We start from the raw sequence: 57,671 nt of genomic DNA, 5'->3' as shown, positions 1-57,671 counted from the left end.
TCATTAATTCTGGTCAATGTTGGGATCATCATCTTGATCTCTCCTCATGTTAATGGATTAAAGATATTTGTTTTGGTTGTTATTTATATTCAGATTAAATATCTTAATTTAAAGATAAATGATTTACGATCGGTTGTCAACACTTTTATCAAAACTAAAATAAAATGAACCCTCTTCCTAACTTACGTCATGTTGGTTTGCGTATGAATCCAAATAAAAAAGGGCTAGCCCCGTGATATCTAAACCACTGGACTAGCCCTCATGTATTCATTTTATTAGCCTAGCTTTTGACCACAGTTCGGACAGAAGTTGGCTCCTTCATTTTTGGCTCCACAGTTCGGGCAGAAGTTTGGCTTCTTGTTGCCTTCTGTTGAAGATGGATTAGAATCACCGTTGCTATTACCTGCTGGCTTCTGGTCGGCATTCTGATTCTGAGACGAATTGGCATTGTTATTGTTGTTCTGGTTTTGGTTCTGATTCATGTTCTTCATCATTTCATTGGCCATGTTCATACCCATCATCATGCCTGCCATATCCGAGGCCGCGCCGCCGCCCTGTACTTTACCGGATGAGATACCGTCTGTCATGCTGACCTGCTGATACTTTTGCAGATTACCAATCATCTCATGTGAAGCGGTCTTTGTAATCATATCCTGAATTTCCTTAGGATAATTGAAGCTCATCACCTGGAAACCGGTAATCCCAATGCCGATGTCCATCATCTGCATATCCAGATCTTCCTGAATCCCCTTGGCAATATCCGACGCATTGGCCTGCAGGTTGAACATATCCTTCCCTTCACGGCTAATCCACTTCATTAGAAGCTGATCCAGCACGGAAGTGATACGGATTTTGACATCCTCGACCAAATAGCTCTGCTTGATACCCGCGATTTTATCAATCAGAGTCACGTAGTCACTCACTTTGAAATTAAATGTTCCGTTGGCCCGAATCGGCATTCCGCCCGGGAGTTGTGGTGTCGGAATCAATACCGGGCTTTGTGTGCCCCAGCGCACGGTGAACTCTTTGGTATTTACAAATAGTACTTCGACCCGCATGCCGCTGTTGAATCCGAATTTGAACCCTTTTAAGGTAGAAAGAAACGGAATAATCTCGGAATCGATATTAAATGATCCTTCGTCCTCGAAAATCCCTTCCACTTTCCCGTTATTCAGGAAAATGGCGTCCTGACCCGAACGGATGATAAGTTTACTCCCCTTCTTGATCTCCCGGTTGCTCCACTTCCAAAATATCATGTCATCTCTGAACTCTTCCCATTCCACCACATTCGAAAACTGATTTCTGAAAAATCCCATACTCGTTCCCATCCCTTCTATTAGAAAATCCGTATACTCAGTAGTTATTAAAATGATCCTCTACTTCCACTATGTGAGTGGCCACCTCGCGATGTACCTCCTCCGCCGCCTCCGCCACCGTTGTTATTGTTCTTCTCGATTTTGCGCTTGGTTACGGTTGTACGGATATAACGATCCTGACGATCTATTACACTGGAATTGCTTGAATCCTCATAAGTCGCACGATTGACTGTGACACGTCCGCCGGAACGATAGGTCATAATACCAACAACAATCCCCCCAAGAACGACCGAGACTCCTAACTGAAACCATCCGTTAAACAAAATATTGTTCGGATTTACACCAGGTTCATACCCCATATATTCGTAAGAAAGCTCAATATATTTCTCAAATGCAAGTTTATAATCCCCACTGGACAACTCGGAGGTAATACGGTTACGGATAGAATCCAGCCGCTGATCACTCAAATATTCTTTTGCCTTATAAAATCCAGCCAGATACACTTCGCGATTATTCATATCCATCGTCAATATGACAGCATTGCCAAATTTCTTGTCGTACCCTAGCCCCTGCTTATCATAAAAATCTTCTGTTAAAAGCATAACATCCTGATTCTCTATATTATTTGTTGTCAAAATAACAAAGTCCGTCTGCCGTTCCGCGCCATACTGATTCGCAAGTGCATTCAGCTCAACCTTATCCTGCTCACTCAGCAGGTTGGCCTCATCGTAGATGAGATTTTTGTTCTCCGCTGCGGATGCCGAAGACATTGGAACTAACGGAGCAACAAGCGTTATCATTAGTAAAATGAGCGTAGCCATCACGACAACAAGAGGGGTTCTTTTTCTCATAAGAATCCACCTCCCATCATCCAGGAAACCAGCTTCAGTGACAGCAACGAGACGGCAGATACTCCTGCGAACCATCCGGCCACTTTGGCTTTGCTGATCGGCGGTTTGCCGACCACTTTCCCTGTCTGACCATTCATGGCAAAGGTATACTGTGCCCGATTGTAGTCATAGTTGACCATCCACACCGGGAGCAGCACATAGTCCGCATTTTTGAGCGTGGTATCGATCTGTTTATCCGTGTAACTCACGCTGCTATATCCGGATACGGTTGAAGCAATATAAGAATCAATGTAAGATTTCGTCTTTTCCTTGGCCCGTGGAAAAAGTTCTTCGTCCGTGTAACTGTATTTTTCCGCAATGTACCCCGCCAGATACGGGGTCTTGAACAATTTCAGCTGATTATATGGAAAAGGCTCCAGCTTATCCATCAGTTCATCCTTCATTTTCTCCGATGCATCGATGGGCAGATTCACGTAATTCAGCCGAATTCTGCGATATATATCGAAATGCTGAGTTTCCGTGTAATGGTAGTCTCCCTGAGTGTAAGATCTGACCTTGGTACCACGGCCATGCACTTCAATTTTGTTATGTAACTCGTACAACCAGAACGGTACGTACATGCCGGTAATGCTCTGGATTCGATCGGCGGACATGAAGCCACTTGGCGTTAACAGGCCGTTTTTGCACCACTTTTTGAAAGCCTGTTTGGCTTGATCCTTGTTGATCGAAAAGGGAATCACCATCGCGGGGGCAAGATTGCCCGTCAGCCGATCACTGAGTACAACCGCTGCACCGCAGAAACTGCATGTCGTCGCACTGGTCTCCGGCTCCGTCACAATGTCAGCTCCGCAGCTGTTACAGTGGTATTCCTTGACCTCATTTTCGGTGAATACTTGTCTCTTCAAGGGATCGGGGATCTGCTCTATGTTGTCCTGGCGGCCGCAGCTGGGACAGGATAGTGCACCTGACACACTGTCAAAGATCATACCACTGCCGCAGTTTGGACATTTATATTCAATAACCGGCATCTGCTCACCTCAATGTTAACGAAATGGTGTAACGTATTATTTATTCTTTAGTTTCTCCTGGATCGCTGCGAGTTCTTCATCCGCACTTGGCGACGCATGTTCATTATTACCCGCATCCGCGTTCATGTCCCTCTCAAGCTGGGCAATTAATTCGTCCAGATCATCTTCCTGTGCTCCGGCACGCAGTTCTGCTAAAGCTTCTGCTTCGTTCAATGCCTGATTGGCCTTGTCTTCCATGGCCTTCAATGCAGATTCAGCTCTGCCCGCAGATGCATTCCGTTCATTGGCCTGTTGCTGCGCCTTCGCATCTGCCATGCGACCTTTCAGTTCTGCATACCGCGCTTCCAGTTGCCCCAGATCTGCAACCAGTTTATCGTTCATATGCTTCATCATCTTGGCTTTGGCAGAAGCACGTTCATAGGCAGCCTGTAATTCGTTCAATTTGTCAGCCAGCTTCACTTTCTTCTCCAGAAAATTACGTGCCTTGTCTTCGTCTCCGGACTCCGCCGATTTCTCTGCGTACCGCTGTAACTTCTTGACCTCGGCGCTGCACTCATCCAATGCTCGCTTCGCCCGGCTCTCGTCCGACAACACCGCCGTCGTCTCTGCTTTTACCTGACCCAGATCACTGCTCAGGTTGCGCATATACTCATTCACGCTCTTCTCCGGGTCTTCCGCCCGAGACAGCATGTGGTTCACATTGGCCTTCATCACGTCTCTAAACCTCGATAAGATTCCCATTACGTGTTCCTCCTCCGAAAAGTTCATATGTATACTATAATACATGAATACGCCCACATACGTTTCACATTTCACGATGGCAACTGGTGCCTTTTCGTTCCAAAGTCAGATAGTAATGGAATAATAAAAGAAAAGACGAACACCTATAGTGTCGCCTTATGACCCTGTATAAACACAAAAAACTTAAGTACTAGCCCTTTGCCCGCAATCCCCAAATCCCTACCTAAATCTATGGCTCAACCGGAAGGCTCTCCACCGCTGTGAAGAACACATCCAACAGCTCAACATTGTACACTGTGCGGACGTATTCTTCGATCTGGGTTAACTCTTCTTCCCGCTGATACTCCAGACATGGACGGCCCTCACTCCACAGCACCCTGCACGGGAACTTTCCGACAACATCCTTAATGATGTGATCGGGCTCAGCTACTTTATGAATGTCTCCCATATAAAACTCCTCATTTCTCTATACTTAACGTGTGCAATTATGTATTAATTTTGAAATAGTTAAGGATTCTTTTCAGTGCACTTCATCACATTCCACTCGGAGAGTTATGGCGACATACTACATAAGCATTCTGCACACATAACAGTGACCTGTCCACCCATAGGTGCCATTCCTTCGCAAGTTGGCTATAATAAGGGGATCAAAGTTTTCTATAAAGGCAGGAAAATTATGCGTACACGAGTTCACTTTATTGCTCCCTACGAATCGATGATTCCTATTATACAAGAGTGCATTCCCCGCTTTCCCCAGTTAACCATTCAGACAGACGTGGGCGACTTGGCGAACGGTGTGGAATTAGCAACTCAAGCTGAGAAAAACGGGGCAGAAATTATCATCAGCCGCGGCGGAACCGCCCAATTGATTAAAAAAGTAGTGACCATTCCTGTTATTGATGTGCAGTTATCGGGTTATGATATGATTCGTTCACTTACCCTGGCAAGCCAGTTTAACGGTCAAACGGCCATCGTTGGTTTCTCCAACATCACCTCTGGTGCACAATCGATAATTGATCTGATGGATCTGCCTCTCAAAGTCTATACCATACATAGCTCGGAAGGTGTGGCACGGTTGCTCTTGGAGTTGAAAGCTTCCGGGTACCGCCAGATTGTCGGAGATGTGATCACCGTCAACACCGCGAAGACTTATGGTCTGGAGGGATTGTTAATCCAATCCGGTCAGGAATCCATCCTTAGAGCGATGGAAGATGCGCAGTTGGTCTACCGTTATTTGAGCAAAAATCATGCGATATCCATCATACTGAATGACCTGGTTACACGGGAACATCCGAATCTACTTATTTTAAATGAACGGAATGAAGTCGTATTCGAGAACCTGACCGATTTTGAGAAAAATCCACTGACCGATAATCACATGTATCTGACCAACACCAGCCTGGAATTCCATCAATCCCAGATCCAGAATGTGTTCATGGTAGACGATTATCAGCTTACGGTCAACGCCTATGAAACGACTCTGGACAACAAAAACTACAAGGTATATATGCTGGAAAAAGGACAACCCTATGCCTTTGCACAATTCGGCATAACCACGTTCACGGACGCATCGATGGAGCCCATCGTTGCCGAGTCTCCTGCCATGCAGGCGGTATTGAAGAACATTCGGGCACTTTACGAGAATCATGAACCGATCTATCTGCTCGGTGAAGCGGATTCCGGTAAATCATTTCTGGTCAAACATATTCATCAGATGTACTCCGGTGGCGGACTGTTATTACAGATCGATCTCTCGCAAGTTCCGTCCGGCCATTTGCACAAGATACCACTCGCCAAAGTTCGAAATGTAGAAATTAACCACATGGAGACACGTATGGAAGATCCGGAGTTGCTCTCTTTTATCCAGAGCTGCCTTCAAAACCGGATTGGGGTGTTTATACTCGGGGAGCAGGCATTGAACCCACATTGGTCACTCGATTTGGAGCTTAATACAATCATGATGCCAAATCTTGCGGATAGACCAGAAGATCTGGCTCCACTGATGCAGCATTTCCTTACAGGTTACTACCAGAAGTACGGAACTACTGCGGTGAGAATAAAAGAAGATGCGCTACAGCTGATCCAAGAACAGATCACAGATATGAATGTCAACCAGTTGAAACATCTGATCAAGCAGGCTGCACTTAATGAACAGGAGTATGTAATCACCACCGCTACCTTATCCCGCTTGCTGGATCAGCAACCTTCTTCTAGCCCAATGAAGTTGAACGGCACGCTGAAGGAGATCGAAAAGGAAGTTATTCAAATCGTGCTTCAGGAGGAAAATAACAATCAATCGAAGGCGGCAGAGCGTCTGGGGATTAACCGGGCCACATTATGGCGTAAACTTAAAGATTAACTTTAAGTTTGCGTCTTTTTTATCGCCTTAATGTGTTGCATTTTTAAACAATTAATTACGTATTTAAAATTTACAATAAATTATTGTTGCTATATTAAACGATATGGGATAATATAATCCCTGCAAGCGCTTCATAAAAACGATTACTTCATAAGGAGCTAACTACTATGAACATTAAAGCAACTTTAGATCGTATCCCTGGCGGTATGATGGTTGTCCCCCTGTTGCTTGGTGCAACTATCAATACATTCTTCCCGAGTGCCCTGCGCATTGGCGGATTCACGGAAGCCCTCTTCGTTAACAGTGCGAGTACGTTGATTGCGCTGTTCCTGTTAATTGCGGGTACACAGATTACGTTCAAAACGGCGGGTTCATCTGTCGGCAAAGGTTTAACCTTGCTTACGTTCAAATGGGTGATTGGTGCAGGCCTTGGTTTTATCGCTATTTTGTTTGCGGATTCAAGCGGTTTATTCCTGGGTCTGGCCCCACTTGCCATTATCGCTGCGATGACCAACTCCAACGGTGGTCTGTACATCGCACTCGCTGGTCAATACGGTAAAGAAGATGACAAGGCAGCTTACCCGTTCCTCGCGCTTAGCGATGGTCCGTTCCTGACCATGGTAGCGCTCTCGATCTTTGGTGCAATGGGCTTTGCGAACGGCATGTTCTCCCCGATGGCATTCGTTGCTGTATTGCTTCCGCTCATCGTTGGTGTCATTATTGGTAATCTGGACCGTAATCTGGGGGATTGGCTGTACAAAGGCAGTGACAAACTCGTTCCGTTCTTTGCATTCTCCCTGGGTATGGGAATCAACTTCTCCTCCATCATCCAAGGTGGTCTAGGTGGCATTCTGCTCGGTGTTCTGACCGTGCTTCTCACAGGCGGAATCGGATACCTGTTGTTCAAAGCCATTGGCTGGAACCCCATCGTTGGTGCATCCGAAGGTTCAACAGCCGGGAATGCGGTAGGTACACCTGCTGCCATCGTGGCTGCTAATGCTTCATTTGGCCCGATTGCGGAGATTGCTACTGTGCAAATTGCGGCGAGCGTTGTAACGACAGCTATCCTGTTACCGATCTTCATCGGGTTCCTCTCCAAACGACTGGAGAAATCAGGTGGCGTCGAGAAATACAATCAACGACCAACCACATAAATGGTTATCACCTGATCCGATATGCTTAATCTGTGTTAATTGATAATCTGAGGAACTTATTATGAAATTTTGCTTACAAGGAGGGATGACTGCATGAAATTAGCTATTATTGCAGATGATTTGACCGGTGCCAATGACAGCGGGGTGCAGCTTGCCCGTCATGGCTTGAAGACCAGTGTTCTTTTTAATATGAATGAAGAACCTCTTACACATTACGATGCTGTCGTCTTTGATACAGATAGTCGTTCCATATCCCTGCAGGAAGCGTATGACCGTGTATATCAGGCTGCTGAATTGCTGACGAACAATGGATTTGAGACGATTTTCAAAAAGATGGACTCCACCATGCGCGGTAATATCGGCAGCGAGATTGATGCTGTGTATGATGTAGTTAAGCCGGACTTTATGATGATTGCTCCAGGATATCCGAAAAATAACCGCACTATTCTGAACGGAATTCATTACCTGAACGGCGTTCCGCTGGCAGATACTGAAATTGCCCATGATCCGAAGACACCTGTAACGATTTCCTACCTTCCGGACTTATTGAAACAACAGACCAAGTACGAAGTTGGCGAGATCACCGTCGCCGATCTGGAAGCCGGGCAGAATCATATTCGCACCAAACTGGAGCAGTTGAAAACAAATAACATCCCGTATGTGATGGTGGACTCCACTGAAGAACGCCATCTGGAACTGATCCTGCAAATGACTCGTGAGTTGGATTATACCTTTACTTGGGCAGGTTCGGCGGGCATTGCCGATTACCTCCCCGCGCATTACGAGTTGGAATCCAGGGCTGCTTCACTTGATATCCCGGAGAATTCCGGTCCAATCTTAACGGTAGTCGGCAGTGTGAACAAAAACTCTCGCGAGCAGCTGCATCGCTTGATGCGCAAGTCCCGCGTGGCTTCTGTCTCCTTCCACTCCTTCAAAGCGGTATCCGCAACCGCAGACCGTACGGAAGAGATGGAACGTGTCTATAACGAGGTCCGAGACAAAGCGCTGGAAGGACAAGATGTCGTTCTTTACTCCACCGCTGAACAGATTGATATTGAACTGGCCCGTGCAACAGGCGAAATTCGGGGGCTTAATCACACCGAAGTCAGCAATGAAATAGTACTCGCGATGGGTGAGATCTGTGCCAGACTGCTGGAAGAAGGACTGTTCAAAGGGGTATCCATGACTGGCGGCGATACGGCAAAACAGATCTGTCTGAAATGGAACATTAGCGGATTCGAGCTGCTGGATGAGCTTGAAATCGGCGTGCCGATCTCCAAGTTCATAGGCATTGATGATCTGCATGTGATTACCAAAGCAGGCGGATTCGGTAAACCTGATGTCTTTATCCATGCGATTCAAAAATTAAAAGGGGGTATTCTCGTATGAAACCTACAATTGGAATTACGATGGGCGACGCAGCAGGTATTGGACCGGAGATTATTATGAAAGCACTGGGTCATCAAGAGATGTACGATCAGTGCAATCCACTCGTGATCGGTGATGCGAAGATTCTGGAGCGTGTACTGCCAGTCATCGGCTCAAGTCTGAACGTTAACGCGATTCAAGAACCTTCCGAAGCCAAGTATGAATTCGGTACTGTAGATGTGATTGATTTGAACCTTGTCCCGGCGGACTTGGAATACGGCAAAGTATCTGCCGTGGCTGGGGATGCAGCATTCCAGTTTCTCGCCAAAGCCATTGATCTCGCCAAAAAACACCAGATTCAATCCATCTGTACAGCACCTTTGAACAAAGAAGCTTTGCATCAAGGGGGGCACCTGTATCCAGGGCACACCGAAATTCTGGCTGACCTGACGGATACACAGGACTTCTCGATGATGCTGACAACGCCTAATCTGAGAGTCATTCACCTGACGACACACATGGGTCTGATTGATGCCATTGCGAGTATCAACCCGGAAAGAACCTACACCGTTGTGAAGCTTGCCCATGATACGCTGAAAAAAGCAGGCTTTGAGAATCCGCGCGTAGCCGTATGCGGAATCAACCCTCATGCCGGAGAGAACGGACTGTTCGGCAACGGGGAAGAAGAAGAAAAACTGCAGCCCGGCATTGAGCGTGCGCAGCAGGAAGGCATTAACGTCGTTGGTCCACTCCCGGCGGACACACTCTTCTTCCGCGCTGGCCGCGGCGACTTCGATATCGTTGTAGCTTGCTACCACGACCAAGGCCATGCGCCAATTAAGGTAATGGGCATCGAGGAAGGCGTGAACATCACCGTTGGTCTGAAGGGCGGCATCATTCGTACGTCGGTTGATCATGGTACAGCCTTCGATATCGCTGGCAAGAACATCGCCGATGACAAAAGCATGCTGGCAGCCATCCGCTCCGCCATTGAGCTGGCACCAAAGGATCAGGGATAACACCAAGATTCATCCGGTACATGCGTGAGTCTGATCGTAAGATCAATTATAGACGTATCGGTATATCGTCGGTATTCGATAAATAGATGGAAAAAGGCAAACCCATGTAAGTTCAAGGGTTTGCCTTTTTGTATATCGTCCACCCATTTATTCAGACCAATCGTCCTGGTTGGTATTATGGCCATCAAACATATGCTAAACTGATCATAATAAACAAGGGAAGTGCAGAACTCCTGTAGACTTGCAGTACACATCGATTACGTGAAGTTCACACCGACTTTAAATGAGAATGAAAAAGGAAGAGATTCAATGGGAAGAAAACAATCTTTTACCGAAACAGAGCTACTGGATACGACCAAGAAATTAATTCTTGAGCATGGCTACGACGGTTTTCATCTCAAGCTGCTCTCACAGCATCTGTCCGGAGCCCGGAGCACGATATATCAATATTACGCGAATAAAGAAGAGATTGTTGCTGCTTGTATGAAGCGTGTAATAGCAACCGTGTTGGAGAATTCATTAGCCGTTGATGAGACTGATCCCATGGATGCTCTTGAGCAACTGCTTCTGATCTACGCAGAAGAATCGACGCTCCATCAACTTCTGGGAGATGCCAGTAAAATTAATACGACTAATTCTGCTGCGGCAGCGAGAGATCTTGAATATATTGAGGAAGCACATAAGACCCTCAAAATTCAATTATCACGCTTATTTGAACGCGCACAGCAGGATCACGCCCTCCGGCAAGATATCCCTCTACCTGTACTTATTGGTGTTTTCTTCAACTTGATTAATACACCTAACATGATGAATATCCCTACGCCTGATTGGGGAAAGCTGCTGTTCCAAATGTGGATCGGAGGAGCCAAGAGCTAACTTTGTTCTTGGATTTAATTTGACACAAGTGTCATTTATGTCGTTTAATGATGAAGACCACGTGTCCGCGCATCTAATTTGACACAAGTGTCAAAAAAGAGAGAAGGAGTTGAGCAGATCATGTTTTTAGCGATGAAGGAGTTAATGCATAGTAAAATGAAGTTTTTGATGATTATCATTATCTTCGTACTAATGGCTTGGTTGGTATTTATTTTATCCGGTCTGGGGAATGGATTGTCTACGCTAGCCGCATCAACATTCAAGACCATGAAGGCTGATTATGTCATCTTTGAAGAAGGAGCTCAGTCTTCCATGAGCAAGTCACTGCTGTCAGATCAACTGGTGGCGAAGGCGGAACAACTTCCTAATGTGGATGCTGCATCACCTATGGGAAGTACGATGGCAACAGCAATGAAAGAGGCGAGTACCAAGAATGAAGATAAAGTCGATATAGCGATTATAGGAATTAACCCAGGAAGCTTTCTGGAACCAGCTATAGTAGAAGGTGAAAACCTCTCTTCTGAGAATCCTACCGGGGTGGTTGTGAATTCGACCCTAAAAGATGAGGGCTATAACATCGGGGACACCTTTCAACTGGATGGCACGACGGAATCATTGACAATTATTGGATTCGTGGAGAATCAGACCTATAACCACGTTGCATCCGTATTTACCCCAATGGCTGAATGGCGGAAGATTGCCTTTGCGGCTCCAAGTTCAGATAAAGGAATTGCCGAACCGGTTAATGCGATCATGTTACAAGGCGAGAATATTGATCCAGAAGCTATAAATAAAGAGTTATCCAGTACGGATACAGTTACCCGGGCGAAAGCTGTGCAAGGGATGCCAGGGTACAAAGAAGAGAACGGAACGATTCTGATGATGCTTGCATTTCTACTCGCGATCTCTGCATTTGTACTTGGGGTATTCTTCTATGTCATTACGATGCAAAAAACCAACCAGTTTGGCATTATGAAAGCGATAGGCGCTAGTAACCGTTTCTTGGGAAAAGCCATTATCTCGCAAGTGTTTGTACTTTCGCTGACTAGCATTGTTGTTGGAATCTTGCTGACTTATGGGACAGCAGCAATTATGCCAAAAGGAATGCCATTTAAGCTGGAAACCAGTCTTGTCTTCAATTATTCTATTATCTTGCTGGTTATCGCTATGTTAAGTTCATTGGTATCTGTTCGCAAAATTACAAAGATTGATCCGCTTAAGGCGCTCGGGAGGGTTGAATAATGAGTAAGGGATTGCACATGCGAGAAGTCACCATGTATTATGCCGAAGGAAACAATCGGATCACCGCGCTCGATCATGTATCCATATCCGTGGAGCCGGGGGAGTTTGTTGCTGTAGTTGGACCTTCTGGTTCTGGTAAAAGTACATTCTTATCTATTGCTGGGGCCATGCTGAAAGCCTCCGAAGGAGATATTCAACTAAACGGAAATCATATTTCGAAGCTTACGGAGAAAGAGCTATCTAATATTCGTCTGCAAGAAGTGGGATTTATTATGCAATCTTCAAATCTAGTTCCCTATCTAAATGTTCTCGATCAACTGCTAGTTGTAAAAAGAATGGCGGGAACGGTAAAAAAAGAGGATAAGGCATTTGCCACCAAGCTGCTGGAAGAACTGGGGCTCGGTTTGAAGTTAAAAAGTTTTCCCGAAGAGTTATCCGGTGGTGAGAAACAACGGACAGCCATTGCGCGTTCTTTAATGAATAATCCCAACATCATCTTAGCCGATGAACCAACCGCCAGTTTGGACACCAAACGAGCCCATGAAGTGGTTAGTCTAATCGCGCAAGAAGTGAAATCACGCCAAAAAGCAGCCATTATGGTTACCCATGATGAGCGTATGCTTGAATATTGTGACAAGGTATATCGGATGTATGATGGCGGGATGTCCCTAGCTACATCATAAATAGATGGACCCAACCCTATACCATGTCCTTAGCTATTATTTTCATATAAATCTCCTGTCCAGAAAAATAGCCCGTTAACTAGCAATTTAAGCCTGTCCATCACTCCGCTTGTTATCTTACGCTGGGCGCTAACGTCACTCGGGTCTTTCGCCCACAAGCATCATTTCATGTTTGCTCTGCGATGGTCTGCTCCGTCGATAGGCACTTGGTGACATGCCGCTCTGTTTGTTGAAGATGCGATTAAACTGGGAAAAGCTGGCGAACCCACACTGTGCAGCAATGTCCGTAATTTTTTCACTCGAATTCAGCAGCAATTGCTGGGCATTTCGAATACGGGTCATCTGCACATACTCCGTGAAGGTAAAACCAGTGACCCTGTTAAATTGGCGGGACAAGTGGTGGGCACTTACATAAAACCGCCTGGACACCTCGTCCAAAGATAAATCCTGCTGATAATGGCTGTGAATGTAGGATGCAATGGCATACATGCGTCGGGACATCGATGATCCTGTCTCTTCTCGCACATACCCGTTCTCTGCCGCGTAACGATGAATGGCACACAGAAATTCTACAAATTTATGATGGATCACAACCGGTTGAAGCGTAGAGCGCTGCTGGGATATGGCAAAAATGTCATTGATGGGCGCGAGGATTTCTTTGCGCCGTTCTTCCGGGAAGCGGAAAATCGGAACCTCTTCATCAAAAATGGAGAATAGTTCATTGTAACCGCTCTCAAGTCCTGGCATATAGCGAGGCATCGCAAAATTAATCATCAAGCGTTTTGGCGGTGTACCTTTCGGATACTGCGTCTTATGCAGCAAAGAAGGTCGCAGCAGCACGATATCCAATGGCTGAATCTCATATAAACTGCCTTCAATAATATGCGCAGCCGTACGATCCAGAAGAATACAGACTTCATAAAAATCATGAAAGTGCTGAAACTCCATATTCAAGTCATGGGAGCGTTCGTCATAGTCCAGATGATAAAAAAGTTCGTCTCCAGGCTGATTGACATGGATTACATATCCCTGCTCGTATGTCAAAACGGATGTTGTCATGGACATGCCCCCTATCCCGATACTAATGATTTTATTTTAGCATGAAATGCAATAAAAAGGCGCCTTTTTCAGCATACATTACGTAGTTTGCTCCCTTTCCCCTTTGTTATGATAGAGTTGATATGTTAGCGCTTGCAGTATTCTTGCTCCAACGACGACTACAGCCTGTACTTACTACAAACCAAGGTGGGAAACCAACATGAAAATGAATTCCTTGTATACTCGGATCCATACCATAGTTAAACACTTGGAACGTGCACGACTGACCTCAAAGACATATATACCGGAGCTTTATCATAAAGAAAGTGGTTACCACTCCTGGGAACTGGTGCATGAGGACCCTTCCTCCTGGAACGTATTTCGTAAGGGTGATGGCTGGGGCGGTAAAGATGTACACAGCTGCTTCAAAACCCGGATTCGCATCCCGGATCATATGGAAGGAAAAAAAGTCGTATGTACCATTGTCACCGGTGCAGATGATATCTGGAATTATGATAATCCACAATTCCTGGCATTCCTCAATGGAGAATTGATCTGCGGTCTGGATGTGAATCATACGGAAATTGACCTGACACCTGCTGCGGCAAAAGGGGAAGAATTCGAACTGGCTTTATATGCGTACTGTAGTACTTCGGCAGCCGATGTCTTTCTCAATGTCTATGTAGCTGAGCATCATCAGCCTGTCACAGATCTATATTACGATCTTAAGGCCGCGCTCGATGCAGCGGATCTGCTGCGTGAGGATGATCTGGAGCGGCTGAATTTGGTCGAACATCTGAATAAAGCCGTGAATCTGCTGGATTTGCGTCAGGAGAACAGCGCAGAATTCCATGCGTCGGTACCGGAAGCGCGCCAATATCTACAAGATCATGTCTATGGTGATATCCGACCTGCTGGTGATCACATCCCAACCGTTCACTGTATCGGACACACGCATATCGATGTGGCATGGCTATGGACATTGGATCAGACCCGAGAGAAGGTCATTCGCAGCTTCGCGAGTGTATTGTATCTAATGGACAAGTTTCCAGAATACACGTTCATGTCCTCGCAACCCCAGTTATATGCGTACCTGAAAGCAGACTACCCGTCTCTCTATGAAAAAATCAAGGAAAAGGTAGCCGAAGGCCGCTGGGAAGCCGAAGGTTCGATGTGGCTGGAAGCCGATTGTAACCTGATTTCGGGTGAATCCATGATCCGTCAAATTATCTACGGGAAGCGTTTCTTCAAGGAAGAGTTCGGCGTAGAGAACCGTGTGCTCTGGTTGCCGGATGTATTTGGTTATAGTGCAGCGATGCCGCAGATTATGCGCAAGAGCGGCATTGATTATTTTATGACAACCAAAATTGCCTGGAATGATACAAACCAGATTCCAAACGACACGATGTACTGGCGAGGGATCGATGGATCAGAGGTCCTGACCCATTTCATCACAGCAACAGACTATGACAAACATCCTGATTTCAGGCAGCGTCGCTTCGAGACGACTTATAATGGAAGATTCAACGCCTCTCAAGTCAAAGGCACGTGGCAGCGATACCAGAACAAAAACATCAATGCAGATGTTCTGCAATGTTTCGGATTCGGGGATGGCGGCGGTGGACCAACCGAAGAGATGCTGGAGCATGGCAGACGACTTGATGTTGGATTGCCGGGTGTGCCTGCGGTGAAACGTACCTTTGTACGTGAGTTTTTCGAGAAGCTGGAGCAAAATCTGGTGGATGTTCCTTCCGTTCCCCGCTGGTCGGGTGAGCTGTATCTAGAGTATCACCGGGGTACCTACACGTCCATGGCGCGCAACAAACGGTATAACCGTCATAGCGAATTTGCGTTGGCCGATGCCGAGCTGTATGCCATGATTCATCGTGAGGCGGATGCACAAGCCGCCTATCCAACCGATGCACTGGAGCATGCATGGAAGCTGACGATGCTGAATCAGTTCCATGATATTCTGCCGGGCAGCTCCATTGAGCAGGTATATGTGGATTCCAAAGAGCAATATGAAGAAGTGCTGCGTGTCACGGATGAGTTGAAAGACAGCGCACTGAACGGCATTGCGAGTCGGATTACATCTGATGGCGAAGCCATTGTAGTATTCAACACCACCGGATTTGTGCGAACGGATGTGGTTGAACTGCCTGCTTTTGCGAGAAAAGTGACCGTTCATGATGGAGATCGCCCTGTACCAAGCCAGCGAACTCCCGAAGGCGGACTTGTGTTCCTTGCAGAGAACGTGCCTGCATCCGGGTATAAATCCTTCCGAATCACACCGGATCTGACAAGCGAACTTGTCGCGGGCGTTTCGGTTGCACAGTGGGAAGCAGATCAGCGTCACATCCATACACCTTGGTACGATATTCACCTGAATGAAAGTGCCGAGTTCATATCCGTATGGGACAAGCTGGAGGGTCGTGAGTTGCTTCAGTCTGGCAAGCGTGGTAATGTGCTGCAAGTGTTCGAGGATCGACCTGCGGAATATGAGGCATGGAACATTGACGACTATTATGAACAGCATATGTGGGAGATTAACGACCTGCAGTCGCTGGAGTGGGTTGAAAGCGGGCCGGTGCGTTCCGTGCTTCAAGTGAAGCGACAGTTCCTGGACTCGGTCGTTGAGCAAACGATCATCTTCTACGCGCATACGCGCCGGATTGATTTCCGTACGTTTGTGGACTGGAAGCAGGAGCATTTGCTGCTGAAAGCCGCCTTCCCGCTCGATATCTGGAGTGAGAAAGCAGTCTACGAAATCCAGTACGGCAACGTTGAGCGTGCTACCCACCGTAATACTAGCTGGGATCAGGCACGGTTTGAAGTATGCGGACAAAAGTGGGCTGATCTGGCGGAAAACGGGTACGGTGCGGCGCTGCTGAACGACTGCAAGTATGGATATGATATTCATAACTCCGTGATGCGTTTGTCACTGATCAAGAGCGCAACGTATCCGAATGAAAATGCCGACAAAGAGCAGCACGTATTCACCTATGCACTCTATCCGCATCAGGGCGACTTCCGCGAAGGACGTGTCATCCAAGCCGCTTATGATCTCAACCGTCCGCTGGTTGCACGTGAGATTGCATCGCAAACCGGCACGTTACCTGGGTTGTGGTCACTCGCATCGGTCGATCAGGATAATGTCGTGCTGGAGGTTATCAAAAAAGCCGAGAACAACGATGATATGATCATCCGTCTCTATGAAGCACATGGCCGCCGCAGCCGTGCTTCCCTGCAATTGCCTGAGAGAGCAGGTGCTACGGCGTACGCGTGTGATTTGCTCGAGAATAACGAAGCGGAATGCGCCGTGGAAAATGGTCGAGTTTCTTTTGATATCAAACCGTATGAGATTCTAACTTTCCGTATCCCTGCGGGACACTAGCAGAACTTACGCAACAAGGAAAACTGCAACAATGCTTTTTGCTCCAATAAGGAAGGGCTGCCTCCTGTCATATCTGACATGGGAGCAGCCCTTCACTTGTCCTTCTTTAAAATTCTTCGTACTCGCTTGGGTCCTGATCCCACAACCGTCCATCCGTACGATTAAATGCAGAGATGAGCTGCATCTCTTCTGTGCTCAACTCAAAATCGAATATATCGATATTTTCTTGCTGATGCTGCAAGGAGCCGGCTTTCGGAATTGGAATGGAACCCAGCTGAACATGCCAGCGCAGAATGATCTGGGTTGGCGTTTTGCCATGTGTTTCCGCGATTCGAAGAATGTTCTCATCCTTGAGAATATCCTGTACGGCATCATTGCCACGTCCGATCGGACTCCAGGACTCGTTCACGATGCCATGCTTCGCATCCTGTTCCCGCTGACCAGCTTGGTCAAAGAACGGATGTAGCTCAATCTGATTCAGACTCGGCGCTATCCCCGTTTCCTTGATCAGGCGTTCATTGTGCTCGGGCAGGAAGTTGCTGACGCCGATGGATCGGATATATCCACGCTTTTTGGCTTCGATCAGCGCTTGCCATGCCTCGACATACATGTCCTTCTTCGGATTAGGCCAGTGGATCAGATACAGGTCGTAATAATCCAGATCTGCTCTGTACAATGATTCCTGAATCGCCACGAGTGCTTTATCATGAGCGTGATAACGCCCCGGCAACTTCGAGGAAATGAGCAGTTCTTCTCTGGCGATGGAGCTTTGCTTAATTGCTCTGCCCACCGTTGCCTCATTCTCATAGTTGTACGCCGTATCAATTAATCGATAACCCGCATCCATGGCAGACGCGATCGATTTAACGCCTTCTTCACCCTTCAAACTATAGGTACCAAATCCAATTGCAGGTACTTTCAAGCCATCGTTCAATGTATATTCCGGAATCTGATGGTTCATGTGAGACCTCTCCTTTGCCAAAAGGTTAGATTTTCGTTCCGAGATTAGACTGTTAGAAATTGATCGTCCTCTCGTTATTCTACCCCTCCCAGGGGGCTTGAATCAATTTGGCATAAGAGAATATACAGGGTGTTGGACGTTCTATTGGTTCTTTTCGACCAGTATGTCCACAATGATATCCAGCTGTTGCTCAACCGAAATAGGGTCACTGAATAGAAACTCGTCAAAATCGATATTGTAGACCTTGTCTGCTTTCCCTGCTGGCGATTGCTCAATCAGCTTCTGCACATCCTTGAGTTTATCCTCCGCTCCTTCATTCACAGCAAGGAATAATCGGTCACCAATAAAATCAGGAATCACCTCAGAAGAAATTTCCCACGTCTCACCTTTGATCACGTCTGTCTCGATCTTGGAGGTTGGCTTCAACCCGAGATACTTGTAGATGATATTTCCTCCCATATTTGTATCCCCGTATACAAAAAGTGCATCTGGACGCACGTTTAGTATGGAAAACGTTTCGTCGGCACCTACATAAGGACTTATCTTCTCTTTGTACTCCGCGATTTTGGCCTTGAATTGCTCATTCCATAACCGTGCTTCCTCTTGTTTCCCAAGAATATCGCCAAACATCTCCACATCTTTAATCGGGTCATTATGCTGCTCGACAACAATGGTTGGAGCAATCTGACTCAGTGCATCATACCCGCCTTCCACAGCTTCTGCGAATGCTGCCGTTGTAACAATCAGATCTGGCTCCAGTGACAGGATTTTCTCGGCATCTGGCGGAACGCCCACATCTGAAATACCGGAAGTATCAACTATAAGTGGATTATCTAAAATATATGTCGTTGTGCCAACCGGCTTCACCCCCAGCGCCATCAACTCGCCCAAGTGATAGAAGCTGACGACTCGCTGTGGATTCACAGGAATCTCGGTTTCGCCTTTCAGATGTTTATATATCCGCGTTTCCACAGCGGCGCTGTCTGTAGCTACAGCAGTAGTCGTATCTGATGAAGCTGGCTGGGAAGCCGCTGCTCCTGGAGTACTGCTGGTCTGGCATGCACTTAGAAGCAAGGATGTACATAATAACATCATCGCTCCAAAGGCCGGTCTTGAAAATCTAAACATGGATGTGTCCCCTTCCCCAATTCGTTGATAATAAGTCTCATTCTCATTATGAGAACCGGAGTTAGGGGTTACAATAGACGATTCTAACCCACGTAATGGATTATACTGAACCTGAATCTGCTGCCGATGTTCCGCACGAAACTGAAGTGGCGATAAGCCGGTATGCTTTTTGAACAAACGACTGAAATAATACATATCCGCATACCCCACGTTGCTCGCGATCTCCTGGATACGGGCTTCGGACCTGAGAAGGTACTGCTTGGATCTGTGAACCCGCACATGAATGAGATATTCGATGGGTCCCAATCCAATCTGGTTCTTGAACAAACGGGATAAATAGCTGGCGCTGCAATGGTATCTCTGGGCCAATTCTTCAGCTGTAATTGGTTCGCTATAGTGTTCGTGAATGTAGTGGATTGCCTCAGTGACGATATTGGGTTTGCTGCTTTCCTTTTTGGACAATGTCTGAATCTGTTGCCGCATGATCTCGTACACCAATGGGAGAAAGGTCGACTGTGCCTGTAGCTTGTCTATGGAGGCGGGTTCTTGCCACAGACGACTCATGGCTTCACACTTTTCCTGAATAGGGAGTAACGCATACGGAGCAAATCCATACGTCACTTGGAAGCTCTTCCGATCTTCCGGCGATGCACACTCGGCTGTATAAAAAATTAAATAACAGGCAAAATCGTGATCCAACGGTATAATACTCAGCTCAGCATCTGCTCCCCCATGCAATATGTGAGGTGAATGGGTCTGATAGACCTCGCCTGATATGCTTATCCTAGCCTCTCCATGCGTAGTAATTAAGAAAAAGCCATTTTGCGCCACATCGTGATGAGGGACCGTTCCTTGCTCGGCACGATAATACCGAATATCCAGTAATCTAACGGCCGTTCGGCTCCATTGTTCGATATGAGCTTCCCAATCCATACACGTTTCCTCCTACTTCTACGTTCGTAAAATATGCCTATTATATCACAGATAAAAAGCCATCAACCTAGATAGGTTAATGGCTTACGAATTGAAATAGTATATTGGAAAAGGTAGAGCTATTATGAGTTCATAGCTATTATGAGTTCATAGCTATCATGATTAATCACTATGAAATAATTTTATCGCATCACTTTTCGAAAAAAATTCTAGTACTCTCGCACCAATTGCTTATCCTCTTTCAGTTGCACAATGTCATGTCCGGTTGGATTCTGGAAGGCCCGCAGTCCAAATGTTGACGCCACCGCGAAGATATGATCAAAGATATCCGCCTGAACGTTCTCATATACACCCCAGTTGATATCATTACTGAATGCATAGATTTCCAGAGGCAGCCCGCGATCTTCCGGTGCTAATTGTCGCACAATCATCGTCATATCTTTATTGATTTTTGGATGATTCCTCAAATATTGATGGATATATTCCCGGAATACACCGACGTTTGTCAGCTGTCTGCCGTTCACGTTGCTTTCAGTATTCACCTGGTGCTCCATGTTGTACGCTTGAATTTCTTTAAGTTTGGAAGTGACATAATCCGTCAGGTAATGAATCTTCTCAAATTCCGCCACCATCTCTTCCGTACAAAAACGAATACTGCTGATGTCGATATAAATACTCCGCTTAATTCTTCTGCCGCCGGACACCTGCATGCCTCTCCAGTTACGGAACGAGTCCGATATAAGGGCATAGCTTGGAATCATCGTAATCGTTTTATCAAAATTCATCACTTTCACTGTGTTCAATGTAATGTCGATGACGTCGCCGTCCGCATTATACTTAGGCATCTCGATCCAGTCTCCCACGCGCACCATATCGTTTGACGATAGCTGTACACCAGCCACGAGGCCAAGGATCGAGTCTTTGAACACGAGCATTAATACCGCCGATAATGCCCCAAGTCCACTGAGGATAATGAGCGGATTTTGTCCGATCAGGCTGGAGATGACGATAATACCCCCGATAATGAACAGGACGATCTTGGCTACCTGAATGTAGCTCTTGATTGGGCGAATCTTCGACACCTCATAGGTACGATAGATATCATCAAATACATTAAGCAAAGCATTCAATACCGTGATCATGATGACAATCATGTAGGTCATTGCTGCTTTTTCAATTATGGCCTGATAGGGCGAGAAAATATAAGCCGAATAATAGATAATAATGGCCGGCACGAGATGCGACAGCTTTTGAAATAAATTTTTCTGAACCACGATGTGGCCCCACTTGAAACGGTTGTTACTTACAATACGATGCACCGTCTTCAGTACCACTCGCTTGGCAATCACATTTGCCAATATCGAGATCACTGCTATAAAAATAATCATAATGATGTTTGAAAGATAACCAATGGAGGGTCCACTCATGCCGAGTTCTTCTAGTTGATTTTTGATAAAGTCCATTGTTTCCTCCTGACATAATCTAGTTTAGCCTATTATTATAAAGTAGTTTGAGAGGGCAAGCAAAGTTTGTGCTATCACTCCGTTCTCCCTATATAAATTATATATAAAAAGGACCCAGTCATTCAAAGAATGATGGGTCCACTTGATTATGTTATCTTTTCACCCTGCTCACGTGAAATGTCCAATAACTCACTCACCGTGACCATACGGTACCCTTCCGCGACCAGTTCATCCACCAGCACACGAACCGCCTCCACCGTCTGGGAACGCTCCCCGTACCCGTCATGGAATATCAGCACGCTGCCAGGTTTCACCACAGACCGGGTATGCTCCAGAATATGCTCAACGCCGGGATTATCCCAATCTTTCGCATCACCGTTGACCGCACCAATCGTGCGATATCCACGCTCCGCTGCCAGAGACAGTATATCATCGTTTACGCCAAAATACGGCGGTCGGAAGCTGCGGGCAGGTTGCCCCGTAACTTCTTGAACAAGATGTTCTGCGCGTTGCAACTCTTCCCCGGCTTCCTCCAGCGTCAGCTTGGTCAGGTCGGGATGCGTGTATGTATGGTTTGCGATCTCATGCCCTTCACGGTGTACCGCCGCCGCAATATCCGGATGAGCCTCTATCTCTTTCCCAATCATGAAAAACGTCGCCTGCCCACCAGCACGACGGAATATCTCAAGTACTTGAGGTGTATACACCGGATGCGGCCCATCATCAAACGTAAACGCCACAACCTTTTCCCGAACAGACTCCTGCTCTACCATCGCGATTTTGACCATATCATAATGACCCCTCTCTGCAACTGACTAGCTACATCCCCCTTATTATTCCATGTTCATAGACTGCGGTCTAGTCCACAGATCACACCTTGCGAAATCCTGAATCAAGCCGATATCTACCAGAAAGAGAGTACAGTGAGCGAACAGCAAGCGCTTCTACCGCCACGCCCTCCAGTCCAGCCTCCAACTAACCTTTGATCGCACCTGCGATCATGCTCTTCTGCACCTGTTTGTTCAACAGCAGATAGATGATCACCGTTGGCACCGTCGTAATCATCAGTCCCGCACCAATGATGCCCCATTGCGTAATGTACGTTCCCACCATCGACATCATGCCCACCGTCAATGTCTGATAAGCCGTGTTATTGATAAACGTGACCGCAAACATCAGCTCATTCCAGCATGACAAAAACGTGAAAATGGCTACCGTTGATATAGCCGGGGTTACCAGAGGCAGAATAATAGAGAAAAACGTCCGGTAGATGCCGCAGCCATCGATCACCGCCGACTCTTCCATCTCTCGCGGGATACCTTTGAAAAAACTGCCCAGAATGAATACCGCCATCGGAATGCCAAATGCCACATAGGGAATGATCAGAGACCAGTAACTGTTGAGCAGGCTCAGATTCTTCAAAATAATAAACAATGGCAGCAGCGTCGCATGAATCGGCACCATCATGCCCAGCAAAATAATCGTCATCGTGAGCCCACTGAGCTTCCAGTTCATTCTTGTAATTGCGTATCCCGTCATCGAAGACAAGATCAGTACCAAGACAATGGAGGCAGCTGTGACCAGCACGCTATTCATAAAATAGGTCAGCACATGGCCATCGGACATGGCTTTGGTGTAGTTGCTCCACAGAAACGCCTTCGGCAATCCAGCAACATCGCCGCTAAAGATTTCACTGTTATCCTTCAAGGAAAACAGCGCCAGCCAGATGAGCGGGTAGATCTGCACAATTGCGACGAGGATCAGAAACGCTTGCAGGAACACTTTCCCGATTGGTCCGGAGATGGACCTTGGCTTGGGCTTTTTTTGCAACATGACTTCTACGGTACTCATGCCTCATGCCTCCTTCTATTCCGTTTTGAACAATGAATTAATGAGGATCGTACATACCAGACACTCCACAATGATAAATACCGAGATCGCACTGCCATATCCGTACCGGAACGTATCAAAAATGGTGGCGTACATCAGCGTGCTCGGCACTTCAGTGGTATAGAACGGCCCGCCGCCCGTCAGCACATAGATCAGGTCAAACACCTTGAATGCGCCAATAACCGAAAATACAAGGCTTACCTTCAGGATCGGCTTCATTAAAGGGATCATAATGGACCAAGCCGTGCGAAGACGTGAAGCACCATCCATTCTTGCAGCTTCAAGCACATCCTGCGAGACGGATTTCGCTCCTGCGTACATCAACAGCATGTGATACCCCACGTACTGCCATAGGGTTGGGATAAAAGAAGCCGCAAGTGCCGTGTGCTTCTGACCTAGCCAATCTTGCGCCCAATGGGATAAGCCGATATTTTGCAGCAGCACGTTCAGCAGGCCATAATCCGCATTGTAGATTTTTGACCACAACTGGGCAATAACCACCGTTGAGATCAATACTGGGATGAAATACACGGTCCGGTAGAACCCTTCCCCCTTGACGTTGGACGCCAGAATCAGTGCAAGCACCAGCGAGATCGGCAGTTGAATGAACACCGAAGCTCCCGCGAATAACAGGGAGTTTTTGATCGAATTCAGTACACGCGTATCCTTAAACATCTCCACATAGTTGTCCAGACCGATAAATGTCCCCCTGCCTACGCCGTTCCAGTCCAACAGACTGTAATAACTGGAGACAAAGATTGGAATAAGCACAATCCCGCAGAACAGAATCAGTGTGGGCAGTACGAAGACAGCTATGGTGCCTTTATTGGAAAATACAGAGTTCATTGTTGTTCTCCTCTCAAAGGCGTGACCGGGGTATGCCGGACCACGCCTTGTTTGGGTTCATCTTCATGGTTAGAAGCGGTAGCCGTGCAAGCTCACAAGGTCTATACGTAAGATATTCAAAGGGAATAGTCAAAGACTTGTAGTGTAAGGACCTTCTAGGGCCTGTAAGCATTTAAGCTTGTAAGCTTGCACGCACGCATACCGTATTCGCTGGATTTGGTTTCTCATAGTGGCGCTCGTGGAAGATATGCACGCCTACTTGTTTCTTATAGACTTAGCTCTGTTGGTTTGAGTTGTGCCATCTGTTTGCAGAACTCCTCAGGTGTTATATCGCCGGCAAGCAGCTGGGCAATCAGGTTTTTGTGCGCTTCGGCAGACTCCGCTGGCAGAATGTTATCCCACCACGCGATGAATGAGGTCGCCGTTATCATAATGTCTGCCGCAGACAGATCCAAGGAGGACAGACTGGACGTGTCGAGTGCATCTGTTTTCCAACTTGGCAGACCGGCTCCGGCCAGGAAACCTTGCGTACCCAGCTGTTCGCTCAGATACTTGAGGAATTCCACCGCTTCTTTCGGATGCTTGGTATTCTGGTTAATGTAGAAACCATCGACGGCTCCGCCGAAGATTTCGGTATTGGTGCCTTTACCATCCTCAAAGACCGGGAACGGAATCACTTTCACTTTGCCTTTGACTGCCGAAGACGGGTCCTCAATTCCTGCATTCACCCAGTTGGCCTGGAACATCATCGCGCCGTTGCCTGCATTAAATGCCCCGAGCATCTCGTCATAACTCATGCTGAACATGCTGCTGTTGAATGCTCCTGCTTGTGCAAGCTGCTGCATTTTGGTCGCGGCGGCAACAAATTCGGGCGAATCCCACTTCGACGGATCTTTGAAGGCTTCCATCACCGCAGCATTGCCTGCCTGACGCATCGCAATAATGTCGTACCAGTACATGCCCGGCCAGCGATCCTTTTCCCCAATCACAGCCGGGGTGATTCCTGCCGCTTTCAGCTTGGTGACTGCATCCAGCAGTTCGTTATATGTGGTCGGAATCTTGGCACCCGCCTGCTCGAACAATTCCGTATTCACGTAAAGGTTGGCGATATGGGTGTACACGGGCAACGTGTAGATTTTGCCGTCCATATTGATCGCCTCAGCCATACCCGGGCCCATCCGTTCTTTGATATCGTCCGTCAGGTAACTTGAGATTTCCAGCACATTACCGGATTTGATGTAAGGCTGCATGAAGCTGCCGCCGCCCATGCCATAGAACAGGTCTGGCGCTTCACCAGCTGCAATCGATGTTTTGACTTTGGTTTTGTACTGTTCTCCTGTTGTGCCCGTACGTTCAACCTGAATGTCTGGATGCTCGCTGTTCCATTTCTCCACAATCTCGGGTAGCAGCTTGGCCGAAGGATCGGTATTGCCGACCGATTGATCCCACAGCGTCAGTTTGATCTTGCCATTACTTTCCCCCTGTGAACTGCCGGACGAACCGGATGAACATGCCGCCAGACTACTTACAATGCCCAGCATCAGAATTAGACTTGCTGATTTTTTTAATAGCGCTTTCATATCTACGGACCTCCCTATGTTTTTTTCGTTGGTTCTAGCCATATTTTAGGCAAACTGTGCTTTGTTCTCCATTTAGAAAACAGGCATCGATTTGTAATTTTCGAACATATGTGGAATTGGAACCGGAAGTGGGTTTACGCTCAAACCTTCTCCGCACTCCCCAACACTTCCGACTGCATTCTCGTTTTTCATGTTTTTACATTTCGATATTCGTTCATGGATCGGCCGATATGTTTTTTGAACAAGACGCTGAAATAGTGTGGGTCCGGTATGCCTACCTGCTCCCCAATCTCATAACCTTTCATATCCGTCTGTTTCAGCAGCAGTTCAGCCTTCTTCATGCGGAGTTGGGTCAGATATTCCACAAATGTCTGCCCGGTTTCTTTTTTCATCAGCCGCCCCAAATGGCCCGAACTTACGTAAAAAGCAGCCGCGGTGCTGGAAAGCCCCACTTCGGCATTGCCCATATTCTCTTCAAGATAAGCCATCACCCGATCGATCAGGTTGCCTTCCTTGGCCTGTCGCTTGGCTTGTATGACATCCGATACGGTGCGGACATGCTGCTCCAGCATACTTTTTAGTTCGGGCAGATGATTTGCTGTAAAAATGGCCGCAACGGCCTCTTTGTTCAATGCGTGCTCTCCCTCAAGCTGCTGCTCTATAGCAGCACGCTGGCACTCCGTAACCACATCCAAGGCTGCCATCCGAAACTGTGAAACGTCCGAGAATGGCACAGACAGCACACGCTCCAGCAATAATACCGCTTCTTCCCCCGCACCAACACTGACGTTAAATTGCAGTTGTTGGAGCAGCTGAGCATCCGAGTGGTAGGGCTTTTTCCCGCTTTCGATGACCAGATCTTCGAAGCAAATGACCTGATTTTTCCCTACAAACGCCTGATAATCGAGTGCACGACAAGCTTCCCGGTAGCCCACACAAGCCTTTCCCCATCTTGATTGCCATTGCCCAATCCCTACGGTCACATTAACTTCATATTCTTCAAGTTTAAGCGTATGTTGAAGTTCTTCCTGAAGCTGCTGTACCTGACTGGTGAATTCCGTATCCCCACCAAGTGAGAGCACAACGATCCGGTTATGCGGGTCCATGACAATAATGGTTTGCGAATCCTGCGGATAAAAAGCCTGCACCTGCTTCACGCCTACCATTCGCAGCAGTATATGTATTTCCTCAGCGGGTTGTGGATGGGCTTCTGTCTGATGCCGGCTTATATGGGTTTGATCGTGTTGAGGCTCTCGTTGAATTTGGCTGAGTTGGTGGGGTTGACTGGCTTGATGAGCTTGATGAGATGTCTCGGGCAAATGTGGATATACCTCTGGCGTAGCTATCTTCACTTGCGGGACAGCAACCTCCACCTCCATTACTGCGATGCGTAATCCTGTTTCACTAGACGAGATAGGAATGCCGAAGAATCGCGCCTTCTCGTGTAGTTCATCCTCAGGCACTACATGACTTAACCATTGATTCACAAATCGCTCCCTGAGATAAGGCAAGCTCTGCTTCATTTCCTCCCGCAGCTTCATCAGCTCATACTCGCGTCCAATCTCCTGCTCAATCGCCGCTCGCAGTTTCGTCGTAACCTGTAATAACTCAGAAGCACGAATGGGTTTCAAAATAAAATCGGATATGCCCAGTTTCACACTCTGACGAGCATACTCAAATTCATCATGTCCCGTCACAACCACGATTTTCAGGCTCGGGTAACGCTCCATGAGGATACGGCTCAGTTCAATGCCATCCATCTTTGGCATGTATATGTCCGTGAATACGATGTCTGGACGCAACAGCTCCACCTGATCCAAAGCCTCTTGTGCATCGGAGGCCTCACCAACGATAGACATGCCTTGCTGTTCCCAATCGATACGCATACGCAGCAGATTTCGGATGAGGTATTCGTCGTCCACAATCAATACCTTGAATGGTTTCATAGTTAATTCCATGATTCATCGGCTCCCTTCGGGATCGTTATGATAATGGTGGTTCCTTTTCCAACCTCGCTCTCCAGCTTGAGTCCATCCTCTCTTTCGTAGAAAATACGAAGCCGCTCCATCGTTCCCCATAAGCCAAAGCTTGGATTGTGTTTAGAGTTATAGTTAATCTTAGAAAGATTAGAAAGATTAGTTGAATTAGAGGGGTTAGATGAGTTAGTTGAGTCAAAACAGTTAGAACGGTTTATTTCTTTGCGTTGAACCTGCTGTATCTCTTCCTCGGACATGCCAACTCCGTCGTCAGTAATCGTTAGAAGTACCCCTTCCTTGAATCGACGTGCTTGAATGAGGATGGTGCCTGGGCTGCCTTTGGGACGAATGCCATGATACAGACAATTTTCCACCAGCGGCTGAATTACGAGCTTGGGAATCATCACCCGCTCACAATCTGGAGCAATATCGTACTGCACCTCAAACACACCGGGGTAGCGCACCTGCTGGATCGTCAGATAATTGCGTACAATCTCTACCTCCTCGTGCAGTGTAATCAGTTCACGGCCTTTGCTGACACTCAGTCGATAGTAACTTCCGAGCGCTTCTAACAACTCACATACCTTATCGTTCATGCCCGACATGGCCAGGGAGGTGATGGAATCCAGTGTGTTGTATAAAAAATGCGGCTTGATCTGCGCCTGAAGTGTATTCAGCTCTGCACGGCGGATCGTCTGCTGCTCCTGAATGATGCGTTTCAGCATCTGCTCAATCTGCTCAATCATTTGATTGTATCCTCCATATAGCTGTGCGAACTCGTAGCTGTTCAGCTCAACCGTCACTTTGCGGAAGTTGCCACTTGGCGCTTTCTGCATGGCACGAAGCAGCTTGTGAATCGGCTTGATGACACTGCGCGAGATGATGAACGAACTGACAAAGAAGACAGTTCCATTCACCGCCAGTAGGATCAATGCGAGCAGCACCATGGATTTATTACGGGTATCGGTAGCCCGGTAAGGACTCATGCTGATGAATTTCCACTGATCATCACCAGCCGAACGATAGGTAACCGCATATTCCTGACCACCCGACTGCAAGGTGATGAAGCCAGAGGGCTGCTCTCGAAAGGTTTGTTTTAACTTGGCCTGATTGGCCTCTAACATCTCGTACATCCCTTCCTGTCCAGAAGCCGCAGACATGGATGCGTCGGATACAGCAGGCACGACCTTCTTTCCATCGGTTGCGTTGGTTGCGATCACCCGTTGATGCTCATCCAGAATGGCCACCTGAAATGAATCCGGTGCAGACAGGTTGGCGTAGGCTTGAGCGATGGATGCCCCCTTGATGTTCATAACCAGAAATCCAAGCGGAGACGTATCATCCAGATCCCGAATGAGACGTATAAACGAGACCACCTCTTGCCCATCATTCTCCCCCATGGCCGAGACTCCGCTATCGTTGTTGCCACCATTCAGCCTGAGCAGATATCGTCCGTTGTGCTTCAAGGCCTCTTCATACCACAGCGCTTCCTTCACATTTGCTTCCATAAACGTAGGCCATTCCTGTGTACCAACCGAGAATCGGTGTCCCGAATTATCGTAAATATAGACTGAATCAATAATTGGAACCGCTTGCATAATATTGGTTAAATACGCGCTGACCTTGGACTGTGTCTGTAAATTGGAGTACACATTGCCCTGCCGCAGCAGGTTCTGCAAGTTGGGATCGGAGAAGATCATTTTCGAATAATTGTTCACGTTTTCGATCATCAGATTAACGTTGGTCTCAATGGATGTAATTGTCTGCAATGATGCTTCATTAATCTTTCGTTGCGCATCACTTTCCGAGATTTGATTCAACACCAACGCACTGAACGCCACCGTTAGCAGAATAATGACAAAGTAGGCAAACGGGATTTTAAAAGCCAATGTCCTGGGCTTGCGTTGAATGAACTCTTTGAAACGGGGAGTCCACTTCTTCTTCATTGCACTGGAGTTTGCTCTTGTGTTTGCTTTCATATTATCGTTTGCTTCTGCATTGGTCTCGACATCTGATGATGTTGCTGTCGCTTTCGCTTCAATTGTTGCATCTCCTTCTGTTGTTGCTCCTGCATCTGTTGTTGCATCCTTTGCTCTGTTTTTCACTCTGACCCTCCTTTGGTTCCGAAGTGTGATGGGTTTAACGGTTGGGATCGGATGACCTGTTGTGATATCCACCACTCTCTTGGATTGTATACAATTGTATATTATAGGACGGTGTATGGAGGAGGCTCAATTCTTTTTATCGCTTGGGGATGATATGACTGCGTGAAGTAGAATGAGGATTTGGGGAGCAGATTGTTGTGAATACTTCGGGTATGGGGCCCCCTGACTTTAAACCGCAAGGAGCACTGCTTTATAAGATTTTGGAGGTACAGATAATAAGTTGTGGTTTGTGCCGGATGGAGAGTGATGCAGGGGACGCGGAAGATCTTAATGTTAAGAGACGCTGATGAATATCTACCTTGAAATGCATACTTTTGAGCAGAATTACGATATGTACGAGCATATTTCTTGCAACTGACGGTGTGTTGATCGAGTGGTTAAGTTTGGGGAGTTCAATCATCATTTTCTCTTATAATGAAATTAAGTGGGGAAATTTTCGGAGGCAAACCGCCCTCGGGCAGGATAAGTACAGAGTCCGTTATGGTAAGAAACAACGATTCGTGATCAAAGCGAGAATTCGGTAACTCCTTTTTTGGAGGCATATTTCAGCGTGTAGGTTCCTTCTATGCCATATGGCATCGTAGCGATTTGGATGCGGGTGTAATCCAGCCGACTCTCTCTCAGCACTTTTTTAATTAGAGCTATGCTCCGATCTTCGTCCGTTACCACACAGAAAATGTTCATTACATATTCCTTTGGATCAGCCACACGGCTACCCAGATCACATCCATCCACCTCTCCCAACTCAGCCTGGGTCAGAACATTTTCCAGATATTCCATCACCTTTTCCTTCAACCAATGATCTCGTTTGCTGCCCTGCGCACTCTTCAGCGGATATTGCACCACAAGCCAGTATTTTTCACTCATTTAGCTTCACCAACCAATCTTGTAGGATAGATATTACTTTATGTGTGAGCACTTAAACGATATGAAATGCACATGTTAGCCTTATATTTCTCCAGTTCCAAATGGGCTAGATTATTGACCTTACTGCTTTTTGGAATTGTACTGCTCTTCCGTTTGCAGGATGGGGAACATGGTGATGTTTAATGAGATGGGAGCTTAACGTGTCTGCTGACTTTCTGCCAATAGCCACGATCTGAGCATCAGGATTCAGTTGCATAAGCTGTCTTGCGAATAACACACCATCCTCCAACTCTGCCAAAGTCGGCGTTCGATTCGTCATCCTGTTCTCAGAAGATTGATAGGGATGAAAGGGATAGATGTTCCAAAATATAAAGTCCATTGGTTTCCACCTTGCACTGGATAACACTTCGCCCCATATGATGGATGCTGTCGGTTCTGCGAATCCATACAATGCCTGACTCCGGTTAGGTTTGGCGATATTAGGCAGGCTTGTTCGGACACCCGGCTCACCTGGAAAAATCATCTGGTGATCCACCAACGAGTGATTCCCCGTAACCATTCGCTCAGACGTCAAGGGTACGCCGGAGAACCTCGCTCCTTGATATCCCACAGCTTCCGCAATAAATATGTACCGAGCCCTGCACATTCTTGGTTCCAAATACCTGACCAAATGTTCCGAACGAATATTTACCGCTTCGGGGCCGATATCATAGCCCGTCACATAATCTCTCCAAGGATTAATTACATTTACTGGCGACACATATGCTTGTACCCCCGCAACAAACTCGCGGATCTGTTGCTGCGTTTGGCTCATGCTTTTTTTCCTCCTTTGGGAGATTACAGAGTATATCGGGCTGGCATCGGCCTATTTTACAAAGATTATAGCATAAACAGAAAAACCACCAACCAGAACGCCGGTTGGTGGTTTCTTGACTCTAATGGAGGCGAGGGGAGTCGAACCCCTGTCCGAAGATAACGACACATAGGCTTCTACGGGTGTAGTCACAGTTTTGATGTCACCCGAGTATCAGTAACCCACAAGAACAGGATTAGCCCAAGCAGGTATGGACTCAACACAATAGAGCAAATCACTCTGCATGATTTCCGCAACAATTAAAGGCTCGTATGTATTATCAATAATAGTAACCCGATCTGCGATGGCTAGAGCCGGTTTAAGGTTCTTCAATGACTGACCATATCGATAACGAATGTCTTCTTCTGCAATCCAATGTCCACCTTGTTCAACCCTAGAGGCCACACGATCTATATGCATTTGAACATCCTCAAGGCCGATATAATAAACGACAATTTCATAATTGTTTTCTTTAGCAATTTCCATATGTTTTAAAACGAATGATCCGGACAATGTCGTTTCAATAGCGAAGTTAACACCGCTTTTAATGAGAGATCGGATTCTTTTTACAGCTTCCCTGCCAGCAGACAGGTCAGCACTGCGCGGATTCTCTGGCTTCAACTCTCTTGCAATTTGATCCGGATCAACCAGTTCACCAAGCCACTCTCTCATTTGCATACTGAGTGTACTTTTCCCTGCTCCATTGGTTCCAGCAAACACCGTCATGACTGGTCTGGTTTCACTCATGATACTCAAACTCCTGGCGTTTCCCAGTAGCATCAAATATAATTTCGAATTTATTACCCGCAGCATCCTCACGAACGCGTTTGTTGTTCTTTATATAATAAATAGAGGCACCTGATTCTTTAGCTTGTTTCCGTGCATGTTGATTGGCTTTATTTAAAATTTCTTGGAGCTGTTCTCGATTTTCCAGCATCTTGAGTCCCCCAATCTAAATTTATGCTTATTATATCATAAACAGAAAAACCACCAACCAGATTACTGGTTGATGGTTTCTTGACTCTAATGGAGGCGAGGGGAGTCGAACCCCTGTCCGAAGATAACGACACATAAGCTTCTACGGGTGTAGTCACAGTTTTGATGTCACCCGAGTATCGCCCCGTAACCGGCTATACGTTGGGTCAGCCTGATTGTCTTCTTCAGCACACCCCAGGCGGAGATGTGACAGCGTATCCCACTACTTGTTAGCCCCTAATCCTGTCACATGGGCGATGCAGGTTAGAAGCACGCACACAGTTTCTTAGGCTGCGAAAGCGTAGTTTGTTTGTTGTTTGCCGTTTAATAGGCTTTAGCGTTGATGAAGCGGACGCGTCCCCACTACCCGCTACCCATGCTCGAACTATCCCCGTCGAATCCATAAACGCCCCCTCATATAAGAAGGGCTCCAGGATTAATCCGTGAATACGGAGCAAAGGTGCTGCACATCTTTTTCCTCCAAGGTAAAAAGATGCTTCTTTCAAACTCGGCATTCCTGTCTGCTACATGAGTAATCATAACATAGAGCAGCAAGCCGAAATAGTACAGATTGCTGGAAGACATTCCAGCAGGCTGAGCATGTGTACAAAGTTATCCAATACAACAGGCTCAATCGTCTACATATTATACCGCGTCACCATTCGGAAGTAAAGTTTACCCAGATCGGATCACGAACAACGGCACCTAAGTATTTTACCCACGATTCAGGCAAACTACGCAAGAGCGAGTAATTTTGATTCATCACTACGCCATATTCCATGCTCCTACTTACTTCTTCTACACATATCACAAAAATTCAGTTCACAGCACACTTCAACAACCTCATCTAATTACCTTCGCTAATACAAATAAAAAGCCTCAATCTTGCCCATTACAGGACAAACACTGAGACTCCTTAACTCGAACAGCAACCTTCCTAACTCCATCACGAAAAAACTAACTTATACACCTAAAATGGAGCTTCACGCCCAGCGCTCCACTTAACGTGCAACCTTCTGTTTCTCGCGCAGTACCCGTTGGATATCACGTTGTGCATCCCGCTTGGCTGCAGTCTCCCGTTTATCAAACTGCTTCTTACCTTTACCCAGTCCAAGCAAAAGCTTCGCATAGCCGTTGCGGATATAAATTTTCAGCGGCACAATGCTGTACCCATCCTGTTTCGACAGCCCGAGCAGCTTGTGAATCTGCACTTTATGCATTAACAACTTGCGCGTACGTGTCGGATCGAGCGGATTATTTCGGTTTCCTTGTTCAAAAGGACTAATATGCATATTATGAATATGAATCTCACCGTTTCGAATCGTGGCAAATGCATCACCAATATTCGCACGGCCGTTACGAAGAGATTTGATCTCCGTTCCGGTAAGCACCATGCCCGCTTCATACGTATCTTCAATGAAGTAGTCATGGGAAGCCTTTTTATTCTGTGCGAGCACTTTACTCTGTCCATCATTCTTGCCCATGTCCTCACTCCTTCTCCGTAAAATAAGCCGGTACCATGCTCTATAGCAGCGCACCCATTGTTGCACCAAGGTACCACGTGCCAGACCTTAATTGTAGCAAGTACGGCTGTTAAAATCAAGAAAGAGGCGACCTCTGCCGCCCCTCCTCATTACACCACTTTCAGACTGTGCGAAACAACACACAACGGAAGTGATTATTTTCTAAAGCATAACCTAGAGGAAGAATGTAATCCAACTCTCCAAGTTACGTTAGCTTTATTTTTTCTTTTTCCGTACAAAAGCTGCCGTGCCGTTACCAGCAGCACCTTTACTCTTCTTCCGCTTGCGTCGTGGTGCTCCGCCTTCCTGAGCGCCACCAGGAGTTGCATTCTCTCCAATAAATACGCCGCTCGGCGAAGTGTTCTTACGTCCACTTCCGCCTTTGCCACCTTTACCGCCGCCCTTGCCGGACTTAAAGCTTCCTTCACCGCGACCGCTGCCGCTGTTCAGGCCACTTCCTTGTCCACCAGTTGGACCACTTTCCGATCCACCCGATGTAGAGCTATAACCGCCTTTACCCGAGCCAAAACCAAAGCTCACCGCGCCTTTGCCCCGGCCAGTTGATCCGCCAGCATCACCAGCACGACGCTCACCTTTCGGTTTGCCGCCGCCTTTACCTGCGTAGCCACCGGATGAGCCTGCGCCCGTACCTGTACTCGCTGCTCCGCTGCGACCGCCACGTCCACCTTTGCTGCTCTCTTCCGTTGATCGGCCACCACGGTTGCCTCCAGCACTGGCTGAGCTGCCTTTGCCGCCACGCGAACCGCTGAAACCGCCCGGTCCACCCTTGGCACCGCCGCGTCCTCCTCCGCTACCAGGACGTCCACCTTTACCGCCACGTCCGCCACCGAAGCCGCCAGGACGTTCACCGCGAGGTTTCATATCCACCATTTCAAAATCAATCGTATACTCTTCCATACTTACACGTGCCACACGAATCTTCACTTCATCCCCGATGCGGAAGACTTTCGAGGTACGTTCACCAATCAGAGCCATATGCTGATCATCAAAATGGTAATAGTCGTCCGTGAGCGCACTCAGACGAATCAGGCCTTCAACCGTGTTCTCCAGTTCAATGAACATACCAAAGCTGGTCACACTGCTGATCATGCCTTCGAACTCTTCGCCTACTTTATCGAGCATGTACTCGGCTTTCTTCATTTTCTCCGTATCCCGCTCAGCTTCTACCGCAACACGTTCACGTTCCGAAGACTGCTGTGCAATATCAGACATGCGAGCCGCCAAATACTCCTGACGATTCTCTGGCAAAGCACCATTATTTTCAATGACTTCGCGAATCACCCGGTGAATGACGAGATCGGGATAACGACGAATTGGAGACGTAAAGTGACTATAGAATTCTGCCGCGAGGCCAAAGTGACCTGACATTTCAGAATCATACTTCGCCTGTTTCATAGAACGAAGCATCATCGTACTGATCACGGTTTGTTCTTTTGTTTCTTTGATATCCTCAAGCAACGATTGAAGGGCCCGTGGATGAATTGCATTGCCACGTCCTTTGACCTGGTGTCCGAAATTCGCCGCAAAGGCGAGGAAATTTTGCAGTTTTTCCTGATCTGGATCTTCATGCACACGATAGATGAATGGAACCTTCAACCAGTGGAAGTGCTCTGCTACCGTCTCATTGGCTGCAAGCATGAACTCTTCAATGATTTGCTCCGCAATTGAACGCTCCCGTTTCACGATATCGATCGGTTTGCACTCTGCGTCCACAATGATTTTGGATTCTTCAAAATCAAAGTCAACCGCCCCACGGCGCATACGCATCGCACGCAGTTTCAAAGCAATCTCTTTCATCAGATGAAAATCATCCACCAGATCCTTATAACGCTCGAGCAATTCCGGCTCTTCACCTTCAAGGATTTTACGAACGTTGGAATACGTCATCCGCTCTTTGGTTTTGATTACACTCGTGAAAATGTCGTGTTTGACAACCTTCATCTGATCGTTGAATTCCATCTCACAAGACAGGGTCAAGCGATCTACCTGCGGGTTCAAACTACAGATTCCGTTGGACAGACGCTGTGGCAGCATCGGAATAACCCGGTCCACCAGATACACACTGCATCCGCGGTTATAGGCTTCCTGATCCAACTTGGAATTCTCCTGTACATAATAACCAACGTCGGCAATGTGAACGCCCAGACGGTAATTACCATTAGGCAGTTTCTCTACATTTACAGCATCGTCCAGATCCTTGGCATCTTCACCATCAATCGTGACAATGTTGAGTCCGCGCAGATCACGGCGACCCTGTTGTACAATCTCTTCATCCGTGATGGAGTCGGGTGCTTTCTCCGCTTCTTCTACAACTTCATCCGGGAAAGCTTCTGGCAGCTGATGCTTGCGAATGACGGACAAAATATCAATACCCGGCTCATCCTTATGACCGAGAATCTCGATCACTTCACCCTCAGCTGCCGCACGGCCTTCTGGATAGCTGACGATCTTGGCTACGACCTTCTGTCCATCAACCGCCCCTGCAAAGTTGGTACGCGGGATGAAAATATCGCGATTAATCCGTTTATCATCCGGAATAACGAAGCCGTACACCTCATGGCTTTGGAACACCCCTACAACTTGTGTCACAGCACGAGTAACAATACGGACGATCTCACCTTCCAGGCGACCGCCAGAAGGGCCTTGGGACGTGACTTTAACCAATACCGTGTCACCATTCATCGCACTCTTCATATCATTGGCGTGAATGTACACATCCGGGTGCTCCCGATCCTCAGGAATGAGGAAAGCAAAACCTTTGGCGTGAGCCTGTAAACGTCCACGTACCAAATCCATGCGCTCTGGCATGCCATAGCGATTGTTGCGAGTCAGCAAAACTTTGCCGGATTCCTCCAGCGTATTTAGCATAATCAAAAAGGCTTTGAAATCAGCTGCGTCTTCGATCGCGAAGTGCTGTTCCAACTCCTGATAAGTCATCGGTTTATAAGCGGTCTCCCGCATGAAGTCGAGCAATTGTTGTTCTGTTATCATTAATATATTCACCTCGGGAAACATAAAAGTGTAATCGGATCTCATCTGTTTATGTATCGGAATTCTTACCATTTTCATGCAATCATATCACTGTCGTGAAGAGTATAGTCGCGCATCCATACTATCTCATACCCTAGTATACACGAATTCAATCCAGCCCATCCGTACCTCGCAAAAAAACCACAGTTGCCTGGCGCTCCTCTAAAATCACGCTTTCACGTACCTCTACAGACATTTTATGCGATACACGTGCTGCACGCATCTGGCAAAGGACTACATCCGAAAATTTTCTGTACACATGACATTCATTATAGGGAGTGAGTTCGCGCGTAACGAATAAGCGAGGGACATATCCATACATGATAGGGGTTGTGTTGCATGTTAAGGAAGGAAAACCGAACAGAAGTGAGAAGAAGACCGAAATCATGGAGTCTATAGATTAGATTAGATTAGATTAGATTATTTTTGGGAAAGTTTGGACACGTAAGAATTTATTAAAAAACCCCCGTTTCTCCACGAAACGAAGGTTCATCAATTAAGCCATTAGCTTAAGCTATTCATTGCCCAGCAGTTCCAATTTTACTTGGAAACCACCGTAACAATAATAGACAAAATCATAAATCCTGCACCCAGTACCACCGTTGCACGTTGCAGGAAGAGATCCAATCCGCGCGCTTTCGTTTTACCGAAAAGATGTTCCGCACCACCGGAGATGGCACCCGCCAAACCAGCGCTTTTCCCGTGCTGCAGCAATACTACAGTGATTAGACCGATCGAGAAGACAACGAGCAGCAATTTCAAAGCAATATCCATTCTTTCCACCTCCTACCCATGTGGGCATAACATCTCACCATAAAAACAGTTACTTTAATTGTAACATAGCTATTGTTGTGATACAAGTAGTGCAGTTCATACAATGCCCTAAATTTCACCATCTACGTGATCGGTACGTTGTATCATTACACCGTTTCAATAAAAAAGACAAGCCGGTTACCCGACTTGCCCGTAAAAGCTGGATATCCAGCTTATTTTTTAAGGTTGTAGAATCCTTTAAGACCATTGTATTGAGCCAGTTCACCCAGTTGATCCTCAATGCGGAGCAATTGGTTGTACTTCGCGATACGGTCTGTACGGGAAGGAGCACCCGTTTTGATTTGACCAGCGTTTGTTGCAACAGCGATATCAGCAATTGTGCTGTCTTCGGACTCACCGGAACGGTGGGAGATTACAGCTGTGTATCCTGCACGTTTAGCCATTTCGATTGCATCAAATGTTTCAGTCAATGTACCGATTTGGTTAACTTTGATCAGGATGGAGTTACCGATACCTTCTTCGATACCTCTGCCCAGACGCTCAGTGTTTGTTACGAACAGGTCATCACCAACGAGTTGTACTTTGTCTCCCAATTTCTCAGTGAGCAATTTCCAACCATCCCAGTCATCTTCGGACATACCGTCTTCGATTGTGATGATTGGGTATTTCTCAACCCATGAAGCCAGAAGGTCAACATACTCAGCGGAAGTGTAAGATTTACCTTCGCCAGCAAGTGTGTACTTACCATCTTTGTAGAACTCAGTGGAAGCAACGTCCATACCCAGGAATACGTCAACGCCTGGTTTGTAACCAGCTTTTTCAATCGCTTCGATGATTGTAGTGATTGCTTCTTCGTTCGAACCAAGGTTCGGTGCGAAACCACCTTCGTCACCTACTGCTGTGTTCAAGCCTTTGGAGCTCAATACGGATTTCAGGTTGTGGAAGATTTCCGCACCTACGCGAAGAGCTTCTTTGAAGCTTGGTGCTCCAACTGGAAGAACCATGAACTCTTGAACGTCGATGTTGTTGTCCGCATGCTCACCACCGTTGATGATGTTCATCATTGGAACTGGCAATGCTTTAGCGTTGAATCCGCCCAGGTAAACGTACAATGGCAGGTCCAGAGCGTCAGCAGCTGCGCGAGCTACTGCCATGGATACAGCCAGGATTGCGTTAGCACCCAGTTTACCTTTGTTTGGCGTACCATCCAAAGTGATCATCAATTTGTCGATACCCAGTTGATCCAATGCATCCATACCGATAACTTCTGGAGCGATTGTTTCGTTTACGTTTTTAACAGCTTGCAGAACGCCTTTACCGAGGTAACGGGATTTGTCGCCATCGCGAAGCTCAACTGCTTCGTGGGCACCAGTGGATGCACCAGATGGAACGATTGCGCGTCCGATTGCGCCGGACTCCAGGTATACTTCAACTTCTACTGTAGGGTTACCGCGGGAGTCGAGGACTTCGCGAGCGTACACGTCAGAAATAATAGTCATTTGTGATAATCTCCTTTAAATTTGAATTTATTTTTAATACGTTCAGAATAGTTCAGTTTCACCAGGCCACTCCGCACGCAGTACCATCTTCCGATCGCTGTTATCCCCTGATTCCTTTGAACTTATTTTTATAAGTTGGAATCATGTGATAAAGGCGAACGCTAACGCTTCTTCAGATTGGTTCTGCCCGCTTCGTTTCAGGTTCCACTCTGTCTTATTCGACAACCTATTAAAACGAATTATTTACGGGTAGCGATGACAGATGTACCTGTCATTTCTTCCGGTTTAGGCAACTGCATCAGGTCAAGGATCGTTGGCGCGATATCCGCCAGGATTCCGCCTTCACGCAGGGTTACATTGGCATCTGTAACGATGAATGGAACCGGGTTCGTTGTATGAGCTGTGAACGGACGTCCTTGCTCATCGAACACCATATCCGCGTTACCATGATCCGCAGTGATCAGTACAACGCCGCCTTTGGCAAGTACTGCATCCACAACACGGCCCATGCATTCATCTGTTACTTCAACCGCTTTGATGGTAGGCTCCAGCATACCGGAGTGACCAACCATGTCAGGGTTTGCGAAGTTCAGAATGATGGCGTCATGTTTGTCTGCTTCGATCTCGCGAACACATGCGTCAGCCACTTCATACGCGCTCATCTCTGGTTGCAGATCATATGTTGCAACTTTTGGTGAGTTGATCAGTACGCGAGTTTCGCCCGGAAGCTCCACATCACGACCGCCGCTGAAGAAGAAGGTAACGTGCGGGTATTTCTCCGTTTCTGCAATACGCAGTTGTTTCTTATTGTTTTGTACCAGAACTTCACCCAGGGTGTTGTCGAGGTTCTTCGGCGAATAAGCCACATAACCTTCAACCGTTTCACTGAACAAAGTCAAGCAAACAAAGTGCAAGCCCACAGGGAACTTCGGACCACGATCGAAACCGCGGAAGTCCTGGTTCGTGAATACTTGCGACAGCTGGATTGCACGGTCAGGACGGAAGTTAAGGAAGATAACGGAATCGCCGCTCTCTACCAAACCTACCGGCTCACCATCCGCTTTGACGATAACCGTTGGTTCAACGAATTCATCAAATACGGATTTCTCATACGATTCTTCAACCGCTTTGAGTGGGTCAGTGTATTTCGGTCCATCTCCATAAACGATGGCGCGGTATGATTTCTCCACCCGTTCCCAACGTTTGTCACGGTCCATCGCGTAATAGCGACCTTGAACCGTTGCGATTTGTCCTACACCGACTTCTTCAATCTTGGCGATCAGCTTCTGCATGAAGTCTTTACCACTGTCTGGCATAACATCACGGCCATCCATGAAAGCATGAATATATACATCATTCATTCCTTCTTTTTTGGCTAGATCCAGCATAGCGAACAGGTGGTCGATGTGACTATGTACGCCGCCATCGGACAACAAGCCGTAGAGATGAAGCTTTTTACCGTTTTGTTTCGCTTCGCGAACCGCTTTGACAAGTGTCTCATTGTCGTAGAATTCGCCGTCACGAATGGATTTGGAGATACGGGTCAAATCCTGGTATACGATCCGGCCGGCACCAATGTTCAGGTGACCTACCTCGGAATTTCCCATTTGCCCTTCTGGCAAACCTACAGCTTCACCGCAAGCAGTGAGCGTTGTATGTGGGAATTGGCTCATAAAACGGTCATAGTTCGGTTTCTTGGCTTGCGCTACCGCGTTGCCTTCCACCGTGTTACGCAGACCGAAGCCATCCATGATGATCAGTGCTACAGGTTTTGGAGCTGTCATCTTACTTCGCCCCCTCAACAAGCGCGATGAACGAAGCCGGCTGCAAGCTGGCACCGCCAACAAGCGCGCCGTCGATGTCGCTTTGTCCGAGGTATTCTGTTACGTTCTCCGGTTTAACACTGCCGCCGTATTGAATACGAACTGCACTCGCAACCGTCTCGTTGTACAGATCCTTCACCAATGTACGGATGTAAGCAATAACTTCATTCGCATCTTGGGAAGTGGAGGATTTGCCTGTGCCAATCGCCCAGATTGGCTCATAAGCGATAACAACTTGTGCCGCTTGTTCTGCAGACAGACCTGCCAAAGCAGCTTCTGTTTGCACTTTGCATACGTCTTTTGTTTGGTTCGCTTCACGCTCTTCAAGCGTCTCACCGAGGCAGAAGATTGGAGTCAAACCATGACGGAATGCTGCATGCAACTTTTTATTGACAGTCTCATCGGTTTCCGCAAAATATTGACGGCGCTCCGAGTGACCAACGATGACATAATCCACACCCAGGTCTTTCAGCATTACACCGCTGATTTCGCCTGTGAATGCACCATTATCTTCAAAATGAAGATTTTGTGCACCAATTTTGATGTTTGTGCCTTTAACGGCTTCTACCAGGGATGGCAGATTTGTAAACGGTGCGCAGATTACAGTTTCCACGCCTTCAACTTCCGCTTTTCCTTTAACTTCCTGAATGAAGTCATTGGATTCGGAAACCGTTTTGAACATTTTCCAGTTACCTGCGATAATCGGTGTTCTCATGGGTTTCAACTCCTTCATGCTATAGACTACTAGAACTTACTTGTCGTTCAATGCCACTACGCCTGGAAGTACTTTACCTTCCATGAACTCGAGCGATGCTCCGCCACCTGTAGAGATGTGGTTCATCTTGTCAGCCAATTTAAACTTCTCAGCTGCTGCTGCGGAGTCACCGCCACCAATTACAGTGTAAGCTTCTGTCTCAGCGCAAGCTTCCGCTACTGCACGAGTACCGTGGGAGAATGGCTCGATTTCAAATACGCCCATTGGTCCATTCCATACAACCAATTTGGAGTTTTTGATTACGTCAGCATAGATCTCACGTGTTTTAGGACCGATGTCGATTCCTTCCCAATCTGCTGGGATACCATCGATATCAACGATTTGTGTGTTGGCTTTTGCGCTGAAATCGTCAGACACTACGATATCTACCGGCAGGTAGAAGTTTTTGCCCAATTTTTTCGCTTTTTCGATGAAACCGAGAGCAACATCAAGTTTGGAGTCATCCAGCAAGGACTGTCCAATTTCATGTCCTTGTGCTTTGAGGAACGTGTAAGTCAGACCACCACCGATGATCACGTTGTCTGCAATGTTCAGCAAGTTGTCGATTACATCGATTTTGTCTTTAACTTTGGATCCGCCAATGATTGCTGTGAAAGGACGCTCAGGGTTGGAGATTGCTTTACCCAACACTTCAAGTTCTTTTTCCATCAACAAACCAGACACTGCTGGAAGCAAGTGAGCGATTCCTTCAGTCGAAGCGTGTGCTCTGTGAGCCGCGCCAAACGCATCGTTAACGAAAACGTCAGCCAGTTCAGCAAATTGTTTTGCCAGTTCCGGATCGTTTTTCTCTTCGCCTGCGTGGAAACGAACGTTTTCAAGCAACAGTACGTCGCCGTTGTTCAGTTCAGCGATTTGAGCTTTAACAGCGTCACCAACAGAATCGTCAGCTTTCACGACTGTTTTACCCAACAATTCAGACAAACGCTCCGCTGCTGGAGTCAAACGCAAGGATTCAACCACTTCGCCGTTAGGACGACCCATGTGGCTTGCCAAAATGACTTTAGCGCCTTTTTCAATCAAGAAGTTGATTGTAGGAAGCGTTGCACGAATACGTTTGTCATCTGTAATTTTACCATCTTCGAGCGGCACATTAAAATCTACACGTACAAAAGCCCGTTTTCCTGTCAATTCGATATCGCGTACACTTTTTTTGTTCATCTGTATTTCCTCCGCACCCATGTATTTGGTGGACCGATCAAGGGCTAAAATCCCTTGTCAATCCTGGTGTTTTTGAGAAATTTGCAAAATATTGATATATAAAGAGCGGAAACAATATAGCATCTGTTTCCGCTCTATGTTATTGCAGATATTACTTAATCATTTTTGCAAAGTGCTCCAAAGTGCGAACCAATTGTGCAGTGTAGGACATTTCATTGTCATACCAAGCTACAGTTTTAACCAATTGTTGGTCGCCAACAGTCAGAACTTTAGTTTGAGTTGCATCAAACAGGGAACCGAAAGTGATACCTTGGATGTCAGAAGATACGATTTCGTCTTCAGTGTATCCGAAAGTTTGTGGGTCGGAAGCTTCTTTCATTACTGCGTTAACTTCTTCAGCAGTAACTTTTTTACCCAGAACAGTTACGAGCTCAGTCAGGGAACCAGTAGCTACTGGTACACGTTGAGCTGCACCATCCAATTTGCCTTGCAGTTCTGGAATTACCAGACCGATTGCTTTAGCAGCACCCGTTGTGTTAGGGATGATGTTTTCAGCTGCTGCGCGAGCACGACGGAAGTCACCTTTAGGGTGTGGAGCATCCAATGTGTTTTGGTCGCCAGTGTAAGCGTGAATTGTAGTCATCAAACCTTGAACGATTCCGAATTTGTCTTGCAGTGTTTTTGCCATAGGTGCCAGGCAGTTCGTTGTGCAAGATGCGCCGGAGATTACAGTTTCAGTACCGTCGAGGATTTCATGGTTTACGTTGTAAACGATGGTTTTCATGTCGCCAGTAGCTGGTGCGGAGATAACAACTTTCTTAGCTCCACCTTTCAAGTGTTTCTCAGCTGCTTCTTTAGTTGTGAAGAAACCAGTACATTCCAGAACGATATCTACGCCCAGGTCGCCCCAAGGAAGTTCTTCCGGGTTACGGTTAGCCAATACTTTAACTTCTTTGCCGTTCACTTTGAAGAAGCCATCATGTACTTCAACATCGCCATCGAAGCGACCTTGAGTTGTATCATATTTGAGCAAATGAGCCAGCATTTTAGCGTCAGTCAAGTCGTTGATTGCTACTACTTCAATGCCCTCTACATTTTGAATACGGCGGAATGCCAAGCGTCCAATACGTCCAAAACCGTTAATACCTACTTTAATCATGAGTAAGTTCCTCCCAAGTTTTGATTAATTTTTTTATGAAACTTATATATTCAAGACAGACGGTGAAGTCCGTCAAGACAACAATAGTTGTGTTGCAAAGTAAGCGAAGTAAAACCTTATTCCATTTCAGCAACGATGACTTCGGCAGCAGCCTCATCAATAATCAGAATATCTTCCTGACCAAATCGCAACACGGAATGTATAGCAGCAGCTTTGCTTTTGCCACCTGCGATTCCAATCACTACATCGGTTCGTTCAATATCCTGAAGTCGCATCCCCAGTGTAAGCATGGTATGTACCACCTTACCCTGATCGTTAAAGTAATAACCGAAAGATTCAGATACGGCTCCCTGCTCCTGAAGTTCATCTATGATCTCTGTAGCAAGTTTACGTCGTGTCGCCATCTCCACGGCATCACCAATTCCATGAATAACAATCCGCGATTTTCGAATCAGCTGCAGAATCTCCTGAACACTGGGGTCCTGGATTAATGATTCATAGGCATGATCACTAAGCAAATCCGGTACATGCAGGAGTTTATATTGCGCTCCTACCCGTTTTGCCATCGTAGATGCAATCGTATTTGCCTGAATTTCAAGGCTTTCTCCAAGTCCACCGCGTGCCGGTACGAACCAGACACCTTTGAGCGATGTTGGCGGAGTCAGTTGCTCTGCGACTTCGGCCGTTGTTGATCCGCCAGTAACGGCGACAACGTCGTTGTCACTCATGATATTGCCGAGAGCCTTCGCTCCGGCTCTGCCCAGTTCCCTTTTGGCAAATGGAGATACGTCCGAATCGCCAGGAACCACAACTACCTTTTGCAGACCGTAGGCTTGCTTGATGCGCTCTTCCAGCTCGGATAATCCGAACAACTCTTTGGCTACGGGCTCTAACTGCTGCAGCAAATCATACCCTGCCTCGCTGATCTTCATTCCTGCACTGTCAATTTCAATAAGTCCCTGAGCCTTTAACAGATCGGTCTCAGCCCTCAGAACCCGCTCGGTCATCTGCATGGAATTAGCTAACGTTCTCCGTCCGATCACATCCGATAACATGATCTGCTGCAGAATCGTATACCTCTTTTTCAAGACATCCATGAGATCAGGCAGAAGCTGCTTTTGTACTTCTAAAATCGTTCGCATGCTTTCCACTCCCGCAAGTTCTCGTTCCAAGCTCTCTTTCGTGGCCCTAAAACGTCCCGGGTTAACTTTTTAAGTCCCACGTCTATTCTACCTAAAACTGACGTGACATGCAAGTGTTTCAACGTGTTATTTCGACACACATTCAGCGTTTGTACGCGCCTATTTTCACAATCCTAGACTTCCATGATCAAGGACTAGCTCACGCATACCATATATAGAAGAAACAAATGAATCCCGTCTACATATCGCTCAGAATACATTTCATCCGGCATGTCCAAAACCTCTAATAGCATTTACTTAAATGCACTCTTTATCCACTCTTCTTCATCATGATCATTTTTAGGTTAATCCAAACCAATACACATCACGAATTGCTTGCAATTAAATATTTCATGAGCTATAATCATTATTGCTGTCACATAATGTGCGCCCGTGGTCCAATGGATATGACGTAGGCCTCCGAAGCCTGAGATCCAAGTTCGATTCTTGGCGGGCGCGCCACTTTTATTTAACAGCTCATAACCCTTTTAACCAATGAAACCGGAAAGGTTTCTTTTTTTTGCAAGTTAGTTTGACTTTCTTTGACTTTTTGTTTGGAATTGTTTATTATGTGGGTAATACGGTAACAGTTTAAATATAAACACCAATAACATTTACATTCCGAGGAGGTTTTTCACGTGAGTTTTATTCCAATGGTCGTTGAACAGAGCAACCGGGGTGAGCGCGCCTATGACATCTACTCCAGATTGCTGAAGGATCGTATTATTTTCCTTGGTAGCGATGTTAATGATGTAGTGGCTAATGCCATTATGGCACAGATGTTGTTCCTGGCTGCGGAAGATCCGGAGAAAGACATTCACTTATACATCAACAGCCCAGGCGGATCGATTACAGCCGGTATGGCCATTTACGATACAATGCAATTCATCAAACCGGATGTATCTACCATCTGTGTAGGTATGGCGGCTTCCATGGGTGCATTCTTGCTGAACGCTGGTGCAAAAGGGAAACGTTTTGCGTTGCCTAACAGTGAAATCATGATTCACCAACCGCTTGGTGGTGCTCAAGGTCAAGCTTCGGACATCGAAATTCGTGCTCGCCGCATCCTGAAAATGCGTGATACCTTGAACCGCATCATCTCTGAGCGTTCAGGTCAACCTCTGGAGCGGATCGAGAAAGATACAGATCGTGACTACTTCATGAGTGCTGCTGAAGCTGCCGATTACGGTATCATTGATAAAGTTATTGAAAACGTAGGTTCCCAAGGCATCTAAGTGTGATGTAGACCCCGGTCTACGCGTTAACATATCAATACCTAACGTAATCAGCAACACCTCATTGTGTTGTCTAACGAGAAGAAGCCCTCATCATAATTATGATGAGGGCTCTTTTTTTCATTTTATAAGAAGGATAACCGAAGAGTGCACAATAATAGTTCGTTATTTGGTTCCAGTTACATTACTGAAAGGTTCTGTGCCTTTAGGGAGAAGCTCTTTATACGTGAATGGCATTTCAGGGAAGCCTTCTGCGTACGCCGTATATTCATACAACTGGAAGAACACAACTACCCCTGTTGGTGTCACATAGAAATCCTGGTCCTTATTCAACCCTTTGTAACCTTCCAGGTATCCACCGCGGGCTTTCAGTTGCTCGCCCACTTTTTTACCCAACGTCTCGCGCATGGTTTTGTTATTTTGCAGCACATCATCTAATGTAAGCTCCTTGCCTGTGTCCAGTGCAAAGGTGTGGCCGGTACGGGTTGTCATGCCATGTGCTCCTGCATAGTCCTCATAACGTTGAGTGATCAAACCTAGCACGCCGTTCTCATTGTAGGTCACGACATACGAAGTTTCAAAAGCATATGGACGTTTTGCGGTTGCCCCGCCAAATTCAGTGGTTTGTTTTTTGAAAGCAGCAACAGCCGTGTCCACTTCATCTTTGAGCACTTTGTTGATGGCCGCTTCAGCTTCTTTGCTGGCAAGTCCACTTACCTGCGGATATTGAACATCTACTTCAGCGTTTTTCACAGTGACATTAACTGTGGCCGCCTTAACTTTCACGCTATTTTGTTTCACCTTGCTGAGTGTTAACGTTTTGGTTTTGCCATCCCAATTTCCCTGTACACCCAGATAATCTCTCATTGCCGAGAATGGAATATATAATCGACCTTGAATCAATTTCGCTTCCACCTGAGGGTAATAACCGTTAATGTAAACGTTTGGCTGTCCATCCATCAAGCTAACAGTCATCGCATTGTTGGCTGCTGTTACCGTATATGACTTGGTTTTGGCATCATATTTCAACGTACCGCCCGCTACATCTTTGACCGCTGTCAGCGAGACCCAAGTCGATCCACCTTGAAGAAGTCCTTTTTGAGTCAGTGTTTTCCCACCCGATTTCAGAGTTACCTCAGCCGGGGTTGTCACTTTCGAGGATACAGACGCCGCCTGTACCGAACTATCCTGCCATACCGAACCACTACCTACAATAATTCCTGCTGCAAGCAACGCACTTGTCCATTTTTTCCATGATGTCATATATAAAACTCCTCTCTGAATTCACAATTAGGTATCATTGCGTATGTAATCCTGACCTGATCGCATATCTCATACGCTCACCTCTTTATTATAATTAACCCAATTTCGGAAAGGTTTACAGCTCGAGTTACAATGTTGATGAATATCAGACGGAAAATATAAGGGGATATGACCTTTTTGTCACGAACAACTATACAAAAAAGATACCAATATACAGCATTTCATGTTGCTTCAAAAAGGGTTCCCTCCTATCAAACTTCATTAAAGTTTGCTTTTGCAACAAAAAAAGACTCTGTCCACAGGACAAAGTCTTTGTCATTATTTCGTTGTACCCTTCAAATGAAACTTGTAAAGGTTACTTGAGCTTACAATCCTGGTTCACTCTTGTTTATTTCATTTCATACGTAATATTCAGGATTGTACTTACTTTAACCTGGCCTGTTTCAATCTCCGTGCCACCTGCTGTATCTTGGGCTTTGGACATTAACGCCTCGCTTGCATAGAATACAGGCACATTGGCGTCACCTTGGCTCACGGAAAGAACAGCACCCAGTTGACGTTTAACTGCTTTTGCAATGGCGCCAGCTTTCACATCTGCATTGGCAACAGCCTTCTCAATCACTTGGGACTCATAAGTTTCCGGATTTTCTACAGTAAAGCGTACATTCTCAATATTGTTGGCACCTGCCCCTGAAGCAGCATCGAGCAACTCGCCGATCTTGTCCATCTGACGATACGTGACTGTCAGTGTATGATGCGCTGTGTATCCTTTAATTTGTTGTCCGTCTTTTTCGCTATACGTATAGTTGGGTTGTACAGAGAACTGGCTGGTTTGAATGTCGTCTGCACTGATTTTCCACGTATTCTTCAGCAAGTTGGATACTTTTTGAACTTTGGCAGCATTCGCTTTTTGAGCAGATGCAGCTGTTTCTGCAGTACTGTTCACACCAATGGACAGATAAGCAATATCAGGCTTCACCTGAATCTCACCTTTACCCACGACATTAATCACATTCTGTTGTACGCCTTGAACCTCTGCAGCATAAGCATAGTTTCCTGGTGCAACCCATGCGGTTCCTCCTACAAGCAACGTACTTGCCACCAGCACTGCACCAAACGGTTTCATCCATTGTTTACCCATCACGATAGCCTCCTTATGTGTTAACATCTCAAACTTTAATCGATTTGATACCTTAACAGACGGGACAAATTCCATAATGTTGCACTTGACGATAGCAAATACGTCAATAACGCAAAAAAGCCCCTTTCGGGACTTCTTCATTGGATTGATCATATCTTATTGGTTTTCGAGCTCTTCCTTGCTTACCAGACTAACTAAAGCGTTTACAGCCTGTTCGGCATCCGCGCCTTCTGCACTAATCTGGATTTCCGTACCTGTGCTAATCGCAAGGCTCATGATCCCCATAATACTTTTTGCATTAACTTTTTTGTCGTCCTTCTCGACGAACACTTCAGACGAGTACTTATTCGCTTCTTGAACGAACAGTGCCGCAGGTCTGGCATGGAGACCCGTTTTCAAACGGACAACTACCGGGTGCTTTGTCATGGAAACTTACCCCCTATTATGAAATCTGGACATTAAATACACAATTATATTTATACAACATTATACCATTAACCCGTGCAGGACACTAGAAGAAAAAACTCAGGGTCCTTTGAAGGACATTATCTTGCCCTATTTCATCTTTTGCAGAGCGCATCCAATGACCTAAGTGAGTCTCCCAGATCCTTAACGGCTAACTTTCCCGACCGTTTCTGTTCAGCAGAAACAGCCGACCTTGTTACTTTACCCTACGACGTCTTAACCATAACGTTCTGTGCGCACTTTCTCAGCCAACTCATCAATTTTACGAAGCCGATGGTTCACTCCCGACTTGCTAACTGTACCTTTAAGGAGTTCGCCCACTTCCTTCAGATTGATATCTGGATGAGCCAGTCGAACCTCCGCCACCTCGCGAAGTTTCTCAGGCAGCGATTCCAGACCAACTTCTTTTTGCAACAAACGGATATTATCGATTTGTCTTACCGCCGCTCCAATTGTTTTATTCAGGTTGGCAGTCTCACAATTGACAATCCGGTTAACGGAGTTACGCATGTCTCGCATAATCCGTACATCTTCAAACTTGAACAAGGCCTGATGAGCACCAATGATACTGAGCAGCTCAATGATTTTCTCGCCTTCCTTAATGTATAGGATGAATCCTTTTTTCCGTTCTATACACCGGGCATTCAGATGAAATTCATTGGCCAGATCAACCAGCGCCTGACAATGCTCCTCATACATGGACGCAATCTCCAGATGGTACGAGGAACCTTCCGGATTATTAACCGATCCACCGGCCAGAAATGCACCGCGAAGATAGGCCCGTTTACAACAGTTCTGTTGAAATAACTCCGTATTAATTCCTGGCGTAAACAGAAAACCTTCCGATACAATATGAAGACTCTTGAGAATCTCCTGTACCATAGTTGGAATACGAACAATATATACATTGTTCTTTTTCAGCCGCATTTTTTTGCGGACCAGTAATTCCGTATGAACTTGAAAATGCTTTTTAAGCAGAGAGTATGCCCGTCTTGCAATGGCGGCATTCTCCGTCGAAATATCCAAGATTACTTTTTTATTCGATAACTGCACTGCACCAAGCATACGGATGAGGGCTGAAAGTTCCGCCTTTTCGCAGCACGGTTCGCTCTCGATCATGGTTAACTCTTTTTTGGTCTGTGCTGCAAACGACATGGGACTTCACCTCTTCCGTAACATCCAATTTTGTACCAGCTGGTAGATGTGATGACTTAACTTGTCGGCATCATGACGCAGATAAGTCTTGAACAGAACAAGAGTATCTGCAACCACCTGATAGCCGGCACTTTCGAGTACATTCATATCCAGTACAACCGGTTTTGCTCCTTTTTCCGCATACTTATTCTGCACTTGCAGCGGAATATCCCCATTATTTACGATAACATAGTCGAAGAGCTGATGACCTATATGCTCGTGTACCGCCTTAAGGTGGTCACTTACCGTATAGTTATCCGTTTCTCCCGGCTGTGTCATAACATTACAGATAAACATCTTCACCGCATCAGCCTCTACCACAGCTTCTGCAAGCTTAGGTACAAGCAGATTGGGAAGGATGCTTGTATATAGGCTGCCTGGCCCGATCAGAATGGCGTCAGCTTGACGAATAGCCTCTACCGCCTCTGGCAACGGCTCCACGTGATCCGGTTCAAGGAAAACACGTTTGATGCGTCCACCTGCCTCGGGGATTTTGGATTCACCTGTAATAATTGTGCCATCTTCCATCTCGGCATGCAACACAACGGCCTGCCCAGCTGCTGGCAATACCTCACCTCGAACGGCAAACACGCGGCTAAGCTCCCGCACTGCGGTCACAAAGTCGCCCGAAATATCCGTCATTGCAGCCAAAATCAAATTTCCCAAGCTGTGGCCTGCAAGCCCCGCGCCTGTATTGAAACGGTACTTCAACATATCTGAAAGCAATGGTTCTACATCAGCCAGTGCCGTAAGCACGTTTCGAATGTCGCCCGGAGGCGGCATCTGTAGCTCATTGCGCAGGATGCCTGAACTTCCACCGTCATCTGCAACCGTGACGATGGCCGTGATATCCAGCGGCTTCTCTTTCAAACCGCGTAACATCACGGATAATCCGGTTCCGCCGCCCATTACAACTATTCTCGGACGTTCTCTTCGTGGTCCGGCCTCTTTCATCCCTTCACCCTCTTCAATGACGGTCCCGGTCAGCGTCGCGATGGCTTACGGTGACAGCTTCTGTCTCGCTGCTTCCCAACATCTTGCCCAAATATTCCGATATTGCTACCGAACGATGCTTGCCTCCGGTACAGCCGATTCCAATAATAACCTGGCTTTTGCCTTCCTTCCGGTATTGCGGAATCAGGAAATGCAGCATATCCAGCAGCTTGGTCAGAAACGCCTGTGTCTCTGGCCACTTCATAACATATTCGTACACATCACTATTCTGTCCCGTATTCGGTCGTAAATGATCAATATAATGCGGATTCGGTAAAAAACGTACATCAAACACCAGATCAGCATCAATTGGAATGCCATATTTGAATCCGAACGACGTAATATTCACTGACAGCATTTGGCTTTCCAGATGAGAGAAGCGGGAAATGATGCGTTCTTTCAGTTGGGCAGGCTTCATTGTACTTGTATTCAGTACCTGAGTAGCGGAGTTTTTGAGTTCCTCCAACATCTTGCGTTCCAGTCGGATGCCGTCCAGCGGCATGCCCTCAGGAGCCAGAGGATGTCTGCGCCTGCTTTCTTTGTAACGCTGAACAAGTACAGAATCTGTAGCATCCAGGAATAAAATTTCGCAATGAATGGTAAAATGATCTTTAATATAGTTCAAAGACTCGGACAGAGCCGTAAAGAATTCACGCCCGCGCAGATCGATAACCAATGCAACCTTACCAATCTTGCCGTTTGACTGTTCAATTAGTTCCGCAAATTTTGGAATCAATACCGGTGGCAGATTATCCACACAGAAGAAACCCAGATCCTCCAGGCTTTGTACTGCAATGGTTTTACCTGCCCCCGACATGCCCGTAATGATAATGAGCGTGGCGCCTGTGCCTGGTGAGCCTTCACCTTCAAGCATAAATGTCCCCTCCTTATCATATTGCTGTCTTCATATATTGTTACGAGGTTACTAGGAACGCAAGAGAAGACCTGCCGCACCCACAATACCTGCATTATTACCAAGTGTAGCTTCCAGAATCTGAACCCCATCTTGCAACGGTTCCGGTGTCAGCTTGGCAAATACGGTACGTATTTCATCGAACAAGAAATTGCCCGCTTTGGATACGCCACCACCAATGATGAACATCTCTGGGTTAATGACAGCCGCTACAGTAGCCATGGACTTGCCCAGGTAAAAGGCCGCACGGTTTACAATACGCTGTGCCACTTCATCGCCTGCCTTGGCAGCATCGAATACTTCTTTGGCTGCAATCTTGTCGACGAGTGCCAGTGACGTATGATCACCGCGTTCTACCGCATCCTTCGCCATACGAATAATACCCGTTGCAGACGATACAGTTTCTACACACCCCATTTTACCACAGCCGCACTTGATGGCCTCCAGATCAGGTACAACACTAATATGACCCAGCTCTCCCGCCATACCCGAGAAGCCTTGATAGATGTTCCCATTCAAGATCAAGCCTCCGCCAACGCCAGTACCGAGCGTATAACATACGCAATTGTCTACGCCTTTGCCGGCACCTGCCCATACTTCACCCAGTGCAGCCACGTTTGCATCGTTATCTATTTTGATTGGCTTGCCCAGACGTTCTTCCAGAATCGAACGAATGGCCACATTCCGAAATCCGATGTTAGGGGCATGAACGATAATTCCCTCGCGTACATTCGTGAAACCGGCCACTCCAGCGCCTACACCCTCAAGCTGTTCCCAACTGTAAGGTGATTCGGCTACGATATGTCGGACATACTTCTCGATGTTGGCGATGACCGTGTCTACGCCCTTATCCACTTCAGTCGGTCCTTCATACGTATGCATTAGCTGACCATGTTCATCGCATATACCGACTTTGATTGCTGTTCCGCCGAGATCGACCCCAACGTAGATTTTCTCAGACATGCTGCAAGCCACCTTTATCTATCTAAAATAGTTTAAGTCCTACGTACCAACTATAATTGAAGGATACGCCTGGGTCAAGACGATAAGACCTCGGATACACCATGCTCCGTTAGGGTTGTGAACCACATCACATAGCATTTATGAATACGTATACAATCTTATTACCTTCATTTATAAACGCACGCTTCATTCCTTCCTCCATAACAGAGGAAGCCTCAACTCATGATATTGCATCTTCACTCGTTCCATTCATAAAAGATGATCATCGTCCCCTCATAACGGTGACTCGTCTTATGCACCCGCTCACCTGTCATTCCCATGCAGAAAGCGATCTATTGACGGTATTGCCAACAAAAAAGCGCCTTCCATGGTTGGAAGGCACCTTACTTTTCACAAATATCTGAAGTTGTTCAATTGGATTGAACTCAGCCATTCTTCAGCTATACGTCACAACTTCGTTTCCAAACGTACCGGCTCTTCTGTTTTCTCCATCTTATTCACATCCAGAATATCAAGCAGGAAGACGAAAATCGGAATACCAATGATCAGCCCCCAGATCCCCAGGAAGTGTTGCGACAGAATCAGTACGATAAAGGTGTAGAACATCGGCAGTTTGGTCTTATGTGCCATCAGTTTTGGATTCAGGAAATACGTCTCCAAGGCATGAATTACAATAATCATGATGATCACAATAATACTTAATTTCAGTCCACCCATCTGATACCCAATCAGACAGAGTGGTACCAGTGAGATGATAACCCCCGCCACGGGCACCAGACTGAGCAGGAACACCAGAATGGTCAGAGCGAACAGATATGGGAAACCCAGAATCCATAAACCCAAGATCGTCAGCACTGTATTGAACACCGCAATCAGAAGCTGTGCCTCAATGACTTTACCAAAAGAAGATACGAATTTGTCTCCCAGATAAGCTACTTCATTATAGAACCATCCAATTTTACTTGTTTTGAACTTGGACGTAAACTTGGATATCTCCTGCTTCTGCAACAAGAAGAACAAACTCAGAATGATAACGAGCAGAATAAACTCCAGCCATTTGCTCAAAGCGAAAATATATTTCAATGCATCATTGGTGTAATTTTTAATATCGAAGGATTGAAGATAACCCGCAATTTTGGATGCAAAATTATCACCGTCTGCACTATCCAGAAATTTCATAATCTCGTTCGTTAACTGAACGACCTGATCCACGATCCGCGGTGAATATCTGGAAATGCCAAGTACAATTACTGCGATAACAATCATATAGAGCAGGATGACCACAACTTTATAATTGATCGGAAACAACCGATTCAAACCACCTGTAATGAAATGCTGTAACCTGTTCATGACATACGTCACCAGGAACAACAGCAGAATCATGTGCAGCATACTCCCCATACTGAACAAAACTAAACAGAACAAGAGCAGGATCAAAAATCGTCTCACTGTCGCATTCTGTAGCCAATCTTTTATCATTTCCCCCAAAATCTTCACCTCACAGCTAATATGCCCCATATGTATACGAACTCATGCCCACTGTAGTTTCAAAAAAAGAGAAGCCTTCCGGCTTCTCTCATTACATGAGACTTCCCGTTGTCTCTTATTCCTAGCATATGCCTAACCTCACGCATGTCATGCTTATTTATCCAACGTTTCGCTCCAATCATGGACAATGCTTCCTTCAAGGAACTTCTCACAATCCATCGCGGCCATACAACCGGATCCTGCAGCCGTAATAGCTTGACGATACTTCGTATCCTGAACATCACCACAGGCAAATACACCCGGTATATTGGTCTCCGTCGTTCCTGGTTTAACCACAACATAGCCATGTTCGTCCAGTGTGATCGCATTACCCAAAAATCCGGTATTTGGTGTGTGACCAATGGCAACGAATACGCCATCTGCTTCAAGCAACTCTTCCTGCCCCGTCTCGTTGTTGCGTACCTTCAGGCCTTTGACACCCATAGCTTCAGGTACGACCTCGAGGGGAGTGCGGTTCAGCGCCCACTTCACCTTCTCATTGCTGCGAGCCCGATCCTGCATAATCTTGGATGCACGCAATTCATCCCGGCGGTGAACTAATGTAACGTCTGTTGCAAAACGAGTCAGGAAGCTCGCTTCCTCCATGGCGGAGTCACCACCGCCCACAACTACGATCTTTTTGCCTCGGAAGAAGAAGCCGTCACATGTCGCGCATGTACTTACACCACGTCCCACATTTTCCTGTTCACCCGGAATACCGAGATAACGAGCGGATGCACCTGTGGAGATAATGATCGATTCAGCTTCCAGTTCACCGATTCCTCCAACTTTGACCTTGAAGGGCGGTTTGCTGAAATCCACTTCTTCCACCCAACCGTTTTTGAATTCCGCTCCAAAACGTTCAGCTTGCTTACGCATGTTATCCATAAGTTCTGGACCCATGATACCTTGCGGGAAACCGGGGAAATTCTCAACTTCCGTTGTCGTTGTCAATTGACCACCCGGCTGAAGACCTTCGATAACCAGTGGTTTCAGATTAGCACGAGCCAGATATATCGCTGCTGTCAGACCCGCAGGTCCCGTTCCGATCACAATCGTTCTGTATTTAGACATATAGATACAGCCTCCTTAATTAAGGTGAGAATGTGTTGTACTAGCGATGAACTTGCCAAGATGATATCCTACAGGCATTTACGAGGCCCATTCGTTAAGTTTACCCGTTTTCCCGGTTGTTGTATCCTTCACCTCATGATGTCTTTCTGAAAACAAGTGAGGGCCAACTTTCTATACAAGTGGTGGATTGCTGTTACACACCGAATGAATCTGTTTCGCATATTTGCTAACCGTTGATGCCGATATCCCATACCGCTCAGCAATACTTTGATAGGTAACGGGCCGACTGTGATTCTTCGCTGCTAAATATTCAAGTCCTGCAGCCCAACCCTCAATCTGCTTCGTACCCGGAACCTCCGGATGTACCCGGGATACATAATCCGTCCAGAGCCGTTCCATCTCTTGCTGTAACTCAGCCTTCGCTTCAGACATCTGTAACGCACGATCAACAACAGCCTGCCAATGGGAGGTCGAGCCAGTGTCCGATTGTTCTGATGTGGATTGAACCTTCCCAATGGACTTCAAGGCAACAGGAGAAAAGGGACGAACCACCTGAGTATTCCTATCCTCATGTTCAGCGGATTCCAATCCGCTCAGTACAGCTTGTGCTGCCTCAAGCAGATCCTGTTCTTCTCCCGGCTCTTCAATAAAGGATTGCAGAGCCTGCTGCACCTCATAATCACCGATCATTCCAAGCGCATGAATAACCTGTAGCTTGGTTGACCGATCACCATGCCGCAATGCCCAGAAGAACGATGAACGAATTAATGGATCATTCTTCATTTCTTCAGGAATGCCGTTACCATAGTTTTCCCACTGTCTGAATTGCTCGTCAAATGGCAGATGATAGTGATAACTTAGCTTCTCTGGCTCTTGCTCGCCTTGTCTTACAGCTTCAAGACCTGACAGATAGTACCGAGATACTTCGGAACCCGGATCAAGCTTGGATACATGATGCCATAAACGCTCAGCAGCATCATAACGTTCTGTATTATAAGCCGCCACTGCTGCATAATGAGCAAGTGCCGGATCAGCAGCTGTCTCTTCATCCTTGAGCAAACGCCGGAAGTGAACATAAGCCGTATCGTGTTGGCCCAGTATTCCCATCGTTGTCGCCAGTTTGTAGACTTGTTCGTGCTGGAACGGCACGATGACCCGCAATTTTTTGATCAGAAGCAGCACTTGATCAGCCCGGTTCTCATTTTGATGGAAAATGGCCAGATTACAGAGTGCATGCAGATTACCTGGTTCCTG

At 46.6% G+C, this 57,671-nt stretch carries 48 protein-coding genes, 1 tRNA gene and 1 other RNA gene (2 of these 50 only partly in view); 10 read left to right on the top strand and 40 right to left on the bottom strand.

Annotated elements, in window-relative coordinates; all coding sequences use genetic code 11:
• The 6 genes from NKT06_RS01100 to NKT06_RS01075 all read right to left on the bottom strand — a co-directional run.
• Window positions 1-29, bottom strand: partial view of a DUF896 domain-containing protein gene (locus NKT06_RS01100; RefSeq protein WP_091012171.1) — the 5' end (the start) only. The gene continues 199 nt to the left of window position 1, outside the view; 29 of the gene's 228 nt are visible here — the first part of the coding sequence; it begins with the start codon at window positions 27-29; its stop codon lies beyond the left edge, outside the window.
• A 246-nt stretch (window positions 30-275) separates the two neighbouring features.
• Entirely contained in the window at window positions 276-1,316 is a 1,041-nt protein-coding gene (locus NKT06_RS01095) for an SPFH domain-containing protein (RefSeq protein ID WP_253429102.1), read from the bottom strand.
• Between the two features lie 47 nt (window positions 1,317-1,363).
• The gene (locus NKT06_RS01090; protein ID WP_253429100.1) at window positions 1,364-2,167 is read right to left on the bottom strand and encodes a TPM domain-containing protein; all 804 of its coding nucleotides are present in this window, start codon (window positions 2,165-2,167) and stop codon (window positions 1,364-1,366) included.
• Window positions 2,164-3,195 (bottom strand): TFIIB-type zinc ribbon-containing protein, encoded by a 1,032-nt coding sequence (locus NKT06_RS01085; RefSeq protein WP_253429098.1) that lies wholly within the window; start codon window positions 3,193-3,195, stop codon window positions 2,164-2,166. The genes NKT06_RS01090 and NKT06_RS01085 overlap by 4 nt, the downstream gene beginning before the upstream one ends.
• 36 nt (window positions 3,196-3,231) lie before the next feature.
• A complete protein-coding gene (locus NKT06_RS01080; protein WP_253429096.1) occupies window positions 3,232-3,936 on the bottom strand; it encodes a PspA/IM30 family protein in 705 nt (234 codons plus the stop codon).
• Between the two features lie 229 nt (window positions 3,937-4,165).
• Entirely contained in the window at window positions 4,166-4,384 is a 219-nt protein-coding gene (locus tag NKT06_RS01075; protein WP_253429094.1) for a hypothetical protein, read from the bottom strand.
• 228 nt (window positions 4,385-4,612) lie between these two features.
• On the opposite strand from NKT06_RS01075, the gene NKT06_RS01070 reads away from it, so the two are divergent.
• The 7 genes from NKT06_RS01070 (at window position 4,613) to NKT06_RS01040 (ending at window position 12,637) form a co-directional block, all read left to right on the top strand.
• Complete coding sequence (locus NKT06_RS01070; protein ID WP_253429092.1) at window positions 4,613-6,295, top strand: sigma-54-dependent transcriptional regulator; 1,683 nt, start codon at window positions 4,613-4,615, stop codon at window positions 6,293-6,295.
• A 167-nt stretch (window positions 6,296-6,462) separates the two neighbouring features.
• On the top strand, window positions 6,463-7,449 hold the full coding sequence (locus NKT06_RS01065) for a 2-keto-3-deoxygluconate permease (protein ID WP_253429090.1): 987 nt from the start codon (window positions 6,463-6,465) through the stop codon (window positions 7,447-7,449).
• Window positions 7,450-7,542: 93 nt separating this feature from the next.
• Window positions 7,543-8,838 (top strand): four-carbon acid sugar kinase family protein, encoded by a 1,296-nt coding sequence (locus NKT06_RS01060; protein ID WP_253429088.1) that lies wholly within the window; start codon window positions 7,543-7,545, stop codon window positions 8,836-8,838.
• Entirely contained in the window at window positions 8,835-9,836 is a 1,002-nt protein-coding gene (pdxA, locus tag NKT06_RS01055) for a 4-hydroxythreonine-4-phosphate dehydrogenase PdxA (protein ID WP_253429086.1), read from the top strand. Before NKT06_RS01060 ends, pdxA begins: the two co-directional genes overlap by 4 nt.
• Before the next feature lie 309 nt (window positions 9,837-10,145).
• Window positions 10,146-10,712 carry a TetR/AcrR family transcriptional regulator gene (locus tag NKT06_RS01050; protein ID WP_253429084.1) on the top strand — a complete coding sequence of 189 codons (567 nt, stop codon included), beginning with the start codon at window positions 10,146-10,148 and terminating at the stop codon, window positions 10,710-10,712.
• Between the two features lie 120 nt (window positions 10,713-10,832).
• Window positions 10,833-11,954 carry an ABC transporter permease gene (locus tag NKT06_RS01045; protein WP_253429082.1) on the top strand — a complete coding sequence of 374 codons (1,122 nt, stop codon included), beginning with the start codon at window positions 10,833-10,835 and terminating at the stop codon, window positions 11,952-11,954.
• Window positions 11,954-12,637: an ABC transporter ATP-binding protein gene (locus NKT06_RS01040; RefSeq protein ID WP_253429081.1), complete on the top strand. Its 684-nt coding sequence runs from the start codon at window positions 11,954-11,956 to the stop codon at window positions 12,635-12,637. Before NKT06_RS01045 ends, NKT06_RS01040 begins: the two co-directional genes overlap by 1 nt.
• Before the next feature lie 135 nt (window positions 12,638-12,772).
• Here NKT06_RS01040 and NKT06_RS01035 read toward each other — a convergent pair whose 3' ends face one another.
• A complete protein-coding gene (locus NKT06_RS01035; RefSeq protein WP_253429079.1) occupies window positions 12,773-13,696 on the bottom strand; it encodes a helix-turn-helix transcriptional regulator in 924 nt (307 codons plus the stop codon).
• A gap of 199 nt (window positions 13,697-13,895) precedes the next feature.
• Here NKT06_RS01035 and NKT06_RS01030 point away from each other — a divergent pair, with 199 nt between their 5' ends.
• Window positions 13,896-17,069: an alpha-mannosidase gene (locus NKT06_RS01030; protein ID WP_253429077.1), complete on the top strand. Its 3,174-nt coding sequence runs from the start codon at window positions 13,896-13,898 to the stop codon at window positions 17,067-17,069.
• A gap of 106 nt (window positions 17,070-17,175) precedes the next feature.
• Here NKT06_RS01030 and NKT06_RS01025 read toward each other — a convergent pair whose 3' ends face one another.
• The 23 genes from NKT06_RS01025 to NKT06_RS00915 form a co-directional block, all read right to left on the bottom strand.
• The gene (locus NKT06_RS01025; protein WP_253429075.1) at window positions 17,176-18,030 is read right to left on the bottom strand and encodes an aldo/keto reductase; all 855 of its coding nucleotides are present in this window, start codon (window positions 18,028-18,030) and stop codon (window positions 17,176-17,178) included.
• Window positions 18,031-18,171: 141 nt separating this feature from the next.
• Window positions 18,172-20,091: an AraC family transcriptional regulator gene (locus tag NKT06_RS01020; protein ID WP_253429073.1), complete on the bottom strand. Its 1,920-nt coding sequence runs from the start codon at window positions 20,089-20,091 to the stop codon at window positions 18,172-18,174.
• A 209-nt stretch (window positions 20,092-20,300) separates the two neighbouring features.
• Window positions 20,301-21,554, bottom strand: a complete 1,254-nt coding sequence (locus tag NKT06_RS01015) for a mechanosensitive ion channel family protein (RefSeq protein WP_253429071.1) — start codon at window positions 21,552-21,554, stop codon at window positions 20,301-20,303.
• Between the two features lie 146 nt (window positions 21,555-21,700).
• Complete coding sequence (locus NKT06_RS01010; RefSeq protein WP_253429069.1) at window positions 21,701-22,342, bottom strand: polysaccharide deacetylase family protein; 642 nt, start codon at window positions 22,340-22,342, stop codon at window positions 21,701-21,703.
• A 187-nt stretch (window positions 22,343-22,529) separates the two neighbouring features.
• On the bottom strand, window positions 22,530-23,405 hold the full coding sequence (locus NKT06_RS01005) for a carbohydrate ABC transporter permease (protein WP_253429067.1): 876 nt from the start codon (window positions 23,403-23,405) through the stop codon (window positions 22,530-22,532).
• Between the two features lie 15 nt (window positions 23,406-23,420).
• On the bottom strand, window positions 23,421-24,290 hold the full coding sequence (locus NKT06_RS01000; protein WP_091012051.1) for a carbohydrate ABC transporter permease: 870 nt from the start codon (window positions 24,288-24,290) through the stop codon (window positions 23,421-23,423).
• A gap of 266 nt (window positions 24,291-24,556) precedes the next feature.
• Window positions 24,557-25,870, bottom strand: coding sequence for an extracellular solute-binding protein (locus NKT06_RS00995; protein WP_253429065.1), 1,314 nt, complete (start codon window positions 25,868-25,870; stop codon window positions 24,557-24,559).
• 188 nt (window positions 25,871-26,058) lie between these two features.
• Window positions 26,059-27,828, bottom strand: coding sequence for a response regulator transcription factor (locus NKT06_RS00990; RefSeq protein ID WP_253429063.1), 1,770 nt, complete (start codon window positions 27,826-27,828; stop codon window positions 26,059-26,061).
• Window positions 27,819-29,951, bottom strand: coding sequence for a cache domain-containing sensor histidine kinase (locus NKT06_RS00985; RefSeq protein WP_253429061.1), 2,133 nt, complete (start codon window positions 29,949-29,951; stop codon window positions 27,819-27,821). Before NKT06_RS00985 ends, NKT06_RS00990 begins: the two co-directional genes overlap by 10 nt.
• 564 nt (window positions 29,952-30,515) lie before the next feature.
• A complete protein-coding gene (locus NKT06_RS00980) occupies window positions 30,516-30,878 on the bottom strand; it encodes a hypothetical protein (RefSeq protein WP_253429059.1) in 363 nt (120 codons plus the stop codon).
• 106 nt (window positions 30,879-30,984) lie between these two features.
• Window positions 30,985-31,692 (bottom strand): uracil-DNA glycosylase, encoded by a 708-nt coding sequence (locus NKT06_RS00975; RefSeq protein ID WP_253429057.1) that lies wholly within the window; start codon window positions 31,690-31,692, stop codon window positions 30,985-30,987.
• A gap of 213 nt (window positions 31,693-31,905) precedes the next feature.
• Window positions 31,906-32,478 (bottom strand): ATPase, encoded by a 573-nt coding sequence (locus NKT06_RS00970; RefSeq protein WP_253429055.1) that lies wholly within the window; start codon window positions 32,476-32,478, stop codon window positions 31,906-31,908.
• Window positions 32,471-32,668 (bottom strand): hypothetical protein, encoded by a 198-nt coding sequence (locus NKT06_RS00965; RefSeq protein WP_211083851.1) that lies wholly within the window; start codon window positions 32,666-32,668, stop codon window positions 32,471-32,473. The genes NKT06_RS00970 and NKT06_RS00965 overlap by 8 nt, the downstream gene beginning before the upstream one ends.
• An 87-nt stretch (window positions 32,669-32,755) precedes the next feature.
• Window positions 32,756-33,120: a transfer-messenger RNA gene (ssrA, locus tag NKT06_RS00960) on the bottom strand.
• Window positions 33,121-33,707: 587 nt separating this feature from the next.
• Window positions 33,708-34,190 carry an SsrA-binding protein SmpB gene (smpB, locus tag NKT06_RS00955; RefSeq protein WP_076254288.1) on the bottom strand — a complete coding sequence of 161 codons (483 nt, stop codon included), beginning with the start codon at window positions 34,188-34,190 and terminating at the stop codon, window positions 33,708-33,710.
• A 255-nt stretch (window positions 34,191-34,445) separates the two neighbouring features.
• Window positions 34,446-37,241: a ribonuclease R gene (gene rnr, locus NKT06_RS00950; protein ID WP_253429053.1), complete on the bottom strand. Its 2,796-nt coding sequence runs from the start codon at window positions 37,239-37,241 to the stop codon at window positions 34,446-34,448.
• 579 nt (window positions 37,242-37,820) lie between these two features.
• Entirely contained in the window at window positions 37,821-38,054 is a 234-nt protein-coding gene (gene secG / locus NKT06_RS00945) for a preprotein translocase subunit SecG (protein ID WP_062837740.1), read from the bottom strand.
• Window positions 38,055-38,266: 212 nt separating this feature from the next.
• Complete coding sequence (eno, locus tag NKT06_RS00940) at window positions 38,267-39,553, bottom strand: phosphopyruvate hydratase (protein ID WP_076291983.1); 1,287 nt, start codon at window positions 39,551-39,553, stop codon at window positions 38,267-38,269.
• A 239-nt stretch (window positions 39,554-39,792) separates the two neighbouring features.
• Window positions 39,793-41,337 carry a 2,3-bisphosphoglycerate-independent phosphoglycerate mutase gene (gene gpmI / locus NKT06_RS00935; protein ID WP_253429051.1) on the bottom strand — a complete coding sequence of 515 codons (1,545 nt, stop codon included), beginning with the start codon at window positions 41,335-41,337 and terminating at the stop codon, window positions 39,793-39,795.
• 1 nt (window position 41,338) lies between these two features.
• Window positions 41,339-42,091: a triose-phosphate isomerase gene (gene tpiA, locus NKT06_RS00930; RefSeq protein ID WP_253429049.1), complete on the bottom strand. Its 753-nt coding sequence runs from the start codon at window positions 42,089-42,091 to the stop codon at window positions 41,339-41,341.
• A 36-nt stretch (window positions 42,092-42,127) separates the two neighbouring features.
• A complete protein-coding gene (locus NKT06_RS00925; RefSeq protein WP_047841460.1) occupies window positions 42,128-43,309 on the bottom strand; it encodes a phosphoglycerate kinase in 1,182 nt (393 codons plus the stop codon).
• A 151-nt stretch (window positions 43,310-43,460) separates the two neighbouring features.
• A complete protein-coding gene (gene gap, locus NKT06_RS00920) occupies window positions 43,461-44,468 on the bottom strand; it encodes a type I glyceraldehyde-3-phosphate dehydrogenase (RefSeq protein WP_056695277.1) in 1,008 nt (335 codons plus the stop codon).
• 116 nt (window positions 44,469-44,584) lie between these two features.
• Window positions 44,585-45,610 carry a sugar-binding transcriptional regulator gene (locus NKT06_RS00915; RefSeq protein ID WP_124118313.1) on the bottom strand — a complete coding sequence of 342 codons (1,026 nt, stop codon included), beginning with the start codon at window positions 45,608-45,610 and terminating at the stop codon, window positions 44,585-44,587.
• A gap of 426 nt (window positions 45,611-46,036) precedes the next feature.
• Between NKT06_RS00915 and NKT06_RS00910 the strand changes: the two genes are divergently transcribed.
• Together NKT06_RS00910 and clpP are read left to right on the top strand one after the other, a co-directional pair.
• Window positions 46,037-46,111, top strand: a tRNA-Arg gene (locus tag NKT06_RS00910).
• Between the two features lie 176 nt (window positions 46,112-46,287).
• Entirely contained in the window at window positions 46,288-46,884 is a 597-nt protein-coding gene (clpP, locus tag NKT06_RS00905) for an ATP-dependent Clp endopeptidase proteolytic subunit ClpP (RefSeq protein WP_017691245.1), read from the top strand.
• 165 nt (window positions 46,885-47,049) lie between these two features.
• Here the strand turns inward: clpP and NKT06_RS00900 are convergent, their stop codons facing one another.
• From NKT06_RS00900 to NKT06_RS00855, 10 genes are all read right to left on the bottom strand, one after another.
• Window positions 47,050-48,147 (bottom strand): stalk domain-containing protein, encoded by a 1,098-nt coding sequence (locus NKT06_RS00900; protein ID WP_253429047.1) that lies wholly within the window; start codon window positions 48,145-48,147, stop codon window positions 47,050-47,052.
• Window positions 48,148-48,535: 388 nt separating this feature from the next.
• Window positions 48,536-49,288, bottom strand: coding sequence for an SIMPL domain-containing protein (locus NKT06_RS00895; RefSeq protein ID WP_253429045.1), 753 nt, complete (start codon window positions 49,286-49,288; stop codon window positions 48,536-48,538).
• A gap of 156 nt (window positions 49,289-49,444) precedes the next feature.
• Window positions 49,445-49,714: an HPr family phosphocarrier protein gene (locus tag NKT06_RS00890; protein WP_017691248.1), complete on the bottom strand. Its 270-nt coding sequence runs from the start codon at window positions 49,712-49,714 to the stop codon at window positions 49,445-49,447.
• Between the two features lie 255 nt (window positions 49,715-49,969).
• Window positions 49,970-50,908, bottom strand: a complete 939-nt coding sequence (gene whiA / locus NKT06_RS00885; protein WP_253429043.1) for a DNA-binding protein WhiA — start codon at window positions 50,906-50,908, stop codon at window positions 49,970-49,972.
• Between the two features lie 6 nt (window positions 50,909-50,914).
• On the bottom strand, window positions 50,915-51,901 hold the full coding sequence (locus tag NKT06_RS00880) for a gluconeogenesis factor YvcK family protein (RefSeq protein ID WP_017691250.1): 987 nt from the start codon (window positions 51,899-51,901) through the stop codon (window positions 50,915-50,917).
• Window positions 51,902-51,914: 13 nt separating this feature from the next.
• Window positions 51,915-52,814 (bottom strand): RNase adapter RapZ, encoded by a 900-nt coding sequence (gene rapZ, locus NKT06_RS00875; protein ID WP_017691251.1) that lies wholly within the window; start codon window positions 52,812-52,814, stop codon window positions 51,915-51,917.
• Between the two features lie 51 nt (window positions 52,815-52,865).
• Entirely contained in the window at window positions 52,866-53,816 is a 951-nt protein-coding gene (locus NKT06_RS00870; RefSeq protein ID WP_253429041.1) for an ROK family glucokinase, read from the bottom strand.
• Window positions 53,817-54,263: 447 nt separating this feature from the next.
• Entirely contained in the window at window positions 54,264-55,295 is a 1,032-nt protein-coding gene (locus NKT06_RS00865; protein ID WP_301290245.1) for an AI-2E family transporter, read from the bottom strand.
• A gap of 162 nt (window positions 55,296-55,457) precedes the next feature.
• Window positions 55,458-56,417, bottom strand: a complete 960-nt coding sequence (gene trxB / locus NKT06_RS00860) for a thioredoxin-disulfide reductase (RefSeq protein ID WP_124118319.1) — start codon at window positions 56,415-56,417, stop codon at window positions 55,458-55,460.
• Between the two features lie 171 nt (window positions 56,418-56,588).
• Window positions 56,589-57,671: the 3' portion of a tetratricopeptide repeat protein gene (locus NKT06_RS00855; RefSeq protein WP_253429037.1), read on the bottom strand. 651 nt of this gene lie beyond the right edge of the window; only the last 1,083 of its 1,734 coding nucleotides appear in the window; its start codon lies off the right edge, out of view; its stop codon occupies window positions 56,589-56,591.

The organism is Paenibacillus sp. 1781tsa1 (assembly GCF_024159265.1).
Lineage (GTDB): Bacteria > Bacillota > Bacilli > Paenibacillales > Paenibacillaceae > Paenibacillus.
The sequence above is the reverse complement of the archived record's forward strand: the minus strand, read 5'-3'. Positions and strand labels throughout refer to the sequence as shown.

Bases quoted from the DNA above. Each gene is read 5' to 3' on its own strand.
- NKT06_RS01095 (WP_253429102.1), bottom strand. From the start codon at position 1,316: ATGGGATTTTTCAGAAATCAGTTTTCGAATGTGGTGGAATGGGAAGAG.
- NKT06_RS01090 (WP_253429100.1), bottom strand. From the start codon at position 2,167: ATGAGAAAAAGAACCCCTCTTGTTGTCGTGATGGCTACGCTCATTTTA.
- NKT06_RS01085 (WP_253429098.1), bottom strand. From the start codon at position 3,195: ATGCCGGTTATTGAATATAAATGTCCAAACTGCGGCAGTGGTATGATC.
- NKT06_RS01080 (WP_253429096.1), bottom strand. From the start codon at position 3,936: ATGGGAATCTTATCGAGGTTTAGAGACGTGATGAAGGCCAATGTGAAC.
- NKT06_RS01075 (WP_253429094.1), bottom strand. From the start codon at position 4,384: ATGGGAGACATTCATAAAGTAGCTGAGCCCGATCACATCATTAAGGAT.
- NKT06_RS01070 (WP_253429092.1), top strand. From the start codon at position 4,613: ATGCGTACACGAGTTCACTTTATTGCTCCCTACGAATCGATGATTCCT.
- NKT06_RS01065 (WP_253429090.1), top strand. From the start codon at position 6,463: ATGAACATTAAAGCAACTTTAGATCGTATCCCTGGCGGTATGATGGTT.
- NKT06_RS01060 (WP_253429088.1), top strand. From the start codon at position 7,543: ATGAAATTAGCTATTATTGCAGATGATTTGACCGGTGCCAATGACAGC.
- pdxA (WP_253429086.1), top strand. From the start codon at position 8,835: ATGAAACCTACAATTGGAATTACGATGGGCGACGCAGCAGGTATTGGA.
- NKT06_RS01050 (WP_253429084.1), top strand. From the start codon at position 10,146: ATGGGAAGAAAACAATCTTTTACCGAAACAGAGCTACTGGATACGACC.
- NKT06_RS01045 (WP_253429082.1), top strand. From the start codon at position 10,833: ATGTTTTTAGCGATGAAGGAGTTAATGCATAGTAAAATGAAGTTTTTG.
- NKT06_RS01040 (WP_253429081.1), top strand. From the start codon at position 11,954: ATGAGTAAGGGATTGCACATGCGAGAAGTCACCATGTATTATGCCGAA.
- NKT06_RS01035 (WP_253429079.1), bottom strand. From the start codon at position 13,696: ATGACAACATCCGTTTTGACATACGAGCAGGGATATGTAATCCATGTC.
- NKT06_RS01030 (WP_253429077.1), top strand. From the start codon at position 13,896: ATGAAAATGAATTCCTTGTATACTCGGATCCATACCATAGTTAAACAC.
- NKT06_RS01025 (WP_253429075.1), bottom strand. From the start codon at position 18,030: ATGAACCATCAGATTCCGGAATATACATTGAACGATGGCTTGAAAGTA.
- NKT06_RS01020 (WP_253429073.1), bottom strand. From the start codon at position 20,091: ATGGATTGGGAAGCTCATATCGAACAATGGAGCCGAACGGCCGTTAGA.
- NKT06_RS01015 (WP_253429071.1), bottom strand. From the start codon at position 21,554: ATGGACTTTATCAAAAATCAACTAGAAGAACTCGGCATGAGTGGACCC.
- NKT06_RS01010 (WP_253429069.1), bottom strand. From the start codon at position 22,342: ATGGTCAAAATCGCGATGGTAGAGCAGGAGTCTGTTCGGGAAAAGGTT.
- NKT06_RS01005 (WP_253429067.1), bottom strand. From the start codon at position 23,405: ATGAGTACCGTAGAAGTCATGTTGCAAAAAAAGCCCAAGCCAAGGTCC.
- NKT06_RS01000 (WP_091012051.1), bottom strand. From the start codon at position 24,290: ATGAACTCTGTATTTTCCAATAAAGGCACCATAGCTGTCTTCGTACTG.
- NKT06_RS00995 (WP_253429065.1), bottom strand. From the start codon at position 25,870: ATGAAAGCGCTATTAAAAAAATCAGCAAGTCTAATTCTGATGCTGGGC.
- NKT06_RS00990 (WP_253429063.1), bottom strand. From the start codon at position 27,828: ATGGAATTAACTATGAAACCATTCAAGGTATTGATTGTGGACGACGAA.
- NKT06_RS00980 (WP_253429059.1), bottom strand. From the start codon at position 30,878: ATGAGTGAAAAATACTGGCTTGTGGTGCAATATCCGCTGAAGAGTGCG.
- NKT06_RS00975 (WP_253429057.1), bottom strand. From the start codon at position 31,692: ATGAGCCAAACGCAGCAACAGATCCGCGAGTTTGTTGCGGGGGTACAA.
- NKT06_RS00970 (WP_253429055.1), bottom strand. From the start codon at position 32,478: ATGAGTGAAACCAGACCAGTCATGACGGTGTTTGCTGGAACCAATGGA.
- NKT06_RS00965 (WP_211083851.1), bottom strand. From the start codon at position 32,668: ATGCTGGAAAATCGAGAACAGCTCCAAGAAATTTTAAATAAAGCCAAT.
- smpB (WP_076254288.1), bottom strand. From the start codon at position 34,190: ATGGGCAAGAATGATGGACAGAGTAAAGTGCTCGCACAGAATAAAAAG.
- rnr (WP_253429053.1), bottom strand. From the start codon at position 37,241: ATGATAACAGAACAACAATTGCTCGACTTCATGCGGGAGACCGCTTAT.
- secG (WP_062837740.1), bottom strand. From the start codon at position 38,054: ATGGATATTGCTTTGAAATTGCTGCTCGTTGTCTTCTCGATCGGTCTA.
- eno (WP_076291983.1), bottom strand. From the start codon at position 39,553: ATGACTATTATTTCTGACGTGTACGCTCGCGAAGTCCTCGACTCCCGC.
- gpmI (WP_253429051.1), bottom strand. From the start codon at position 41,337: ATGACAGCTCCAAAACCTGTAGCACTGATCATCATGGATGGCTTCGGT.
- tpiA (WP_253429049.1), bottom strand. From the start codon at position 42,091: ATGAGAACACCGATTATCGCAGGTAACTGGAAAATGTTCAAAACGGTT.
- NKT06_RS00925 (WP_047841460.1), bottom strand. From the start codon at position 43,309: ATGAACAAAAAAAGTGTACGCGATATCGAATTGACAGGAAAACGGGCT.
- gap (WP_056695277.1), bottom strand. From the start codon at position 44,468: ATGATTAAAGTAGGTATTAACGGTTTTGGACGTATTGGACGCTTGGCA.
- NKT06_RS00915 (WP_124118313.1), bottom strand. From the start codon at position 45,610: ATGCGAACGATTTTAGAAGTACAAAAGCAGCTTCTGCCTGATCTCATG.
- NKT06_RS00900 (WP_253429047.1), bottom strand. From the start codon at position 48,147: ATGACATCATGGAAAAAATGGACAAGTGCGTTGCTTGCAGCAGGAATT.
- NKT06_RS00895 (WP_253429045.1), bottom strand. From the start codon at position 49,288: ATGGGTAAACAATGGATGAAACCGTTTGGTGCAGTGCTGGTGGCAAGT.
- NKT06_RS00890 (WP_017691248.1), bottom strand. From the start codon at position 49,714: ATGACAAAGCACCCGGTAGTTGTCCGTTTGAAAACGGGTCTCCATGCC.
- whiA (WP_253429043.1), bottom strand. From the start codon at position 50,908: ATGTCGTTTGCAGCACAGACCAAAAAAGAGTTAACCATGATCGAGAGC.
- NKT06_RS00880 (WP_017691250.1), bottom strand. From the start codon at position 51,901: ATGAAAGAGGCCGGACCACGAAGAGAACGTCCGAGAATAGTTGTAATG.
- rapZ (WP_017691251.1), bottom strand. From the start codon at position 52,814: ATGCTTGAAGGTGAAGGCTCACCAGGCACAGGCGCCACGCTCATTATC.
- NKT06_RS00870 (WP_253429041.1), bottom strand. From the start codon at position 53,816: ATGTCTGAGAAAATCTACGTTGGGGTCGATCTCGGCGGAACAGCAATC.
- NKT06_RS00865 (WP_301290245.1), bottom strand. From the start codon at position 55,295: ATGATAAAAGATTGGCTACAGAATGCGACAGTGAGACGATTTTTGATC.
- trxB (WP_124118319.1), bottom strand. From the start codon at position 56,417: ATGTCTAAATACAGAACGATTGTGATCGGAACGGGACCTGCGGGTCTG.